The 57,671-nt window shown below is 65.4% G+C and carries 45 protein-coding genes and 2 pseudogenes (1 of these 47 running past the window's edge); 23 read left to right on the top strand and 24 right to left on the bottom strand.

Features of this window, described 5'->3' with window-relative positions; genetic code table 11:
* The 5 genes from U5775_RS04545 to U5775_RS04525 form a co-directional block, all read left to right on the top strand.
* Positions 1-2,058 carry the 3' portion of a type VI secretion system Vgr family protein gene (locus U5775_RS04545; protein WP_322056928.1) on the top strand. It extends 504 nt beyond the left edge of the window, so only the last 2,058 of its 2,562 coding nucleotides appear in the window; the start codon falls outside the window, past its left edge; its stop codon occupies positions 2,056-2,058.
* A gap of 9 nt (positions 2,059-2,067) precedes the next feature.
* Positions 2,068-2,973 (top strand): DUF4123 domain-containing protein, encoded by a 906-nt coding sequence (locus U5775_RS04540; protein WP_322056927.1) that lies wholly within the window; start codon positions 2,068-2,070, stop codon positions 2,971-2,973.
* 85 nt (positions 2,974-3,058) lie between these two features.
* A complete protein-coding gene (locus U5775_RS04535; RefSeq protein WP_322056926.1) occupies positions 3,059-3,931 on the top strand; it encodes a hypothetical protein in 873 nt (290 codons plus the stop codon).
* 19 nt (positions 3,932-3,950) lie between these two features.
* Positions 3,951-6,233: a hypothetical protein gene (locus tag U5775_RS04530; protein WP_322056925.1), complete on the top strand. Its 2,283-nt coding sequence runs from the start codon at positions 3,951-3,953 to the stop codon at positions 6,231-6,233.
* Positions 6,234-6,252: 19 nt separating this feature from the next.
* The gene (locus U5775_RS04525) at positions 6,253-7,125 is read left to right on the top strand and encodes a hypothetical protein (protein WP_322056924.1); all 873 of its coding nucleotides are present in this window, start codon (positions 6,253-6,255) and stop codon (positions 7,123-7,125) included.
* A 21-nt stretch (positions 7,126-7,146) separates the two neighbouring features.
* Here the strand turns inward: U5775_RS04525 and U5775_RS04520 are convergent, their stop codons facing one another.
* A complete protein-coding gene (locus tag U5775_RS04520; protein WP_322057186.1) occupies positions 7,147-7,551 on the bottom strand; it encodes a carboxymuconolactone decarboxylase family protein in 405 nt (134 codons plus the stop codon).
* The gene (locus U5775_RS04515) at positions 7,535-8,020 is read right to left on the bottom strand and encodes a MerR family transcriptional regulator (RefSeq protein WP_322056923.1); all 486 of its coding nucleotides are present in this window, start codon (positions 8,018-8,020) and stop codon (positions 7,535-7,537) included. Before U5775_RS04515 ends, U5775_RS04520 begins: the two co-directional genes overlap by 17 nt.
* A gap of 178 nt (positions 8,021-8,198) precedes the next feature.
* On the opposite strand from U5775_RS04515, the gene U5775_RS04510 reads away from it, so the two are divergent.
* The 4 genes from U5775_RS04510 (at position 8,199) to U5775_RS04495 (ending at position 13,365) form a co-directional block, all read left to right on the top strand.
* Positions 8,199-9,035, top strand: a complete 837-nt coding sequence (locus U5775_RS04510; RefSeq protein WP_322056922.1) for a helix-turn-helix transcriptional regulator — start codon at positions 8,199-8,201, stop codon at positions 9,033-9,035.
* Positions 9,036-9,161: 126 nt separating this feature from the next.
* Positions 9,162-10,883, top strand: coding sequence for an amidohydrolase (locus U5775_RS04505; RefSeq protein WP_322056921.1), 1,722 nt, complete (start codon positions 9,162-9,164; stop codon positions 10,881-10,883).
* A 97-nt stretch (positions 10,884-10,980) separates the two neighbouring features.
* Positions 10,981-12,171 carry a serine hydrolase gene (locus U5775_RS04500; protein WP_322056920.1) on the top strand — a complete coding sequence of 397 codons (1,191 nt, stop codon included), beginning with the start codon at positions 10,981-10,983 and terminating at the stop codon, positions 12,169-12,171.
* A 60-nt stretch (positions 12,172-12,231) separates the two neighbouring features.
* A complete protein-coding gene (locus U5775_RS04495; RefSeq protein WP_322056919.1) occupies positions 12,232-13,365 on the top strand; it encodes a polyamine ABC transporter substrate-binding protein in 1,134 nt (377 codons plus the stop codon).
* A 272-nt stretch (positions 13,366-13,637) separates the two neighbouring features.
* Here U5775_RS04495 and U5775_RS04490 read toward each other — a convergent pair whose 3' ends face one another.
* The 5 genes and pseudogenes from U5775_RS04490 to U5775_RS04470 all read right to left on the bottom strand — a co-directional run bounded on the left by U5775_RS04490 (position 13,638) and on the right by U5775_RS04470 (position 17,411).
* The gene (locus tag U5775_RS04490; protein WP_322056918.1) at positions 13,638-15,215 is read right to left on the bottom strand and encodes a DUF3138 family protein; all 1,578 of its coding nucleotides are present in this window, start codon (positions 15,213-15,215) and stop codon (positions 13,638-13,640) included.
* A gap of 87 nt (positions 15,216-15,302) precedes the next feature.
* A pseudogene (locus tag U5775_RS04485) lies at positions 15,303-15,395 on the bottom strand (putrescine ABC transporter permease PotI); the annotation flags it as partial.
* Positions 15,396-15,705: 310 nt separating this feature from the next.
* Complete coding sequence (locus U5775_RS04480) at positions 15,706-16,350, bottom strand: histidine phosphatase family protein (RefSeq protein WP_322056917.1); 645 nt, start codon at positions 16,348-16,350, stop codon at positions 15,706-15,708.
* Positions 16,351-16,461: 111 nt separating this feature from the next.
* The gene (locus tag U5775_RS04475) at positions 16,462-16,878 is read right to left on the bottom strand and encodes a VOC family protein (RefSeq protein ID WP_322056916.1); all 417 of its coding nucleotides are present in this window, start codon (positions 16,876-16,878) and stop codon (positions 16,462-16,464) included.
* On the bottom strand, positions 16,875-17,411 hold the full coding sequence (locus U5775_RS04470; RefSeq protein ID WP_322056915.1) for an AraC family transcriptional regulator: 537 nt from the start codon (positions 17,409-17,411) through the stop codon (positions 16,875-16,877). Before U5775_RS04470 ends, U5775_RS04475 begins: the two co-directional genes overlap by 4 nt.
* Before the next feature lie 297 nt (positions 17,412-17,708).
* Here U5775_RS04470 and U5775_RS04465 point away from each other — a divergent pair, with 297 nt between their 5' ends.
* From U5775_RS04465 to U5775_RS04435, 7 genes and pseudogenes are all read left to right on the top strand, one after another.
* Positions 17,709-18,497, top strand: coding sequence for a hypothetical protein (locus tag U5775_RS04465; protein ID WP_322056914.1), 789 nt, complete (start codon positions 17,709-17,711; stop codon positions 18,495-18,497).
* Between the two features lie 32 nt (positions 18,498-18,529).
* A pseudogene (locus U5775_RS04460) lies at positions 18,530-19,627 on the top strand (chromate transporter).
* 147 nt (positions 19,628-19,774) lie between these two features.
* Positions 19,775-20,434 carry a M24 family metallopeptidase gene (locus U5775_RS04455; RefSeq protein WP_322056913.1) on the top strand — a complete coding sequence of 220 codons (660 nt, stop codon included), beginning with the start codon at positions 19,775-19,777 and terminating at the stop codon, positions 20,432-20,434.
* A gap of 30 nt (positions 20,435-20,464) precedes the next feature.
* Complete coding sequence (locus tag U5775_RS04450; RefSeq protein ID WP_322056912.1) at positions 20,465-21,382, top strand: LysR family transcriptional regulator; 918 nt, start codon at positions 20,465-20,467, stop codon at positions 21,380-21,382.
* 234 nt (positions 21,383-21,616) lie between these two features.
* Complete coding sequence (locus U5775_RS04445) at positions 21,617-22,819, top strand: NAD-dependent formate dehydrogenase (protein ID WP_322056911.1); 1,203 nt, start codon at positions 21,617-21,619, stop codon at positions 22,817-22,819.
* Positions 22,820-22,901: 82 nt separating this feature from the next.
* The gene (locus U5775_RS04440; protein ID WP_322056910.1) at positions 22,902-23,411 is read left to right on the top strand and encodes an HPP family protein; all 510 of its coding nucleotides are present in this window, start codon (positions 22,902-22,904) and stop codon (positions 23,409-23,411) included.
* A gap of 177 nt (positions 23,412-23,588) precedes the next feature.
* A complete protein-coding gene (locus U5775_RS04435) occupies positions 23,589-24,716 on the top strand; it encodes an aminotransferase class V-fold PLP-dependent enzyme (protein ID WP_322056909.1) in 1,128 nt (375 codons plus the stop codon).
* Positions 24,717-24,825: 109 nt separating this feature from the next.
* Here the strand turns inward: U5775_RS04435 and shc are convergent, their stop codons facing one another.
* Positions 24,826-26,859: a squalene--hopene cyclase gene (gene shc, locus U5775_RS04430; RefSeq protein ID WP_322056908.1), complete on the bottom strand. Its 2,034-nt coding sequence runs from the start codon at positions 26,857-26,859 to the stop codon at positions 24,826-24,828.
* A 64-nt stretch (positions 26,860-26,923) separates the two neighbouring features.
* On the opposite strand from shc, the gene U5775_RS04425 reads away from it, so the two are divergent.
* Entirely contained in the window at positions 26,924-27,622 is a 699-nt protein-coding gene (locus U5775_RS04425; RefSeq protein ID WP_322056907.1) for a TetR/AcrR family transcriptional regulator, read from the top strand.
* Between the two features lie 84 nt (positions 27,623-27,706).
* Here the strand turns inward: U5775_RS04425 and U5775_RS04420 are convergent, their stop codons facing one another.
* The 7 genes from U5775_RS04420 to U5775_RS04390 all read right to left on the bottom strand — a co-directional run bounded on the left by U5775_RS04420 (position 27,707) and on the right by U5775_RS04390 (position 33,857).
* The gene (locus U5775_RS04420) at positions 27,707-28,480 is read right to left on the bottom strand and encodes a transporter substrate-binding domain-containing protein (RefSeq protein WP_322056906.1); all 774 of its coding nucleotides are present in this window, start codon (positions 28,478-28,480) and stop codon (positions 27,707-27,709) included.
* 70 nt (positions 28,481-28,550) lie between these two features.
* Positions 28,551-29,750, bottom strand: coding sequence for an acetyl-CoA C-acyltransferase (locus U5775_RS04415; RefSeq protein ID WP_322056905.1), 1,200 nt, complete (start codon positions 29,748-29,750; stop codon positions 28,551-28,553).
* On the bottom strand, positions 29,747-30,409 hold the full coding sequence (locus U5775_RS04410) for a 3-oxoacid CoA-transferase subunit B (RefSeq protein ID WP_322056904.1): 663 nt from the start codon (positions 30,407-30,409) through the stop codon (positions 29,747-29,749). The genes U5775_RS04415 and U5775_RS04410 overlap by 4 nt, the downstream gene beginning before the upstream one ends.
* The gene (locus U5775_RS04405; protein WP_322056903.1) at positions 30,384-31,064 is read right to left on the bottom strand and encodes a 3-oxoacid CoA-transferase subunit A; all 681 of its coding nucleotides are present in this window, start codon (positions 31,062-31,064) and stop codon (positions 30,384-30,386) included. The genes U5775_RS04410 and U5775_RS04405 overlap by 26 nt, the downstream gene beginning before the upstream one ends.
* A gap of 11 nt (positions 31,065-31,075) precedes the next feature.
* The gene (locus tag U5775_RS04400) at positions 31,076-32,389 is read right to left on the bottom strand and encodes an aspartate aminotransferase family protein (protein WP_322056902.1); all 1,314 of its coding nucleotides are present in this window, start codon (positions 32,387-32,389) and stop codon (positions 31,076-31,078) included.
* Between the two features lie 44 nt (positions 32,390-32,433).
* Positions 32,434-33,195, bottom strand: coding sequence for an amino acid ABC transporter ATP-binding protein (locus tag U5775_RS04395; protein ID WP_322056901.1), 762 nt, complete (start codon positions 33,193-33,195; stop codon positions 32,434-32,436).
* Positions 33,192-33,857, bottom strand: coding sequence for an amino acid ABC transporter permease (locus U5775_RS04390; protein ID WP_322056900.1), 666 nt, complete (start codon positions 33,855-33,857; stop codon positions 33,192-33,194). Before U5775_RS04390 ends, U5775_RS04395 begins: the two co-directional genes overlap by 4 nt.
* 217 nt (positions 33,858-34,074) lie before the next feature.
* Between U5775_RS04390 and U5775_RS04385 the strand changes: the two genes are divergently transcribed.
* The 5 genes from U5775_RS04385 (at position 34,075) to U5775_RS04365 (ending at position 40,229) form a co-directional block, all read left to right on the top strand.
* The gene (locus U5775_RS04385) at positions 34,075-34,998 is read left to right on the top strand and encodes a LysR family transcriptional regulator (RefSeq protein WP_322056899.1); all 924 of its coding nucleotides are present in this window, start codon (positions 34,075-34,077) and stop codon (positions 34,996-34,998) included.
* A gap of 75 nt (positions 34,999-35,073) precedes the next feature.
* Positions 35,074-35,970, top strand: coding sequence for a DUF3348 domain-containing protein (locus tag U5775_RS04380; RefSeq protein ID WP_322056898.1), 897 nt, complete (start codon positions 35,074-35,076; stop codon positions 35,968-35,970).
* A 23-nt stretch (positions 35,971-35,993) separates the two neighbouring features.
* Positions 35,994-38,855, top strand: a complete 2,862-nt coding sequence (locus tag U5775_RS04375; protein ID WP_322056897.1) for a DUF802 domain-containing protein — start codon at positions 35,994-35,996, stop codon at positions 38,853-38,855.
* Positions 38,852-39,517 carry an OmpA family protein gene (locus U5775_RS04370; RefSeq protein WP_322056896.1) on the top strand — a complete coding sequence of 222 codons (666 nt, stop codon included), beginning with the start codon at positions 38,852-38,854 and terminating at the stop codon, positions 39,515-39,517. Before U5775_RS04375 ends, U5775_RS04370 begins: the two co-directional genes overlap by 4 nt.
* Positions 39,510-40,229, top strand: a complete 720-nt coding sequence (locus U5775_RS04365) for a DUF2894 domain-containing protein (RefSeq protein ID WP_322056895.1) — start codon at positions 39,510-39,512, stop codon at positions 40,227-40,229. Before U5775_RS04370 ends, U5775_RS04365 begins: the two co-directional genes overlap by 8 nt.
* Positions 40,230-40,295: 66 nt before the next feature.
* On the opposite strand, the gene U5775_RS04360 is transcribed toward U5775_RS04365, so the two are convergent.
* The 6 genes from U5775_RS04360 to U5775_RS04335 form a co-directional block, all read right to left on the bottom strand.
* Positions 40,296-41,276: an AraC family transcriptional regulator gene (locus U5775_RS04360; RefSeq protein ID WP_322056894.1), complete on the bottom strand. Its 981-nt coding sequence runs from the start codon at positions 41,274-41,276 to the stop codon at positions 40,296-40,298.
* A gap of 60 nt (positions 41,277-41,336) precedes the next feature.
* Positions 41,337-42,410, bottom strand: coding sequence for a porin (locus tag U5775_RS04355; RefSeq protein ID WP_322056893.1), 1,074 nt, complete (start codon positions 42,408-42,410; stop codon positions 41,337-41,339).
* A gap of 101 nt (positions 42,411-42,511) precedes the next feature.
* Complete coding sequence (locus U5775_RS04350; RefSeq protein WP_322056892.1) at positions 42,512-42,865, bottom strand: c-type cytochrome; 354 nt, start codon at positions 42,863-42,865, stop codon at positions 42,512-42,514.
* 38 nt (positions 42,866-42,903) lie between these two features.
* The gene (locus U5775_RS04345; protein ID WP_322057185.1) at positions 42,904-45,105 is read right to left on the bottom strand and encodes a xanthine dehydrogenase family protein molybdopterin-binding subunit; all 2,202 of its coding nucleotides are present in this window, start codon (positions 45,103-45,105) and stop codon (positions 42,904-42,906) included.
* Between the two features lie 58 nt (positions 45,106-45,163).
* Positions 45,164-45,607 carry a (2Fe-2S)-binding protein gene (locus U5775_RS04340; RefSeq protein ID WP_322056891.1) on the bottom strand — a complete coding sequence of 148 codons (444 nt, stop codon included), beginning with the start codon at positions 45,605-45,607 and terminating at the stop codon, positions 45,164-45,166.
* 324 nt (positions 45,608-45,931) lie between these two features.
* Positions 45,932-46,399, bottom strand: a complete 468-nt coding sequence (locus U5775_RS04335; RefSeq protein WP_322056890.1) for a hypothetical protein — start codon at positions 46,397-46,399, stop codon at positions 45,932-45,934.
* A gap of 261 nt (positions 46,400-46,660) precedes the next feature.
* Between U5775_RS04335 and U5775_RS04330 the strand changes: the two genes are divergently transcribed.
* Positions 46,661-47,356, top strand: coding sequence for a response regulator transcription factor (locus tag U5775_RS04330; protein WP_322056889.1), 696 nt, complete (start codon positions 46,661-46,663; stop codon positions 47,354-47,356).
* Here U5775_RS04330 and U5775_RS04325 read toward each other — a convergent pair.
* Genes U5775_RS04325 through U5775_RS04315 form a run of 3 tightly spaced genes read right to left on the bottom strand, consistent with a single transcriptional unit; the run spans position 47,353 to position 57,327 of the window.
* The gene (locus tag U5775_RS04325; protein WP_322056888.1) at positions 47,353-49,365 is read right to left on the bottom strand and encodes a hybrid sensor histidine kinase/response regulator; all 2,013 of its coding nucleotides are present in this window, start codon (positions 49,363-49,365) and stop codon (positions 47,353-47,355) included. The two genes, U5775_RS04330 and U5775_RS04325, sit on opposite strands and share 4 nt — an antisense overlap.
* The gene (locus U5775_RS04320; RefSeq protein ID WP_322056887.1) at positions 49,362-54,161 is read right to left on the bottom strand and encodes a GMC oxidoreductase; all 4,800 of its coding nucleotides are present in this window, start codon (positions 54,159-54,161) and stop codon (positions 49,362-49,364) included. Before U5775_RS04320 ends, U5775_RS04325 begins: the two co-directional genes overlap by 4 nt.
* Positions 54,162-54,189: 28 nt before the next feature.
* Positions 54,190-57,327: a hypothetical protein gene (locus U5775_RS04315; RefSeq protein WP_322056886.1), complete on the bottom strand. Its 3,138-nt coding sequence runs from the start codon at positions 57,325-57,327 to the stop codon at positions 54,190-54,192.
* Positions 57,328-57,671: the final 344 nt, after the last annotated feature.

Genomic DNA, 57,671 nt, shown 5'->3' with positions numbered 1-57,671 from the left:
TTCTGCCAGCGGATTATGGAATCCGAGGGCTTATTCAGTTATTTCGAACAGGCGGAAGACGGCAAATCCCATGCGGTCGTTATTACCGATAATATCGGCGCATTGCCGGCTTTAAATCCGCAATCGGTTAATTTTTACCGGTCGGGCGTCAATAGCGAAACCGATGCGCTCGTACAATGGAGCGGCACGCGTACTTTGCAGAGCGTCACGCTCACCACGCGTACGTTCGACTACAAGGCGCCGTCGAGCGCCGTGAATCCCAAAGGCACCTCGGTGCCCTCGCTCACGACGCACGGCGACCTGCCCCAGCAGATGGAGGTCTACGAGTACACGGGCGCCTACACCTACGGCGAGCAGTCGCGCGGCGACACGCTCTCGGAACTGCGCATGGAGGAATGGGAGTCGCGCGCCAAGCGCTTCGAAGGTGCGGGCGCCGTGCGCCGCCTCGATGCGGGTCGCTGGTTCGAACTCGACGGCCACCCGGAGCACGACGCGGATTCCCAGCAGGATCGCCAGTTCGCGGTGATCGAGGCGCAGTGGTTCATCGAAAATAATCTGCCGGTTTCCGCTGCGCAGACGCAGCCGTTTCCGCACAGCCTCCAGGAAGAGCTTGCGGCGATCAAGACGGCACATCAGGGCGAACGCGACGCGCTGACGATAAAAAGCATGGACGGAAGCGTTGGCTTCCTGCTGGTGAGAATCGAGGCGCAACGCAAGGCCGTGCCCTATCGCAGCCCGTTCGAGCATCACAAGCCGGAAATGCAGATGCAGACGGCGATCGTGGTCGGCCCGGCGAACGAAGAGGTTTACACCGACTCGCTGAACCGCATCAAGGTGCGATTCCACTGGGACCGCCTGAATGCCGGCGACGAAAAAGCCTCGTGCTGGGTGCGCGTGGCGATGTCCGATACGGGCGGCGGCTACGGCGGCGTGCACGTGCCGCGCGTGGGCGAGGAAGTGATCGTGGACTGGCTCGGCGGCGACTGCGACCGGCCCGTGGTCACGGCGCGCGTCTACAACGGCTCGACGAATCCACACTGGCATTCGAACGGCATTCTCTCGGGCTACAAGTCGAAGGAATACGGCGGCAGCGGCTACAACCAGATGGTGATGGACGACGCCACGGGCCAGAACCGCATGCAGCTTTACAGCACGAGTGCGAATTCACAGCTCCATCTGGGCTATCTGATTGCGCAGAACGCGAACTCACGCGGTGCGTATCTGGGCAGCGGCTTCGACCTGAAATCGGATGCTTTCGGTGCGATCCGTGCGGGCCAGGGGCTTTACGTCAGCACGTATGCGAAGAGCGCAGCGAGCCAGCAGCTCGACGTGAGCGAAGCGCATGCGCAGCTCACCAGCGCGCAGGGTGCGCTGGAGGCGCTCTCGCAGGCGAGCGAAACACACCAGGCCGAATCGTTGAAGGATGGCAGCGATGCACTCAAGACGTTCGCCAGTGCAACGCAATCGACCGCGCAGGGCGCCGCAGCGAGCGGCGGTAATACGGCAGGCGGTGGCACCGGCAACGCGAATGCGTTCAGCGAACCCGTGATGCTGATGGCGAGCCCCTCGGGCCTCGCGCTCTCGACGCAGCAATCGACGCACATGGCTGCCGACGAACAGATCAATCTCGTCAGCGGGCAAAGCACGTACGTGGCGACGGGCAAGTCGCTGATCGCGAGCGCCGCGCAAAAGCTGAGCCTCTTCGCGCAGAACGCGGGCATGAAGCTGTTCGCGGGCAAGGGCAAGGTGGAGATCCAGGCGCAAGCGGACAACGTGGAAGTCACGGCGCAAAAGAGCGTCAAGCTCATCTCGGCGACGGAAAATATCGAGGCCGCCGCGAAACAGGAAATCCTGCTGACCTCGGGCGGCGCGTATATCCGCATCAAGGACGGCAACATCGAAATTCACGCACCGGGCAATATCGACATCAAGGGCGCGCAGCACGACTTCTCGGGCCCGACGTCGATGCCCTACCCGTTGCCGAAGCTCCCCGAGGGCATCTGCCACTCGTGCGTGCTCGACGCCGCCGCCGACGTCAACCCCTTTGTGCCGCTGTGAGTCCGCGACATGCCGCCAACGATACAAGAACTCATCGATTTGACACCGCTGCAGCCCGGCGAACGTCGCTACACGCTCGTGGATCTCGCGCAACTCACGCCGGAGCAACGTGGTTTGCTGCCCGACGGCAGCCTGCCCGCATCCGCGCTGCTGTTTAGCGTCGATCCGATTCTGGAGAGCCAGCGCGACATCGGCCCCGCGCTGCTAGACCTCACCGGCGCGGAAGATCCCGCGCACGACTCGCATGCGTTCTTCGTCTCGCTCGCCGAGACAGGACGCACGACGGCGCAGGCGAGCTGGGTCACGTCGGGGGCGCCTCAGTCGTTGCTCACGCAACATTTCGCGCGCTATCTAAAAGTCGCGTTGCCGGACAAGCGTCGCGCATTGCTGCGCTTCTACGACGCGTGGCTTCTGCCGCGTTTCGTGCGCGTGCTCTCGCCGGCGCAATGGGACGATTTCACGCGCCACACGAGCCAGTGGCACGCCATGCAGCCCGACGGTACGTGGGCGGATCTGCGCAAGCGTCCCGCACAGTTCGCGGTCGAGTCCGGCGAGGCGCCGCCGCCGGCGCCCATCGCCCCTGCCACGCCTTGGCCCATGTCCGAGACCCAGCATCAGATGATGGTTTATGCGGGCCTGCCCGGCAGCGTGATGCGCCGCTACTTCGACGAACATCCCAGGCAAGCCGCGCAGCGCACGCGCGCCGAAATTTATACCGACGCCACGCAGACGATGCGCGCGGCGGCGCGGCACGGCGTGGGCGCCATCGACGACCTGGAGGCCATCATGATGATCGGCCTGCTCAACGGCCCCGCGTTTGTCGACCAGCCCGAGGTACGCGAGCAACTTGCGCGGCTTGAGTCTGGAACGGACTTCGAGGAGGTGTTGGTGCGCCTTGCGGCGGTTCGCACATGATTGCGGACACAACCATTTTTAGATGTTTCGCACCCGGCCTGGCGCCGTGCGATGGGTTGCACACTTTTCGATATCAAGGAACGCTATGCGTCTGAAACATTCGTTATCCCGCGCGGGCCGTTGGCTGGCCGCCGGCCTGGGCGTCTGCGCGCTGCTCGCGCCGCTGGCCGCCCAGGCGAAATCGTGGGGTGTTTCGGTGTCCGGATATAACTACAATGCGCTCCCCATCGACCAGTTCAAGGTTGAAACGGAAGCGGGCACGGCGTATGGCTCCAATATGCCGGGGCTTGCTTATAACGGCGGGGAATACGCTAATTCGACGTGCTGCTACCGTATTGGCGGAGATACGCTCAAGGTTAGCTATATGCTTTGGAACGTGCCGCCGCACTGGAAAGACGGCGATCCGATGCCGCCGTTCATCACGCGCACGATTCCGTTTCCGAAGGCCAGTGATCCGAAAGCGCGCATTCTGGAGGTTTATTTCCTGCCCGATGGCAGCGTGGACAGCCGGCTCGTTTCGGTACGTGATCGCGGTCCTATTCCGTATTCGAGGATCAAAGAGCGGCTCTATAAAGAATCGCGGGACCTGATGATCAACTATCCGCAGATCTTCGGGCGCGACCTCTTTTCCGAACGGCTATCGCACGCTGTGATTCAAGGCTGGCTACTCGGCCTGCGCTCGGAACAGGATCTCTACGACTTCAGCATGCGTGCTGTCAATTTCAACGCGAACTTCGCCGACGACCCGGCGATCGCGCCAGGCCTCAAAGCGCGCAAAGGCGATCCACACGCAATCATGACCTATCTGGAACACGACGTGCCCACCGCAACCTGGCAACGTCTCGCGGCTGCGCAGAAGCACTACGACGCGACGGAGACCCGCGCACAGGACGAACAGGCGAAGCGTCGCGCCGCCGCCTGCAAAAATATCTTCGAGCCCTGCAAGTACGACGAGTAAAAAAGGAGCAGAGAACGTCATGGAATACGGTCTGTTCGACGAGACGCCAGCCGAGCGCGAAATCATGCGTCGTGCGGCCAAAGCAGCGCAACCTACGCCGCCGAGTTGCAAGCAATGCAGGCAACGTATCTATGTCTCTTTCTTTTTCGACGACCTGGGCCGGAACCGTAGGGCCGACGAAACGACCGGTCGGCTGTCGAATATTGGAAAACTGTTTGGCGCCCACCCGATGAGTCCGATGGATTGGGTCTATGCGTTCTACTATGCTGGACTCGGCACACCATTCGACGAAACGGCAGAGGCCGCATTCTCGGTCATGGTCGACGAAATGGAAGACAAGGCTGGAGACCACGGTAAAGATTCTGTCAAGGACGCTGTCCAAGACGAAGTCAAGGATAAGACGAAGGACTTCAAAAATCGCTACGAACGCTTCAATCGCACTGTGGTACAAAAACGTGCGTCGTTTGGCGCGACCGCGAACAAGCTTGAGAAGCAAGCGGGCCGCGTGCGCCGTGCCGCCGCCCAAAGCGGCGATGCGCGCGCGCAGAAGATTGTAGCGCGCAGCATCGCGGCGGAAGCTAGCGAGTTTCGTCGCCAAGCTGCGACGGCAGGCGCTGACGCAATGAAAACCGCCTTGCGCAGATCGATCGGCAACATCAAGCGGGCTTCCATCAAATCGCTGGTTTCGAAGAAAGAGATCCTCAAGCTTGCGGCCGGAGTGAGCATCGACCTCATTCCCTATACCCGTGACAACGAATACCTTTCGCAGCTTTTGAATCTTGGTCCAGATATCCGGCTCGAGACTGCCAAGGAAGAATTGAAGTTAGCGGTGGAGGATGCGGTCTCGCGCCAAGACGCCGACCGGCCCGTTGCTGAAGTTTTCGTATCGGTGTTCGGCGGTGGCCGGGGCGGCGCAATCGCCAAGGCATTTGCCAATGACATTGAGTCGTCGTTGGAGGGGACGGTCAAGGGCGTAAAGTACAACGTCAGCGTCAAGCTCCATTACCTCGGTCTCCTCGACGCCATGCACGCGATGAGCGGTAGCATGATGGAGTTCCTCGATCCGGTCAACGGGGCCAACTTCTTTGCACCGAACAACCCGTTATGGTTCTTCGTGCCTATCTCGCCAAACGTCAACATGGACGATCGCGACCTGCAGGTTCCAGCGTTCATGGGCGGTCTACATCTGATTGCCGGCCAGGAAAACCGCCTCTGGCAACGCCTGTCGCTCAACAGCGGTAACGATCGCGTAAAAGAGGTCGTCACGGGTGGCATCCATGAAGACGTGGCGGGGGGCTACGTCGACGGAGAGGACGGCAGGCACGCCGATTTTGCGCGCGCTACACTCTTGTCAATGTACAGACACGCGCTTGACTGGGGGGTGCAATTCTTCGGCACCGATGGCGGCGGCTTCAAGACGCGTCTTGGCCAACCAGTGCTCATGCAATCGGTCGCTTCCGACATCTATACCCAGCACTTCGATTTCAAGCCTGGGGTCACGCAAGCGCTTCAACTCCACCAGTCCTATCTAACCTACGTCGACTCGCTGGGCGGCTCGCCCACAGATTCCATCAAAGACCAGTTGAGCGCGCATCACCTGGCGCTGCTGCACTGGGCCGGCTATGCGCGCAAAAACCTCCCCACTTACTGGACCGAAGCGCAGAAGTCCGTCGACGACGCCATCGCGAGCGCGGGCGAACTGCTCTCGCAAATTCGCGGCGCGGAGCCCGTGGACGGCAAACATGTCGACTACACGCCCGACGGCATCCCGGTGACGACCTACAAATCCCCGCAAGCCCGTCAGGCCGACGAGGCATGGCACGTCCATCTCGACGCCGCCACCTCGCTCTACGACGATCTCAAGACGCAGCGAGAGCACCTCGGCACGCTGCAGGAAAAGGTCGATCACGACGTGAAGGCATGGCGCGATCGAAGCGCTGTATCCGTCATGGACAGGAATCCGTACCTTGCCGCCAAGGTCGGCACGCCGCTGCCGGGCATGCAAGAGCAGCAGGACTACGAACGAAGATGCCTCGCCGCGTGGGATAACGCGATCCTGCCGATGCCGCCGGCGCTGGCGCCGCTGTTCCAGAAGTATCTGCACGATCCAATCGTGAGCGGCACAGGCGACTACACGGCGGTTGGATTGCTCTACATGAACAATGTGTCGTACTTCAACGAGCGCGGCACGGACGTGGGCGAGAAGGCGTCGAGCATCATGGGATCCGTCAAGGAGGGGTATCAGGCTGCGAAGAAGATGGCGGGCAAGGCGAGCGAGCAAATCGCGCATATGTTCGATTGAGGCAGCGGCGCGTAGTGCTATGCATCTAAAACACTCATCGTTTCGGGTGAGCATTTGGCTCGCCGCCAGCTTGAATATCTGCGCACTGCTCGCACCGCTGACCGCGCAAGCGAAATCGTGGGGCGTTTCGGTTTCCGGATATAACTACAATGCGCTTCCCATCGACCAGTTCAAGGTCGAAACCGAAGCGGGCACGGCATACGGCTCCAATATGCCCGGCCTCGCCTATAACGGCGGCGAATACGCCAATTCGACCTGCTGCTATCGCATCGGCGGAGATACGCTCAAGATCAGCTATATGCTTTGGAATGTGTCACCGCACTGGAAGCGCGGCGATCCAATGCCGCCGTTCATCACGCGCACGATCCCGTTTCCGAAGGCCAGTGACCCGAAAGCACGCATTCTGGAAGTCTATTTTCTACCCGACGGCAGCGTGGACAGCCGGCTCGTTTCCGTACGCGATCGCGGTCCCATTCCCTATTCGCGAATCATGGACCGGATTCGCAAGGAACATCCGGATCTGATCCCCAACTATTTGCATGTGACCAATCACGACATATTCTCCGAACGGTACTCGCACGCAATCATTCGCGGATGGCTACTCGGCCTGCGCTCGCAAGACGATCTCTACGACTTCAGCATGCGCGCTGTCACCATCAACGCAAACTTCGCCGACGATCCGTCGATTGCACCTGGCCTTGATGCACGCAAGGGCAATCCGGCCGCGATCATGGCTTACCTGAACCACGCCGTACCTGCATCGACATGGCAGCGCCTCGCGGCCGAGCAGAAGCACTACGATGCAACCGAGATGCGTGCGCTGGACGAGCATGAAAAGCAGCGCAACGCGGAATGCAATAACGTATTCAAGCCCTGCAAATACGACGAATAAGCATCACGGCAGCGCCAACGCTCAAGCCGCGCCCATCGCTTCTTCGGCCTCAAGTGCCACCGGCTCCGCACCCTTCCCACCCCTTTCCCGCCGCGCCGCGAACACCTCGCGCGCCGAAAACAAGCCATTCAGCGCGGCGGGAAAGCCCGCATAAACCGCCATCTGCATGATGGTCTCGACGATCTCCTCTTCGCTCAGGCCCACATTCAGCCCGGCAGCCACATGCACCTTGAGCTGCGGCTGCGCATGGCCGAGCGCGGTGAGCGCCGCGATGGTCGCGATCTCACGCGAACGCAGGTCCAAGCCCGGCCGCGCGTAGATATCGCCGAATGGAAATTCCAGCAGATAGCGCGCGAAATCGGGCGCAATGTCCGCGAGCGATGCGACGACGTGCTCGCCCGCGCTGCCGTCAATCGCCGCGAGCATCCGCTGGCCGCGCGCGAGCCGGCTTTCCTGCGTCTCGCCGTGTTCGAGCGCTTTGCTCTGTTCGTTCACCTGATTCTGCCGATTCGTGTCGTTCCGCATTTGCCTTGCCTCGCGAAGTTGGGTGGGCGGTCGAATAGCCTTCGATCTTGGCGTCGAGAGCGAGAAGACACGATTGAAGCTCGGCAACATGCGCACGCACGGCTTCGCGATGCGCCATCAGCAGCTCGCAGCGTTCGCCTTCCGTGGCGGCGCCCTGCGCGCGCAGTTCTGCGTAGCGCAGCATGCCCTGGATCGGCATGCCGGTCTTCTTCAGGCGGCCCAGAAACGCGAGCCAATCGAGAATCGACCGGTCGTAGGCACGCTGCCCCGACGCGTCGCGCAACGCAAACGGAATCAGCCCGATGCGCTCGTAGTAGCGGATCGTGTGGACGGAAAGGCCCGTCATGCTTGCCAGATCGCCAATCTTCATGTGTTTTCCCTCAACGACATGCGTGATGGTGGAACTTCGAGTGCACTCCAGGTCAAGCGCTATTTTGCAATAGCTCCTGCCGGTCGCCAGCGCGTTTTTGAACGCAAGACCGCTTCTGTTATGCTTTTTAACTGTGCATACGCGCAGAACCAATACCCGTTCCCGATCAGGGTGCACCATGTTGCTCAACGTCGACCCTTTCAACCCTCAAAGCCGGCACATCGACGTGCCCGTCAAGGCGCTCGGCGACATCATCGAGTCGGTCGGCACCCCGCATTTCGTTCACCGGCTCACGTCGTTCATGAACGGGATCATTCCGCTCGATGTCGTCCATGTCGAGCGTTCGCGCTTCGGCGCCGCCGCGCCGCTCGGCTATAGCTGCGAGTGGCTCGGCAGTGGGGCCGTGGACGACGAGCAGGCCCGGCTCGATCACGTCATGGGGCTCTACTACGAGCGCTTTCAGGCCGCCGACCCGCTCTTCGCCACGATACGGGGAACGACCGGCACACACCTCGTGGTGCGCGACATGAGCAGTATTCCCGCCGGCGAATTCCGCAAGCGTATCTTCGACGAACGGCAAATCGCCCACGAATGCGTGCTCACGAAGGATGCGAGCCACGCGCAATATTCGCTCGCCATCGTGCGCCGCAAGCATTTGCCCGCGTTCTCGCTGAGCGAGTTGAGCCAGTTGCGCCATCTGGGCGACTTTCTCTTTCCGCTGCTCGAACTGCATTCGTCGATGGCGGCCGCGAGAAAAATCGCCAATACGCCCACCAGCGCCGATCCGCTCGCCCTGTTCGACGCCCGTGTCGCGCACGAAGGCATCGCGCTTTCGAAGCGGGAATACGAAAGCTGCAAGCATCTGCTCGCCGGCCGCACCGTGCCCGAAACGGCGGCCATTCTGGGCGTGCGCCAGTCGTCCGCCGAGTCCTATATCGAGCGCGCATTTGCGAAGCTCGGCGTGCGGACCAAGCGCGATCTGGCCAAATGGGCCGTCGAATCGCCCGCCTCGTAAACGCCGGCGCGCTCGCCGGGCGCGGGCGCAAAGTACCGTTGCCCCCTTCGAGGGGGGGCAGACCCGCCGCCTGGCGCTCAGTATAGTGACCCGCGACAAGTCACCATTGCGCACCAGGAGGCAACGATGAGCACACAGGAAAGAGACACTGGCGCGGCGGACGTGCTGTTCACGAACGCGAAAGTCTATACGGTCGACCCGCACAAGCCGTGGGCGCAAGCCGTGGCGGTGCGCGGCGAGCGCATCGTCTTCGTCGGCGACGAACGCGCTGCCCGGGACTGGGTTGGCGAGCACACACGCATCGTCGATGCGGGCGGCCGGCTGATGCTGCCCGGCTTCGTCGAATCGCACTGGCACTTCGAAACCACGGCGGCGGCGTTCCAGGCTTTCGTGAACTACGAAGATCCCCAGGCCGTGCTCGGCGCGCTGCGCGCCTATGTCGATGCGCATCCCGAAGAAAAGGCCGTCACCGGCATGGGCTGGATCCAGGCGACCATTCCGCCCGCGCTGCTGCGCAAGGAAACGCTCGACGCCGTGTGCGCCGATCGCCCGGTGTGCCTGCTCTCCACCGACTTCCACACGATGTGGGCCAACTCGAAAGCGCTCGAGATCGCCGGCATCGACGCCGCCACGCCGCCCGTCCAGCCCGGCGCAAGCTGGTTCGAGAAGGACCCTGTCACGGGCGAGCCGACCGGCGTGATCGTCGACGGCGCCGCCTACTCGCTGCTCCTCAAACGGATCAGCGAGGCCGGCTATCTGCCCAAGGGCATGGACCTGTACCTACGTTCGTTCGCGGTGTGGCAGGACAAGCTCGCGGCCGCCGGCATCACGACCGTGTTCGACGCGGGCTTCATGGACCCGAGCGGCGACCAGTCGCTGCTCTATGAAACGCTCCAGCACATGGAGCGGCGCTCGGACCTCAAGCTGCGCGTGGTGGGCAGCGTGGCCGTGGTGGGCGACGTCGAGAATCCCATAGGCATGCTAAGCGAATTCCGCACGCGCTACGACTCGCCGCTCGTCAAGGCGCGCGCGCTCAAGCTGTTCCTCGACGGCACCGAGGCGAACCACACGGCGTGGCTGCTCGAGCCCTACGCCGATCGCGCCGATACCTGCGGCGCGCCCACCATGCCCGTGGGCGAATTCGACCATCATCTGCTGGAGGCCGACAAGGCGGGCTTCAACGTCATGGTCCATTGCGTGGGCGACGCCGCCGTGCGCGCTGCGCTGGACGGCTTCGAGCGCGTGAACCGCACGAACCCGCCGCGCGACCGCCGCCACGTCATCACTCACGCGTTCCTCACGCATCCCGACGACATCCCGCGCTTTCGCGAGCTGGGCGTGATGGCCAATACGCAGCTTCAATGGGGCGTAGTCGATTTGTACACCGAACTGCTGCGCGAGCATTACGGCACCGAGCGCTGGAGCAATATGTACAAGTTCCGCACCTTCATCGAGCAGGGCGTGACCGTATCGATCGGCATGGACGGCCTCGCCTGCCAATGCCGCTGCCAGCACCGCCCCGTCGAGCATATCGAGTCCGGCCACACGCGGCAGCTCGCGGGCGAGCCCGAGGCGCCGGCGCTGCCCGACATCAACGAGCGCCTGAGCATTCCTCAGCTCATCGCCGCCTATACGATCAACGGGGCGTGGCAGCTCGGGCTCGAGCACGAGATCGGCTCGGTCACCGTGGGCAAGCGCGCGGACCTCATCGTGCTGGAGAACAACCTCTTCGAGGTGAGCAAGTACCAGATCGGCAAGATCGACATCGCACTTACGATGATGAACGGCGGCGTCACGCATGCGGCAGGTTCGATGCGGGCCGCGTTCGAGCTCGAAGCGGCGGTTTGAGCACGGCGGCGCGGCAGCGGCTTCGTGCTCGCCTGCCGCGCCCCGCTGCAAAGCTCGACAACGTTCAATCAGGATACCGAATCAAGGATTATCGATAATGTCACACCTCATGACCGGCGCGCCGGTCGCCTCCGAACACCAGGTCACGCTCGAGAACTGGCGCACGAAGCCCTATAGCCAGTGGTCGTTCCGCAACGTGCGCCGCCTGCTGCCCACCGCGGCGATCGCGCACGACCCGCGCGCGGCCGCGCCGCTGCCGCAGCGCTGCAACGACCTCGGCAGCCTGAGCTTCACGACGCCCGCGGGCGAGACCTCGAGCATCGACCAGATGCTCGCGATGTCCCACACCGACGGCTTCCTCGTCATGCGGCAAGGCCAGATCGTGACGCAGTGGTACGGCCACGGCCTCACGCCCGACAGCCCACACCTGGTCTTCTCGATCACCAAGTCGCTCGTCGGGCTGCTCTGCGGCGTGCTTGCCGATCAGGGCGTGCTCGATATCGACGCGCCCGTCGTCGACTATCTCCCCGAGCTGCGCGGGGGCGCCTACGATCACGGCGCGACGGTGCGCCATCTGCTCGACATGACCGCGAGCGTGACGTTCGCCGAAGACTATCTCGACACGCGCGGCAACTTCCTGCGCTACCGCCGCGCGATGGGCTGGAACCCGCCGCTGCCCGACGACCCCGTGGACCTGCGCCGCTTCCTCACCGAATTGCGCCCCGGCGAGCGCGCGCACGGCGAGGTCTTTCACTACAACTCGCCGACGACGGACGTGCTCGGCTGGGTGATCGAGCGCGCGGCGGCCAGGCCGCTCGACGCCCTGCTCTCGCAGCATCTCTGGATGCCGCTCGGCGCCCAGCACGAGGCCTGCATCACGCTCGACCGTCTCGGCGCCCCGCGCGCGGCGGCCGGATTGTGCGCGACGCTCGGCGACCTCGCGCGCTGCGCGGAGATGGTGCGTTGCCGCGGCGTCGCGAACGGCAAGCAGATCGTGCCGGGCTGGTGGATCGACGACATCATGAACAACGGCAGCCGCGAAGCCTGGGCGCGCTCGACATGGGCCGACTTCCTGCCGGGCGGATGCTATCGCAGCAAGTGGTATCTCACCGGCGCGGCGGGCGCGCCCTTCATCGCCATCGGCATTCATGGCCAGTGGATCTACGTCGATCCGCGCGCGGCCGTGGTCATCGTCAAGCTCTCGTCGCAGCACCTGCCCGTGGACGAGCCGATGGACGAGATCGTGCTCGCCGCGTTCAGGGCCATCGCGCGGCATCTCGGCGGCTGAGCGCAACACATCATCAGGGCAATCGAAACGCTACGTCCGGCAAGGACGGCACAATTCAAAATGGAGGAACGACAAGTGGCAAAACAATTTTCAGGGAAGGTGAAGGCGATTTGCGCGGCGCTCGCACTCGCGGGCGCCGCATGGCAAACCCTGCCCACGGCGCGCGCCGACGAACAGGTGGTCAACGTCTACAACTGGGGCAACTCGATCGGCAAGGACACGATCGCGAACTTCGAGAAGGCCACGGGCATCAAGGTCGTTTATCAGGAGTTCGATTCAAATGACACCTTGCAGGCCAAGCTGCTCTCGGGCAACTCGGGCTACGACGTGGTAGTGCCGTCCGACATGTACTGGGCCCGCCAGTTGCAGGCCGGCATCTTCCAGAAGATCGATCATGCGAAGGTGCCGAACCTCGCTGGCCTCGATCCGGAAATCATGAAGATCGTCGCGCAGGAAGACCCGGGCAACCAGTACGGCGTGCCGTGGTCCTGGGGCACGGACGGTATCGGCATCAACGTGGAGAAGGTCAAGGCGGCGCTCGGCAATGACGCGCCGCTCAATAGCTGGTCGCTGCTGTTCGATCCGAAGAATGCACAGAAGCTCAAGAGCTGCGGCGTTTCCGTGCTCGATTCGCCACTCGACGCATTCGGCATGGCGCTCGTCTATTTGAAGAAGGACCCCAACACCAATAGTCCCGCCGATTACGAAGCCGCCTATCAGGTGCTCAAGGGCATTCGCCCGTACATCACGCAGTTCAACAGCACCAGCTATATCAACGATCTGGCGGGCGGTGATATCTGCATCGCGCTCGGCTGGTCGGGCGACGTCAACTCGGCACGCGTTGCCGCGCTGGACGCGAAGAAGCCGTATCACATCAAGTACCTCATTCCCGATGTGGGCACGTCGATCTGGTTCGACATGATGGCGATTCCCAAGGATGCCCCGCATCCCGAGGCGGCCATGAAGTTCATCAACTTCGTGATCTCGCAGAAGGAGGCCGCGGCGCTGACCAACTATACGTCCTATCCGTCGACGGTTCCGGCCGCGAAGGCGCTTGTGCGGCCCGAAGTGCTGGCCGACCCCGCCGTGTTCCCGCCGCCCGAAACCTATCGCAAGCTGTTCATCAGCAAGCCGCTGCCCGCCGAACTGGCGCGCTTGCAGAACCGGCTTTGGGCGAAGCTCAAGACGGAGTGAGGTGGTGGTGATTGGCCGGCGGCGTGGCCGCCGGCTTGGTCTTCCCTCTACGGCCCTCGCATACACCACCCCACGTCGCTTCCCCGCCTGAATCTCCCCGCATCAGCCTGCAATTCAATACCAACCAGTCGCTACAACTCAACTACACGATCAAGATGATGCGCGCAGCTGGCATCGATCAGAGTCCCTGAAAACGCAAAATGCCGGGCACAACGCCCGGCACAAAAAGAGCCGCCTCCACCCAACCACCCGGCAGACAGCGGCCCAGCGAATCAGAACGAGTAGATGAGCTGCGTGCCGAACAGATCGTTAGACCTGCCATACGACCCATCGCTACGCAGGAAAGTATCCTGCGTCGACCAGTCGTGACGATACTCGACCTTCACCGTAAGCTGCTGTGTCGGATAGAACAGCAAGTCGAGCGTCACGTCCTGGCGCACCGCGCCCTTGCATTCGAATCCGTATCCACCGCCCGCCTGCGAAGCCGCGAGACAGCTCGCGCCAATACCAAAGCCGTTATACGGGTCCATGCCATTGCCGTTGAGCACGATGCTGCTCGCGCCGCCGCCGTTCTTCTGGTTGGCAAGCACGTCGTAGCGTGCGGTCACGCCCATGCGGCCGACATAAGGCAGGCGGAACTTGCGATTCGCCAGCAGCGAAAGACCGTACCATTGCGCCTGGCCGCCGTTATAAGCCGCGTGCTGTTGCTGGCCATAATCGATTTCCGCGTTGTACTGAATATCGGCCGTCGTATAGGTGAGATCGGCCTCGCCGAAGAAGAACGTCCCGAACGGGCTGGACGACTGCCCGCCCACGCCGTAGACGCCAGGCAAGGTGTTGCCGCTCGCGTCCATGCCCTGCATGAGCGTCTGCCGCCCGATGTTGAACGAGCCGCCGATGTCGAGCGCGCCGGACCACGCATAATCCACGCGCGCCGTGAAAGTCGGCACGCGGTTGCTCGTGGTGACCGGATCGCCCAGCGCATTGGTGCCCGTCTGCATTTGCGCCCCGGCGGTGCGGAACTGCTCGTTGCCGAGCATGAACTTCCACGCCCAGTTGCTGCCCTCGCCCATGTAGTTCAGCCCCACGCCCACGTAGCTGCCCGGATCGGAGAAGTCGTATAGCAGCCCGTGCGTGAGCGTCAGCATCTGGTTCGACGGCTGCAGCTCGTAGCCGCCGAAGCTCGACATCAGGCCCGCCGAGACCGAAGTCGTCATCGAAAGCGGCACCGTGAAGAACGCGGTGTTCAGGATGTTGGAACTGCTGCTGCCGTGCTCGTTCATCAACTGCGTGATGCCGTTGCCGCGATTGGGCATCAGCGTGATTTCCGCCGAAGGCGCCAGCGGACCCACGCCGAATGTCTTCTTGATGTCGAGATACAGGTCGCCGAACGAGCTGTTGAAGTACTGGTACGCGTTCTCGTGATTCGCGAACAGGAACGATGAACTTCCCAGATCGCGGTTGTAGATATAGGTCGGATCGAGATAGCCCGTGACCGAAAGGCCCGCGATCGGGCCGGTCGTGGCCGCGTCGGTGAGCGTGTCCACCTTCATCTGCTGATTGGTGATCTGCTGCTTCATCTGGTCGACTTCGTCGTTGGTCAGATGAGCCGGCGCACTCCCGTAGCCGGGCGAGGACGGATCCACCACGGCCTGGGCGGGCGCGGTCGGGGCCGCCGTGGCGGCCGCCTGTGGCCTGGCCGCGCCCTGCTGCTCGCGCAATGTCTTTACCTCGTTTTGCAGCGCATGGAGCTCAGCCTGGAGGGCCTTGATCTGGTCGCTCGTGGTGTCCGCAGCGGCAAGCCCCGGCAAAGCACCGGCCACCATGAGGCAGACAAGCTTTTTTCTCATTGTATGTTCTCCTGATTGGTTATCTTTCTAAGTGTCTTCTTTTGCATTGGAATTTTTCAGGCACTGACGGGATCGAGCGCCTTCCGTGAGCGTGGTCGATCCCGGCCCGCAGAAAAATGTCGTGAGGATCAGGTCGTCGATCGATACCGTGAACGACAGCCGCCAGCCGGAGACGGGCGCCCAGGCAAATATCCAGCGGCGCTCATTTGCTTTGCATTGCTAATGAAGGACGTTTACGTCGGGATCCGTCGATGTAACGGCCACCCGTTGAAACCGGGGTCAACGTTAACCGTTCGATTTGCGGCGGTATGCCCCCCCGTCAGGGGGGCAGGCGCAATGAGGAGGGAACGCTACGCAGACGCGCGAGCGTTCAAGCCGATTTCGCGGCGGCCCTGGCGAGCGCGGTCATCGGGTTCGGGAATCTGTCCCTGGCGGGCACAGAATGTGTGTCAGGCGAGTGCCGGCAAGGAGCGGCGCGTGCGCCCTCGCCCTACTCGCAGCCTTCGGGCCGCGCGTTCCAGCGCCGGATTGCGCGGCTTTCGCGGTCAAAGCCGACGATGCTGATCGTTGCCGTGTCGAGATAGAGATGCGCGCCCGGCGCCGCCGAATCGCTGATCCAGCACCCCGCGAGCACCCGCAGAAAATGCGCGTGCGAGAAAACGGCGATGCGCCGGCCCGCGCCGCCCTGCCCCGCGCTTGCGCCCTGCGCGAGCATCGCAAGCAGACTCTCGACCACGCCGCGGGCGCGCGCCTCGACCTGCGTGACGCTCTCGCCGTGCGGGATCAGCGAGTGCCAGACGCTCCAGTCGGGCTCGGTCTCGCGAATCTCGGCCGTGGTGCGGCCTTCGTAGATGCCGTAGTCCCATTCGTGCAGGTCGGCCGAGACGATCATCTCTTCGCCCAGGCCCGCCAGCCGGCAAGTCTCGATGGCGCGCGACATCGGGCTCGCGAGCACCATGTCGAAGCGCTGCGCGGCAAGCGGCCTCGCGAGCGCGAGCGCCTGATCGCGGCCATGATCGGTGAGCGCGATATCGGTGCGGCCCGTGTGCTGGCCGCTGCGGCTCCACTCGGTTTCGCCGTGGCGAATCAACCAGACTTCGCCGGACACGGCGCTTGCTTTGCTATCGACGGACATCGGGGCACTCCGGTAACGGGTTGCGCCTCCGGGACAAGCCGCAAGGCGCTAAAACGGGTTCGCGGAGGTCATTCTAAGGCAGCGGCGCGCAGCGCATCGTGCCGCACGCGCTCAGTTGCCGTGCTGCGCCGCCTGGATCATCTTCCAGCCATTGCCGGCCGGGTCGCGAAAGCCGGCGTCGACGCTGCCGTAGCGGTCCACCGGCTCCTGGGTGAATTCCACGCCTTTCGCCTTGAGCGCGGCATAGCTCGCGCGGCAGTCGGCCACGGACAGCACGAGCGGCGGCATGGCCCCCTTGGCGACCATGGCGCGCAGCGTTTGCGCGGTCGCTTCGTCGTGCACGGGCGGCCCCGGCGTGAAGAGGCCGAGCTGGAACGATGGCTGGTCCGGATGCTGGACCGTGAGCCAGCGGTAGGCGCCGTTGCGCACGTCCGTGTGGACGCGAAATCCGAGTTTATCGACGTAAAACGCGAGCGCTTCGTCCTGATCGTCGACGTACAGGCCCACTACATTGATACCGTGGTTCATTTGACCTCCATGGTCTCGGTGGTTGATGGCGGCACTGTATCCTGGGCCACCTGGCGGCGCTTCTCCAAAACTGCCATCGTGAGATCGGGGCGCTGCGCGGCCTTCAGGACGCAGGCGGGCACCCGCCCGAGTTCGGACATGCTCGCGCGCGCCTCGCGGCGCATGGCGCTCGGGCTCATGCCGGTGATGTCGCGAAAGATGCGCCCGAACGTGCCCAGGCTCTCCCAGCCGGTGGCGAACGCGATATCGGTGATGCCGAGCTCGGTGTCGCGCAGCAGCGTGGTCGCCTGCTCGATGCGCCGCGTGAGCAGGTAGCGGTGCGGCGGCACGCCGAAGGCCCGCTTGAAGGAGCGCGCGAAATGCGCCTCCGAAACGCCGCTGACTTCGGCGAGGCGCTTGACGGGCCAGGCCTCGTGCGAGGCCGCGTCCATGCGGTCGCGCGCACGCAGCAGGCGGCGCAGCAGGGCGGGGTCTTCGAGTGCGTCGGGGCTGCGTGGGGACGACGCAGGCGGATGATCTTTGCGTGAGAGCATGAGTTCCGGGGAGCGGGCGAAATGCGCGTGGGCGACGTGCGCGTGGGCGACGTGCGCGTAGGCGATATGCGCATAGTTTAGGCCCACCAGGCATACCGATATCGCCGCTTGCGGGATCGCTCAGGCGATCGAGTCTAGAATGGCGGCGTCGCAAACGTATTCCAAATGGGCGCGTCCGGCGTGGCTGGCGACCATGATGCGCCCGCGCCCGGCAGATGTTGCACGTTGCACGCCGCATAAAAAGACCAGGCATTCGACGGGGCGTCGCGCAAAGTCGCGCACAGTCACGGAGACGACATGACCGCAAGCCCTGCTTCGCAGCCGCAATCCCCCTCGGACTACATCGCCCACCATCTGCAGAACTTTTCCTCGACTTCGGCGAATCCGGCCGTGACCGCCACCGGCGTGCACGCCGGATTCGCGCTGTGGAATGTCGAGGCCCTCATCGTCGCGGCGCTCCTCTTTATCGTGCTCGCCGCCTGCGCCGCGCTCACCGACCGGCGCGCGCTCTTCCGGCTCGACCGCGGCATGAACTTCGGCCGGCGCCTCTACGTCTGGTGGTCCTGCGCCTGGCGCCAGTGGCTCGCGAACACGCTGCTGTTCCTCGTTGGCGTGGTGGTCTTTCATTTTGTGGTCGCGAAGACCGCCCTGCCGTTCGCGCACTGGACGGCCGGTCTGAACCGTCCGCATCCGGCGGCCACGTCGTCCGCGTCGTCCGCGTGGCTTATCGCACTCGATGTACTCTCGGGCATCGCGGCCAATCTGCTGCCCATCATCGTCGCCATCGTGCTGTACGCGCTGCTGAGCCTGCCGCTCGCGGGCTATATGGTGCGCGGCGGACTGGCGGCGCATGCCATGCCCGCACCCGCGAGGCTCGATCTCTGGCACGCCACGCTGCTCGGCTGGACGACCTACGTGTGGTCGATTCCGGGCAGCCTCGCGATTGCCGATGTGGCGGCGCCGCTGCCGCATCACGTCTCGACGCCGTTGCGGGTTATCCTCATCGTGCTCTGGAGCATGTACATCGTTCTGCCGCGCCAGTTGCGCAGGATGACGCGCCTCGCCACCCGCGGCATTCGCGGCTAACATCGAGGTCGCTCCAACCCCGCTCCGCTTCCATGCACACGGACCTGTCCTCGCCGCGCGCGTCCTCCGCAGGCCGCGCATTTGAAGTGCTGCTCGTATTTCTGAGGCTTGGCGTGACGAGCTTCGGCGGCCCGATTGTCCATCTCGGCTACTTCCGCCGCGAGTTCGTCGAGCGTCGCCGCTGGCTCGACGACGCGGCCTTCACCGATCTGGTCGGGCTGTGCCAGTTCCTGCCGGGGCCCGCCAGCAGTCAGACCGGCTTTTCGATCGGCCTGCTGCGGGCCGGATGGGCCGGCGGACTCGCGGCCTGGTGCGGCTTCACGCTGCCCTCGGTGCTCGCGATGCTGGTGTTCGCGGCCATCGCGCTCACCGCCGTCGCCTTGCTCAGCTTGCTGACCACGGCTTATGCGCAACTGATCGCGATCGCCGCGGGCGCCCTGCTCGGTCTCGCGCTGTGCCGCACGAAGGCCAGCCGCGAGACGCGCAGCGCACTCGCGCATCCGGGCTCGTTTGCCGTGTCGCGCACCGCAGGCATCGCCGCATTGATCGTCTTTTCCGTGCTGCTGTTCGGACTCCCGCTATGTAGCGCCGCCGGCCAGGCCGTGCGCGTATTCGAGGCGTTCTATCGGTCCGGCGCGCTCGTGTTCGGCGGCGGCCACGTGGTGCTGCCCTTGCTCCAGCGCGCGACCGTCGCTACGGGATAGGTCGCGCCGACCGACTTTCTCGCCGGCTATGGCGCGGCGCAGGCCGTGCCGGGGCCGCTCTTCACGTTCGCGGCGTTTCTCGGCTGGACGATGGCGAGTCCCCACAACCACTGGAGCGGCGCGCTGCTGGCCACCGTGGCGATCTTTCTGCCGGGGCTGCTGCTCGTGCTGGCCGCGCTGCCGTGGTGGCACGCGCTGCGCAGCCGTCCGGCGACGGCGGCGGCGCTGGCCGGCGTCAATGCGGCCGTCGTCGGCTTGCTGGCTTCCGCGCTCTACTCGCCGGCGTGGACGAGCGCAGTCCAGACGCCAGTCGATTTCACCATCGCGTGCATCGGCTTCTTTCTGCCGACGCGGTGGAAAGCGCCGCCTCTCGTGGTGGTGGCTTTCTGCATCGCGACCGGAATCGCGCAAAGCGTTTTGCGGTAAATCCCTGACTTCCTCAATCCATCCGATGACGAGCTTCGCCTCGCCGCGACGGTCAACGCCTCGTTATATACTATTGGATATAACGATTCCCGCCGCATAAGGGAATGAACCCCGGAATGCCCCCCGAGACAACAGGAGCGATATCAGGTGAGCACGGTCGATAAGCAGGCGGTCGGAGGAAAGTTCTCGCCCGACGCCATGGAGTACGCGCGCACGATGACCTGGAAGGCGGTCGAGCAGATCGCGGCCGCGATCAAGCCCGGCATGCGCGAATCGGAAGCCAACGCGCGCGCGAAGTCGGTCCTCCAGGTCCTGGGCATGGAACGCATCTGGCATCCGGTCATCATCCGTGTCGGCGAGAACACGTTGCGCACCTTCAAGGAGCGCTCCGTGGACGATCCGGTGCTCGGCCCGAACGACATTTTCTTCGTCGATCTGGGCGTGGTGTGGGGCCAGCACGAGGGCGACGCCGGGGCCACCTTCGTCACCGGCGACGATCCGGAAATGCTTCGTTGTGCAGAGGACGTCGAAGCGATCTTCGACGAGGTGGCCGGGCACTGGCGCAGCACCGGCTGCAGCGGCATCGCGCTATACGATTTCGCCGCCACGCGGGCCGCGGCCCATGGCTGGCGTCTGAACGTCGACATCAAGGGCCATCGCGTCAGCGACTTTCCGCATGCGATCTACAAGGCGGGCAACCTCGGCGAATTCGATGCCGCGCCGGCGCCCGGCCTGTGGGTGCTGGAAATCCAGATCGCCCATCCGACGCGGCCCTTCGGCGCGTTCTACGAAGATCTGCTCGTCTAGCCGCGCTTCGTCAGTTCTGCCAGGCAACGCATGTTCATCCGTCAGCTCCACTACCTCGTGACGCTCGCACGTGAGCAGCATTTCGCGCGCGCCGCCGACGCCTGCAACGTCTCGCAGCCCGCGCTTTCCTCGGCGATTCGCAGCCTCGAGGACGAGCTCGGCCTCGTGCTCGTGCGGCGCGGCAGGCGTTTTCTCGGCTTCACCGAAGAGGGCGAGCGCGTGCTGGGCTGGGCGCGGCAGACCATCGCGACCCTCGAGCACATGCGCCAGGACGCCTCCGTTGCGCGCGTCCGGCTGAGCGGCACGCTGCGGATCGGCGTGATTCCCACCACGCTGCCCATCGTCAGCCTGCTGCTGTCGAGCTGCCGTGCGGCGCACGCCGGCATACGCTACTCGCTGCGCTCGCTGAGTTCGGACGCCATCCTGCGCCAGCTCGACGAGTTCGAACTCGACATCGGCTTCACCTATCTCGACAGCAAGGTGCAGGCGGGCTTCGCCGTCGCGCCGCTGTATCGCGAGCGCTATGTGCTCGTCTCGCCCACGGGCTGCGGCGAAGGGGCCTGCGTTGGCCTGCAGCGCTGGGAAGCGCTCGGGGGCCTCGATTTGTGTCTGCTCGATTCGTCGATGCAAAACCGCCAGGTCATCAACGCGGCGTTCCGGCGAGCGGGCGTGCAACCGACCATCGTTGCCGAGTCCGATTCGCTGCTCACGCTTTTTTCCGCCGTCCAACATGTGCGGCTGCACAGCATCCTTCCGCATAGCCTGCTCGGCGGCGCGCACGAAAGCGGGCTCTACACCGCCACGCTGCTAGAGCCCGAGCTGACCCGCGAAATCGGCCTCATCACGCGCAACGCGCCCGTGATGCCGCCACTCGTTTCGGCGATGTGGGAAAGCGCACAGCGTCTCGATCTGCAAAACCGTTTCGACGCGCTGCTTCAGCGCGCCTGAGCACCGCCGCAGATTCTTCACTGCCCCTCTGGCTGGACCCACATTCCGCCACTCGCGCATTTTGATAAGCGGCGCTTATCAGGCCATCTTTCCAAACAATTGGACCGGCTCCGGCCTCGTCGACAACACTCTGTCCATCGATCCTTCGCAAGCCGAACGATCGTAACGAAGGCTTGAGCGGCGCCGCTGCGCCGCGCAGGCACCCAATCCGCTTTCCAGCATGGAGTGAGACACATGGCCAAGGTCCTTTGCGTCCTGTACGACGACCCCGTAACCGGCATGCCGAAACGTTATGCGCGCGACACGGTCCCCACCATCACCCGCTATCACGACGGGCAGACCGCGCCCACGCCGAATGCCATCGACTTCACGCCCGGCGAGATGCTCGGCAGCGTTTCCGGCGAACTGGGTCTGCGCCGCTTTCTCGAATCGCAAGGCCATACGCTCGTCGTCACCTCGGACAAGGAAGGCCCCGACTCGCGCTTCGAACAGGAGCTCCACGACGCCGAGATCGTGATCTCGCAGCCCTTCTGGCCCGCCTACCTCACGGCCGAGCGCATTGCGAAAGCCCCGAAGCTCAAGCTCGCGCTCACGGCCGGCATCGGCTCCGACCACGTCGATCTGCAGGCTGCCAGCGAACGCGGCATCACCGTGGCCGAAGTCACGTACTCGAACAGCATCAGCGTGGCCGAGCACGTCGTGATGATGATTCTTTCGCAGGTCCGCAACTATCTGCCCTCGCACGAATGGGTGAAGAAAGGCGGCTGGAATATCGCCGATTGCGTCTCGCGCGCCTATGACCTCGAAGGCATGCACGTCGGCACGGTGGCGGCCGGGCGCATCGGCACCGCGGTGCTGCGCCGCTTGAAACCGTTCGACGTGAAGCTCCACTACACCGACCGCCATCGCTTGCCCGAGCAGGTCGAGCGCGAACTCAATCTCACCTGGCATCCCGATGTGGAGTCGATGGTCGCCGTTTGCGACGTCGTGACGATCAACTGTCCGCTGCACCCTGAAACCGAGCATCTTTTCAACGCGAAGATGCTCGCGAAGATGAAGCGCGGCGCGTACATCATCAACACCGCGCGCGGCAAGATCTGTGATCGCGACGCCATCGTGAGCGCGCTCGAAAGCGGACAACTCGCCGGCTATGCGGGCGACGTCTGGTTCCCGCAGCCCGCGCCGAGCGACCATCCGTGGCGCACGATGCCGCATCAAGGCATGACGCCGCATACGTCGGGCACCACGCTTTCGGCGCAGGCGCGCTACGCGGCGGGCACGCGCGAGATTCTCGAATGCTGGTTCTCGGGCAAGCCGATTCGCGACGAGTATCTGATCGTCGACGGTGGCAAGCTCGCCGGCGTCGGCGCGCATTCGTACAGCGCCGGCAACGCAACGACGGGCTCGGAAGAAGCGGGCCGCTACCAGCCCGCGTAAGCCTGTGGCCGCATGCACCACGCACACAGGTGCACGACGCGAGGTGCATGCGGCTTTCCTCGTCCTGTCCAACACAATCGACATGAACGAACTCGACAACACGAAAATCGCCGCGTCGCCGTTAGCGGCCTTCCGTCTCGCGCCGCGGGTCGTGCGGGGCTTCATTGGCGGCGTGGCCGCCATCGCCGTCGTCGGACTGCTCACGAAGCTCACCGGCCTGCCATTGCTCATCGCGCCGTTCGGCGCATCGAGCGTGCTGTTGTTCGCCGCGCCGGACAGCGGCTTCGCGCAGCCGCGCAATCTCGTCCTCGGCCATCTGATCTCCGCGACGATCGGCCTTGCAGTGTTCTGGCTCGCCGGCAACGGCGTCTGGGCGATGGCGCTTGCAACGGGCCTCGCGATTGCTGCAATGCAACTTACGCGCTCGGTCCATCCGCCCGCGGGCGCGGACCCGCTCGTCATCATGCTGAGCGGCACGGCGTCCGCGAGCTTTCTGCTGTTTCCGGTGCTGGCCGGCGTGGTATGTCTGCTCGTCGTGGCGCAGGCCATGAATCTCGCGGTCCGTGCAATGCAATATGGAGGAGACGACTGAGCGCCTGCGCATCCACGCTTGACGGGTGCGTGCGCCAGATCACACATAAAAGCATGCCCCGATTGTCGGCTTTCGTTAGAATCTGGTTTCGTCGCGTCAAAAGGCCGGTTTGCATGATTGCTGCGGTATCGCATCGCAAAGACGGCTCACAGTATTCATCCTTCACCGGAGGCGAGCGTGCCAGGTTTACTTCCCAATATCGATCGCGAGGGACTCCTCGAATATTCAGTGGTTTACACCGACCGCTCGATCAATCACATGTCGCAACTGTTTCAGGGCGTCATGCGCGATATCTCCAGCGCCCTGAAAAAAGTCTATAACGCGAAGTCGACCGTGATCGTCCCGGGCAGCGGGACCTTCGGCATGGAAGCCGTTGCCCGGCAGTTCGCGACGAACAAGAAGTGTCTCGTCATCCGCAATGGCTGGTTCAGCTTCCGCTGGTCGCAGATCTTCGACATGGGCGGCATTCCGTCCGAGTCGATCGTGTTGAAGGCGCGTCCGGTCGAGCAAGGCAGGCAGGCCGCTTATGCGCCGGCCCCGATCGAAGAAGTGGTCGCCGCAATCAAGGAAAACAAGCCCGATCTGGTCTTTGCGCCGCATGTCGAAACCGCGTCCGGCATGATGCTGCCCGATGCGTATTTGCGCGCGGTGGCCGACGCCGTGCATGCCGTGGGCGGCATGTTCGTGCTCGACTGCATCGCCTCCGGCACGATCTGGGTCGACATGGAAGCCACGGGCGTCGATATCCTGATCAGCGCGCCGCAAAAAGGATGGAGCGCATCGCCGTGCTGCGGGCTCGTCATGCTCAGCCCGCTCGCGCGCGAAAGAATCGACGCCACGACCAGCAGCAGCTTCGCCTGCGACCTGCGCAAGTGGCTGCAGATCATGGAAGCCTACGAGGGCGGCGGCTTCGCCTATCACGCCACGATGCCCACGGACAGCCTCGCGACGCTGCGCGACGTGATAAAGGAAACCGAGGCATACGGTTTCGACAAAGTGCAGGCCGAGCAGCTCGAACTCGGCAAGCGCGTGCGCGCGCTGCTCGCGGAGAAGGGTTTCAGAAGCGTGGCGGCCGAAGGGTTTCAGGCGCCGGGCGTCGTGGTCAGCTACACGGACGACGACGGCATACGCTCGGGCAAGAAGTTCGCCGATGCGGGCTTGCAGATCGCGCCCGGCGTGCCCTTGCAATGCGACGAGCCCGACGATTTCAAGACCTTCCGCATCGGCTTGTTCGGCCTCGACAAACTCCATGACGTCGAAGGCGCGGTCGCGCGGTTCGCCAAGGCGCTGGATCGCGTTGCTTAAATCGCCCTTTAAGCCGTTCTTTAGCCGGGCATATCGCTGAAGCAAAAAACGCCACCTCGAAAGGTGGCGTTTTTGTTTTTACTTCATGCGTGCTTCATGCCTGCCGCGCTCAAGCCAGCGCGACCTCGGGCACCGGCTTCGCCGCGCTCAAGCGCGCCCCATCCGCAACGAGCCGGCGATAACGCGCCAGCGCCCAGAGCGGAAAATACGCGGTATAGCCGTGGTACTTCAGATAGTAGATGCGCGGGAAACCCGGCGCGTTATGCGAGCGATGCCACCAGAAGCCCTCGCTATCCTGCACCGAAAGCAGATACGCAATACCGCGCCGCACCGATTCCGATTCGTAGTCGCCGAACGCCATCTGCGCGAGCAGCGCCCACGCCGTGAAGTTCGACGCACTCTCGCCGCCATTCGTGCCCGCGAGGCGCGCGTCGATATAGCTGTCGTTGGTCTCGCCCCAGCCGCCGTCCGCGTGCTGGCGCGCCCTGAGCCACGCGAGCGCGCGCGCGATATAAGGCTGCGACGGGTCCTCGCCCGCGAGCGCGAGACCCGCCAGCACGCTCCACGTACCGTATAGGTAGTTGGTGCCCCAGCGGCCCCACCAGCTGCCATCGGCTTGCTGCGTCGCCCTGATGTACTCGATGGTGCGCGCGAGCGCGGCCTTGTCTTGCTCGCGGCCCGTCACGCCGAAGCACAGCAGCACGCGGCCCGACACGTCCTCGGTGGGCGGATCGAGCAGCGCGCCGTGGTCCGCGAAGGGAATCGCGTTCAGATAGAGACGATCGCAATCGGCATCGAACGCCGCAAAGCCGCCGTTGCGCGATTGCAGCCCGCGCATCCAGTCGAGCGCGAGCGTCACGCGCGCGGCATAGGGGTCCGTGCCCGTGGCGCGCTTTTGCGCGCGGCCCCGGCGATGCAGCATCGCGGCCACCACGGCGCTGTCGTCGATGTCGGGGTAATAGGGGTTCGCGTACTGGAATGCCCAGCCGCCCGGCGGCACGTCGGGGCTCACGTTCTCGATCCAGTCGCCCTTGAGGTCGTCCACCTGGCGCGTCGCGAGCCAGTCGTAGGCGCGCGCGATCTGCTGCTGCAGTTGCGCGTTGGAGATCGACTCGGCGCTTGGGGTATCCGGCACCGCCACCGCCTGTTCGAGCGCCATCGTGCTCCACGCGGTGTCCCACACGGGCGAGAGACACGGCTGGCAATACATGCTGCCGTCGGGACGCTCGACGAGCAGCTTTTCCAGCGCATTCTCGCAATCGCGGCGCAGCGGATGATTCTCGTGATAGCCGAGCACTTCCATCATCTGGTAGCTGTAGACGATGGGCGGGAAGATGCCGCCCATGCCGTCCTCGCCGTTCATGCGCTCGGCGCACCACGCTTCGGCGTGCCTGAGCGCGCGCAAGCGCCAGGCCTGCGGAATCAGCGGCTCGAGATGGCGAACCGTGCGGTCGACAGCGAGAAAGAACTTGCGCACGCCCTTGCCGCGCGGGAAATAGGCGCGCTCCTCATGGGGCGGCGTGACGAACAGCTCGGCGATCGACACCTTGTGCGGATTGCGCGCCTGCGCCTTCAGCGAACACAGCGCGAGCAGCGGCACCATGGTCGTGCGCGCCCAGTACGCGACCTTGTACATCGAGATGGGCACCCACTTGGGGAACAGCACGAACTCGATGGGCATGAACGGCGTGGCGCGCCACGGCACCTGGCCGAACGTGGCCAGCAGGATGCGCGTGAAGACATTGGACTTCGCCGCGCCGCCGAGCTTCAGAATGGCTTCGCGCGCGCGCACCATGTGCGGCGCGCCCGGCGCGTCGCCGGCCGCCTTGAGCGCGAAATAAGCCTTCACGCTCGCCGAGACGTCGGGGGCGCCATCGACGTAGAGATCCCACGCGCCATGCGTTTCGAGGCGCTGGATCGCACGCAGATAGCGCGCCATTTTCTCCTGGCGCACCGTGTCGATCTTGCCCATGAAATGCATCATGAGGATGTATTCGGCGGTGATCGTCGCGTCGGATTCCAGCTCGAAGCACCAGCTTCCATCGGGCTGTTGCCGGCGCGCGAGCGCATCGCGCCCCCGGACGATGGCGGCGTCTAGCAGCGCCGCGCGTGGCTGGCTGGTGGGCAGGTCGGAATTTTTCATGGCGCGAATAATACCATCCGTACGGAATGTTTTGCGCCGAAGCCCGCAATGGTAAGATCGGCCCATGAAGAATTCCCCCCTCAAAGCCTCGGCCGGCGCGGCAGGACATGTTGCCGGCGGCGCCGCGAGCCCGCGGCATCCCGAGGCCCGATCCTCTCCAAAGCCTGGCGAAAAGCCCGCCGCCCCCACCTCGGGCACGCGCCGCAAAAAAGCGCCGGTGCAGGTGCGCGCCCAGTTGCTGCAAGCCGCTTCAGATATCGCGACCGATCACGGCGTGCAGGCGGTGACGCTCGACGCTGTCGCCGAACGCGCGGGCGTGACCAAGGGCGCGCTCCAGTATCACTTCGCGAACAAGCAAGGACTCCTTGACGCGCTCTTCGAGCAGACGCTGGAGCGTTTCGAGGCGCAGATGGAAACGCGCATCGCCGCCGATCGCGAGGACTCGCACGGCGCCAACGCGCGCGCGTATCTGCACACGACCCTCGAGGAGACGAACCCCGCCGCGAGCACCAACGTGCTGCGCGTGCTGGTGGCCGCCATGATGACCGACCCCGAGATACGCGAGCGCTACTCGGAGCCCATGCGCAAGTGGACGCGCCCCGACCCGCTGCCGCTCGAACAGGCGGCGCGGCTCATGATCTGCAAGCTGGCGGCGGATGGTTTGTGGATCTCGGATCTGCTCGGTTATCAGGACCTGTCGCCGGAGATGCGCAACGAGGTCGTGCGGCAGATCGAGCGGATGACGGGTGGTAAGGGATCCTGATGAAATACAGCTCATGACCGACGAAGCACACTCTCGTCGGCATCATGAGCCGGTCGAATCCTTGCGCGCAGAATCTATGCCGAATCAGCGCACGTCCTCGCCCAGCCACTTCTTGCTGATCGCGCCGTACTCTCCATCCTTGTAAATCGCGTCGAGCGCTACGTTGATGGCGTCGCGCAATTTCGGGCTGTCCTTGCGCACCGCGATAGCCATCAGCTCCGGATACAGCAACGGCCCCACCGGCTTCGCGTCGATCTGCTTGTCGCGGATCGTCAGGATGCCGGCGATGCGGTCCGTGACGAAGCCCTCGATCCGATGATTGCGCAGATCGATCAGGATATCGGGCAGCCCTTTATACGTCTTGACCTGGACGCCGGGCATGTTCTGCCGCAGCCAGGCCTCATAGGTCTCGCCCAGCGTGACGCCGACGGTCTCGCCCTTGAGCTGGCCGATGTTCTGCACGCTGCTGCCCTTGGGCACGAATAGCTGGGCGCCGGACCGGTAATAGCTCTGCGTGAAGTCGACGGCCTTCTGGCGCTCCTGCGTCATCGCGAGACTGCCGATGATCGCGTCGTACTTGCCCGCCAGCAGCCCGCCCACGATGCCGTCCCAGGCGGTCGTGACCGGCACCGCCTTCGCGCCCAGCTTCGCCGAGATGCGATCGCCGATATCGACGTCGAAGCCCTGCAGCTTGCCCGATTCGTCGATGAAGTTGAACGGCGGATACTTGCCGCTCATGGCAAAGGTCAGCGTGCCGGTCTGCTTCACCTTGTCGAGATCCTCGGCGTGCACGGCGAAACTCGCGGCACCCATGAGCACGGCGTAAGCCACGATCGTGAATCGCTTAAGCATGGTCATCGTTCGTCTCCAGAAAGTAGTTAGTTATGCGACGTATGAAGCAGGTCCACGCGATGGCAACGGCGCGCCATCACGAACGGGCGACTTCGAAAAGCGCGGCCGCGCCCTGGCCGCCGCCAATGCACATCGTGACGACCACGTAGCGGACACCGCGCCGCGCGCCTTCGAGCAGCGCGTGCCCGGCGAGGCGCGTCCCCGTCATGCCGTAGGGATGGCCCAGTGCGATGCCGCTGCCATTCACGTTGACGCGCTCGCGCGACAAACCCAGGGTGTCGATGCAATACACCACCTGCGCAGCGAACGCTTCGTTGATCTCCCACAGGCCGATATCGCCGATCGACAGGCCCGTGCGCTCGAGCAGCCTGCGCACGGCCGGCACGGGGCCGATGCCCATTTCGTCGGGACCGCAGCCCACCACCGAGCACGCGACCAGGCGGCCGAGTGGCGGCGCCGCGAGCGTGCCGAGCATCGCGTCGGAGACCACCGCGCACGCCGCCGAGCCGTCGGCGAGCGCGCAGGCATTGCCGGCCGTCACCGAGCCGCCCTCGCGCACGGCCGCCAGTTGCGCAAGCGCCTCGACGGTCGTGCCGGGCCGTCCGCATTCGTCGGCGCTCACGCTCAGCGAAAGCGTCTGTGTGGTGGCGCTCGTCTTGTCGTGCTCGATCTTGCGGACATCGACGGCCACGATCTCGTCGCGCAGCAGGCCCGCCGCGGCGGCGGCGGCTGCGCGGCGCTGGCTCAGCGCCGCATAGTCGTCCTGGGCCTGCCGCGAGACGCCATAGCGCCGCGCGACGACTTCGGCCGTGTCGACCATCGGCATATAGGCATCGGGCTGCAACTCGAGCAGTTGCGCGTCCTGCTGCCGATGCCGGTTCATGTGCGCGTTCTGGACGAGGCTGATCGACTCCACACCGCCCGCGAGCACGGCCTCGGCCTCGCCGGTGGCGATGCGCGCCGACGCCAGCGCAATCGACATCAGCCCCGACGAGCATTGCCGGTCGACCGTCATGCCCGGCGTGGTCGCGGGCAGCCCCGCCGCGAGTGCCGCGAGCCGCCCGATGTTGTAGTACTGCGAACCTTCCGGCAACGCGCAGCCGAGTATCACGTCGTCGATGCGCTCGGGATCGAGTCCGCTGCGCGCCACACTCGCCCGCAGCGAAAAGGCGGCGAGCGTCGGCGCCGTCGTGTCGTTAAAGGCGCCGCGAAACGCGCGCCCGATCGGCGTGCGCGCATAGCCGACGATCCATGCATTGCGTGGAGTCTCGATCATGCGGCCCCCTCGTTCACCGTGAAATCCGCCTCGGTGATCGTGCGCAGCTCGGCAACGCTCAGCGCGCCCAGCCGCTCGACGAGCCGCAGCCCGTCCGGCCCGCACGCAAACACCGCATGCTCGGTGATGATGGTCGTGACACGCTTGCTGGCAGTGAGCGGCAGCGTGCAGCGGGTGACGATTTTCGGCCGGCCGGCCTTGTCGACGTGCGGCATTGTCACGATCACGCGGCGCGCCTTTTGCGCGAGCTCCGCCCCGCCGCCGATACCGGCCACGAGACTGCCGGGCACGAGCCAGTTCGCGAGATCGCCCTGCGCCGAAACCTGCAGCGCGCCAAGGAACGTAATGTCGATCAGCCCGCGCCGGATCATGCCGAACGAGGTCGCGCTGTCGACGATGGCGCCGCCCGGCACGACCGAGACATAGCCGCCGCCCGCGTCGATCAACTGGCTGTCGAGATCGTCGGGGCGCGCGAGCGCCCCGACGCCCACGATGCCGTTCTCCGAATGCACACACGCCGCGGCCGGTTCGCGAAGGTAGGCGGGAATGAGGGTCGGCAAGCCAATGCCAAGATTGATCAGCTGACCGCGCACCACTTCGCGGGCGGCACGCCGCGCGATCACGTGGCGCGGATCAGCGCAGGATGGGCCGGTATTCATCGAGGTCTCCGTCGATCTGGATCAGGCCATGAACATGAATGCCCGGCGTATGCACGCAGTCGGGCGCGAGCGGTGCGTCGCGGACGGTGCGCGTTTCGACCAGCACCCGCCGCGCCGCCATCGCCATGAGCGGAGAGAAGTTCCGCGCGGCGCCCCGATAGCTCAGGTTGCCGTACGGGTCCGCGCACTCAGCGCTCAGGAGTGCGAAGTCTGCGTGCAGCGCCGGCTCGAAGTAGAGCGTGCGTCCGCCCACCGACACGGTCTCGCGCGACGCGCCCAGCTCCTCGGGAAGCTCGATGTCGTTCACGACGCCCGCGAGCCCGACGCCGGCGCTGCGGATCTGCTCGGCGAACAGGCCTTGCGAGAAGAATTCCACCTTGAGCGTGCCGGCCAGATGCGCGCGCCGCGCGGGCCCGCTCAGTCCCAGATGCGTCGTCAGCAGCCGGCTCACGGCGCCGGTTTCGATGAGGCGCGAGACGCCGTAGCCGTCCTGGTTCGCATCGTTCTTGATGATCGTGAGATTGCGCCGGCCCTGGCGCCCGAGCTCCGCGAGCAGCGAAAACGGCGTGCCCGGCGAGCCGAAGCCGCCCACCATGATGGAGGCGCCATCGGGAATGAGCGCGATCGCATCGGCCAGTTGCATGAGTTTGCTCATCGCGGGCCGCCTCAAAGCGCGAGCGCGCGAAAGGCGTCGTCGAGCCGGCCCACGATCTCGTCACACTGCGCGCGCGTGGTGATCAGCGGCGGTGCGATCAGCGTATGGTCGCCCGTCTCGCCCATCAGCGACTTGCGCGGATAGATGATCACGCCGTGCTCGCGCGCGCAGCGCGTCACCTGCTCGCCGAACTTCAGCGACGGATCGAACGGCGTTTTCGTCTCGCGATCGGCCACGTACTCCATCGCGAGCAGGAGGCCGCGCCCGCGCACGTCGCCGATGAAGTGATGGCGCGCCGCCAGTTCCTCCAGCAAACCGCGCAGGTAGGCGCCGGTCGAGGCCGCGTTCTCGACGAGCTGCTCGCGCTCGATCACGCCGATCACGGCGAGCGCCGTAGCGCATGCGAGCGGATTGCCGGCGTAGGTATAGCCGTGCTGAAAGCCGCCCGACGCTAGCACCGGATCGGTCAGCTCGGCGCGCGTGACGATGGCCGACGTGGGGTAATAGCCGGCGCCCAGCCCTTTCGCGAGGCACAGGATATCGGCCTCCACATTCCAGTGCTGGAAGCCGAACCAGCGGCCCGTGCGGCCCACGCCGGTCATCACCTCGTCGAGGATCAGCAGGATGCCGTGCCGCGAGCAGATCTCGCGCACGCGTGCGAAATAGGCATCGTGCGGCACCTCGGCCCCTGTGCTCGCGCCGCCGATGGGCTCGGCGATGAACGCGGCCACATTCTGCGCGCCGACCTCGCGGATGGCCTGGTCGAGTTCGTCGGCGCATTCGAGCGCATATTGCTCGGTGCTTTTTCCCGCGGGCACCCGGTACTGCGTGGGCGAGGCGATCTTCGGATAGAGCTGGAACATCGGCTCGAACGGCTGCGTGAGCGGCGTATAGCTCGTCATGGCGAGCGCGCCCATCGTCGAGCCGTGATACGACGGCTTGCGCGCGATGAACACGCTGCGCTGCCGCTCGTCCTTGCTGAACCAGTACTGGCGCGCGAGCTTGAGTGCCGACTCGACCGACTCCGAGCCGCCGCCCGAGAAGAACACGCGGTCGTAGCGGCCGCCCACGAGACTAATCAGCTTGTCCGCGAGATCGAGCGCGGGCTGGTTTTCGAACTGGGTGCGATACGCGAATGCGACCTGGTCGAGCTGGGCCAGCATGGCGTCGCGAATGGCCGGATGCGCATGCCCGAGCTGCGCGACGATGGCGCCCGAGCAGGCATCGATATAGCGCTTGCCGCCGGTGTCCCACGCATAGATGCCCTCGGCCCGCGCGACGGTCGGCAGCTTGACCGCGGACTGGTAGAAAAGATGATCGCTCATTGACGTCGATTGCCTCGTAAGTTCGTGAACGCGTTGCCGCCCGCTCAGCGGATATCGGCGAGAAATGCCTGGGTGCGCTCGTGCGCGGGTTGATGGAAGATTTCGCTGGGGCAGCCCGCCTCCACGACGCGCCCATCGGCCATGAACACGACGCGGTCGGCCACGCGCTCGGCAAAGCGCATTTCGTGCGTGACGATCATCATCGTCATGCCGGCGCGCGCGAGCCGCTCCATCACCGCGAGCACGCCGCCCACCATCTCCGGATCGAGCGCCGAAGTGGGCTCGTCGAACAGCATGGCCTCGGGCTTCAGCGCCAGCGCACGGGCGATCGCCACGCGCTGCTTCTGGCCGCCCGACAAATTGCCGGGATAGACGTCCTGCTTGTCGAGCACACCCACCTTGTCGAGCAGTTCGCGCGCTTCGTCGCGCGCCTGTGCCGCGCTCATGCGGAGCAGTTGCACCGGGGCGAGCATGAGGTTCTCCAGCACGCTCAGATGAGGAAACAGGTTGAAGTGCTGGAACACCATGCCGACTTTCATGCGCATCGCGTTGAGGTAGCGCTCCTGCTCGCCGTGGCGGCGGCGCGGGTCGTTCACGAGGCTGCCCAGCACTCTCACCTCGCCGCGCGTGGGCGTCTCGAGCTGATTCACGCAGCGCAGCAGCGTGCTTTTGCCCGAGCCGCTCGGCCCGATCAGCACCACCACCTCGCCCTTGTTCACCTCGAGCGAAATGCCCTTGAGCACTTCGAGCGCGCCATAGGTCTTGTGGATGTCGCGCAGGGCGATCTGCGGTTCGGCGTGGCTCATGACGTGCGGCCTCCCTTGAGGATCAGGCTGCGCTCGAGTTGACGCAGCAGCAGGCTCGTTCCAGTAGTTAGCAGTGCATAGATCATGGCGCAGGCGAAGTAGAGCTCGAATGGCTTGAAGGTGGCCCCGACCAGTTGCTGCGTGCGCATGAAGAGCTCCGCGAGCGTGATAGTCGAGACGAGGGAGGTGTCCTTGGTGAGGATGATGAGGTTGTTGCCGAGCGGCGGTACGATCAGCTTGAGCGCCTGCGGCAGGATGACGAGACGCATCGTGCGCCCGGCGCCGAAGCCGAGCGAGCGCGAGGCCTCGATCTGCCCGTGCGGAATCGCCAGGATGCCGGCGCGGATCGTTTCCGCGTTGTAGGCGCCCACATTGAGCGCGAGACCGATCACGCCCGACGCGAATGGCGAAAGCTCGATGCCGAACTGTGGCAGACCGAAATAAATGATGAAGAGCTGAACCAGCAGCGGCGTGGAGCGGATCAGCCAGATATAGGCGCCCATCGCGTCGCGCACGACGCGGTGCCGCGAGAGCCGGCCCAGTGCGGCGGCGAGACCGATGACGAGACCGGCTACGGTCGCGAGCAGCGTCAGCTCCACCGTGACGAGCGCCGCCTCGAACAGCATCGGCAGGTATTTGAAAACAATGTGGATATCGAACATGGCGCGATCAGCCAGCACCCTTTACCCGATGGCAAAGTGGCGCCGGGACCTGTCTCCTCGTGTGTTGACCGATTTCATTCATCACCTTGAAAGTGCCCGGAAGGCTTGGTACAGAATGAATCGATGCGTTGCCTGGTGAGAACGAAGTCTCGCTTTGAATTATTTTTCGGTCAATATATGAAATTATTCGATCAATTGATTGACGGGAGAGAACACCATGCGGACCGAATTCAGCCTGCGCGACATCGAGATCTTTCATGCGATCGCCACCACCGGGTCCACGCGCCAGGCGGCGGTGCGGCTGGACATGACGCAGTCGGCGGTCAGCCACGCCCTCGCGCGGCTCGAGGGCAGCTTGCGCATCCGCCTGTTCGAGCGCGAGAACCAGCGGCTGCAGATCTCACCGGCCGGCCGCTACATGCTCGACGAAGCGGCCCAGCTGCTTGGCAGGCTCGATCGCATCGAGGAGGAGATTTCGCTATTGCAGGAAAGCGGCGTGGCTTCCGTGCGCGTGGGCTGCGCGCCGGGGCTGTGCCACCGCTTCGGTCCGCGGCTCGCGCAGCAATATCTGCAGGCGCATCCGGGCACGGGCGTCGCGCTCGACATTGCGTCGAGCGGCGCACTGATCGCGGACGTCGAAGGCGGCCGCCTCGATCTCGCGATCGTGTCGTACCAGATCCACGAGCCGGGGCTGATTTTCACGCCCGTGTTCAGCGCGCGGATGGTGGCGCTGCTCACCCGCAAGAACCGCCTCGCGAAACGCGAGCGGCTGACCTATGACGATCTCGCCGATCAGCAATACATCAAGCCGATCCAGTCCGATCATCTGGTGTTCCACGATTCGGGCGACCGGCGCCGGCTCGGATACGATCTGCGCGTGAACCTGAGCTCGCTGGGCGAAGTGATCCGGCTCACGAACGGCGTGAGCCTGCTCAACGCGCTGACCGCGGCCGATCTCTGCGCGAACGGCGACCTCGTGGCGCGCGCTTTCGATTCGAACCAGTCATTCGACTTCTATCTCGCGCATCGCCATGCGCTCAAGGACAATCGCGCCGTGAGCGACGTGCTCGAAATCGCCCGGGCCTGCGTGCGCGAAACCGCGGCGCAAACGGCTTATCCGGACGCGTTTTCCGTTGCCTGAGCCGCGCCCAGGACGCAAAACCTCAAGCCATCGCGCCGCGCCGTGTAAACTCATGCCTTTTTTGCCTCCTGTGGTATGGTCCATCCCCCGCAACGCACGTCATTGCGCACGTCACTGAGCGGTCCGGCCCTCGTTCGCCTGCTGGCGCGCCTTGGCGAGACCGAGGTGCAGGCCTCGCCGCAGCCGCTCGCGGACCGGCTGAGCCAGTGGCTCGGCTGGACCGACGCGATCGCGCTCTCGACGGTCCTCTCCGCGCCGGCGCCCGCCGTGGCGGGCGGCGCGCCCGCGAACGGCGACGACGAGGCGCAGCGGTGCCTGAGCCTGCGCTCCACGCTCTCGAAGGCGATTGCCCTCGACGGCGTGCTCGCGCCCGCGAAAGCGCGCCGTGGCGGCGCCTACGGTCACGCTCACGCCCGCGCGTCGCAGCAGCCCGCGCCGCCTGCGCAAGCGCCCGAAACGGATGCCGACTACGCGGTCTTTCGTCAGTGCTACCTCGCGCTCCAGCAGAAGATGGAGACCGATATCGGCGATTTGCGCGGACGCCTGCGCAGCCGGCTCGCGGCGGTGTCGCCCGCCATGGCGAAGCTCGCGACGCTCGACGCCGCCATGGAGCGCTCGCTCGCCGCGCGCGAGCGCAGTCTGCTCGGTGCGGTGCCGGGCTTGCTGGGCGCGCATTTCGAGCGTCTGCGCAAAGCGGCCCGCGAAGCAGCGGCCCGTGAAGCAGCGGCCCGTGAAGCGCAGCCCGCAGCCGACGATGCAACCGGCGCCGAAAGCGCCGAACGCACGCAACAGGCGGAAGACGTTGCAACATCAGGCGCCACGGCGACGGTCCAGGCGAGCCCCATCGGCACTGCCGCATCGCTCGCCTGGCTCGACGCATTCCGCAAAGATGTCCAGAGCGTATTGCTCGCCGAACTCGACGTTCGGTTTCAACCGGTCGAAGGGCTGCTCGCGGCCCTTCGCGCCCGCTAGTAGCGCACGCTAATCCAAACGCTATGTCCAGACTTCGTATCGATCTCGTTGTTTTCCTCGCCGGTCTCGCGGCAGTGTGCTGGATCGCCGCCGGCTATGCCGGCTCGAATCCGCTCGCGCTGGCCGTCACCGTGCTGATCGGCGCCTGCTATGTGGCCGGCGCGTTCGAGCTGTATCGCTACACCCAGGCCACCGCCACGCTCGCGCGCGCCGTGGGCGCCGCGGGTTCGTCGCCGCGGCCCGCCGGCTCGCTCGGCGCGTGGCTCGATCAACTGCATCCGAGCCTGCGCAGCGCCGTGCGCGCGCGCATCGAAGGCGAGCGCGTCGCGCTGCCCGGTCCCTCGCTCACGCCCTATCTGGTCGGCCTGCTCGTGCTGCTCGGCATGCTGGGCACGCTGCTCGGCATGGTGACGACGCTGCGCGGCACCGGCGTGGCGCTCGACGGCGCCACCGATCTCGACGGCATCCGCGCCGCGCTCGCCGGTCCGATCCGCGGGCTCGGCTTCGCGTTCGGCACCTCGATCGCGGGCGTGGCCAGCTCGGCGACGCTGGGCCTGCTTTCCGCGCTGTGCCGCCGCGAGCGCATCGAGACCGCCCAGCGCCTCGACGCGCAGATCGCCACCACGCTGCGCCCGTTCTCGCAGGCGCATCAGCGCGAGACGAGCTTCGCGCTGATGCAGCGCCAGGCCGAGGCGATGCCCAGGCTGGTCGAGCGCCTCGAAGCGATGATGACGGCCATCGAACGTCAGGGCGCCGCGCTCGGCGAGCGCCAGATCGCGAGCCAGCAGGCCTTCCTCGGCAATGCCGAGGCCGCTTATGCGCGCCTCGCGGCGTCGGTGGGCGAATCGCTCAAGGCGAGCGCCGCCGAAAGCGCGCGCGCCGCCGGCGCGGCCTTCGCGCCCGTCGTCGAAGCGACGATGGCGGGCCTCGCGCGCGAAAGCGCGGCCCTGCACGGCACGCTCACGCAGGCCGTGGAGCGCCAGCTCGACGGCCTCGCCTCGGGCTTCGAGGCCAATACCACGCGCGTGGCCGGCATCTGGAACGAGGCGCTCGCGGACCAGCGCCGCTCGGGCGAAGCGCTTTCGCGCGACCTGCAGGGCGCGCTAGAGCGTTTCACCGCGACCTTCGAAACGCGCTCGGCCAGCCTCGTGCAGGACGTCGATGCGCGTCTCGCGGCGTCGGCTTCGGGGGTCTCGCAGGCGTGGCAGGAGGCGCTCGCGCGCCAGGAGCGTGCCGGCGAAAAGCTCGCGGGCGACAACCAGCAGGCGCTCTCCTCGGCCGCCGCGACCTTCGAGCAGCATTCGGCGGCGCTGCTGCGCGCCGTGAGCGAGGCTCAGGCGAATCTGCAGACGCAGCTCGTCGCGCGCGACGAGGCGCGCCTCGCGACGTGGAGCGAAACGCTCGGCGCGATGGGCGCCACGCTGCGCGACGAATGGCGCGCGACCAGCACCCAGGCCGCCGAACATCAGCAGACCGTTTGCGCGACACTCGCGCAAACCGCCGACGCGATTGCGGCCCAGACCGAAGCGCACGCGAAGGGCATGCTCGCCGAAATCTCGCGCGCGGCCGTTGCGGCAACGGCTGCGTGGCAGACGGCCAGCACGGAGGCGGCGGAACGCCAGCAGGCCGTGTGCGAGACGCTGACGCGAACCGCGAGCGAGATTGCCGCGCATGCGAGCACGCATACGAACAGCACGATCGCCGAGATCACGCGCGTGGCTGAAGCGTCGTCGGTGGCGTGGCAGGCGGCGAGCGCGTTGGCGGCGGAGCGTCAGCAATTTATTTGCGATGCGCTCGCGAAGACCGCGAACGATATCGCTACACAGACTGAAGCGCATGCGAGCGGCACGATTACGGAAATCGCGCGCGCGGCTGAAGCCAATGCAGCGGCGTGGCAAGCGGCAAGCACGCAGGCAGCGGAACGTCAGCAGATGATTTGCGATGCGCTCGCGAAGACCGCGAACGATATCGCTACGCAGACTGAAGCACATGCGAGCGGCACGATTGCGGAAATCGCGCGCGCGGCTGAAGCCAACGCGGCGGCATGGCAAGCGGCAAGCACGCAGGCCGCAGAACGCCAGCAATTCATCTGCAACGCACTCGCGAAAACCGCCAACGACATCTCCACGCAAACCGAAGCACACGCCAGCGGCACGATCGCAGAAATCGCACGCGCAGCCGAAGCCAACGCCTCCGCATGGCAAGCAGCAAGCGCTCAAGCAGCCGAACACCAGCAAGCAACCTGCGACGCCCTCGCGAAAGCCGCCAACGACATCGCCACCCAAACCGAAGCACACGCCAACGGCACCATCACCGAAATCGCGCGCCTCGTCGACGCCGCATCGGAAGCGCCGCGCGTGGCCGCCGAAGTGGTCGCCGAGCTGCGGCAGAAGCTCTCCGAAAGCATGGTTCAGGACACCGCGATGCTCGAGGAGCGCAGCCGTCTGCTCTCCACCGTCACCACGCTGCTCGACGCCGTGAATCACGCGAGCACCGGGCAGCGCGCCGCCATCGACGCGCTCGTGCAGACGTCGGCGGGCCTCATGGAGCGCGTGGGCGCGCGCTTCTCCAGCCAAGTGCAAAGCGGCGCGCACACGCTCGAAGGCGCGGCGGCCCAGGTCACGGGCAGCGCCGTCGAGATGGCGAGCCTCGGCGATGCGTTCGGCGCGGCCGTGCAGCACTTCGGCGCCTCGAACGACAAGCTCATGACGCAGTTGCAGCGCATCGAAACCGCGCTCGACAAGTCGCTCGCGCGCAGCGACGACCAGCTCGCCTACTACGTCGCCCAGGCCAAGGAAGTGATCGACCTGAGCCTGCTTTCGCAGAAGCAGATCGTCGAGAACCTCCAGCGTTTCAGCGCTCAAGCGGGGGCTGAAGCCGCATGAACGACGAAATCGACGGCGGCGTGGAGCCCACCGCGCCGGTCTGGGCCGCGTTCGGCGACCTGATGGCGGCGCTGCTGGGCGCGTTCGTGCTGATCCTCGTCGGCGTGATCGGCATGCAGCTCGAAGCGTCCACGCGCCTCGCCAACGAGGTCAAGCAGCGCCAGATCGAAACGCAGCGGCGCAAGACGCTCGAGCAGGCGCTGGCCGGGCCGCTCGCGGCGGGGCGCGTGACGCTCGTGAACGGCCGCATCGGCATCAGCGGCAATGTGCTGTTCGCGCTGAACTCGGATCAACTGCAGCCGCAGGGGCGCGAGCTGCTCAAGAGCCTTGCGGGACCGCTTGCCGCGTATCTGCGCGACCGCGACCAGATCCTCATGGTGAGCGGTTTCGCCGACGACCAGCAGGTCCACGCGGGCAACCGCCGCTTCGCCGACAACTGGGAGCTTTCCGCCGAGCGCGCGCTCACCGTGACGCGCGCGTTCATCGATGCGGGCGTGCCGGCGTCGTCGGTGTTCGCGGCGGCGTTCGGATCGGAGCAGCCCGTGAGCTCGAACGCCGACGAGATGGGCCGTGCGAAGAACCGCCGCGTGGAGATCGCAGCGGTGCCGCGGCCCGCGAGCAACGCGCGTGCGCCAACCGGAACGCGTGACGGCCATGAGTGACGACGCGCGCGACGAGGCCGCGGAAGTGGCTAGCATCGACGATGCGGACGCCGTGCAAAGCGGCGTTGGCCGCGAGCACGAAGCCACGCGCGCCCGCACCACGCTCGACGCCTGGCGCGCGCAAGGCGCCGACCGGCTCGATCCCGTGCGCTTCGCGTTGATCGACGCCTTGGACCGCCGTGCCAGCACGCATGCCGGCGCCACGCGACGAGTGCTCGATGCGCGCATCGATGCGTTGCTCGCGGCCTATGCCGCCGGGATCGAGCGCGCGACATCCATCGCGCAAGACGCGCAAACGCACGCCGATGGGTTCGCGGAAAACCAGCCACGGAAAAGCACCACCGCGCATGGAAACCTCGCCGCGCAAATCGGCAGCGCGGACCATCTCGCACGCAGCGGGCCGCCTGCGGAATTGCTCGATTACTTCCGCGAAGTCTGGTCGAAGCTGAGCGCCGACCAGCAAGTGCAGCAGTCGCTCGATCAAGTGCCGAAGAATGCCGGGCCGCTCAATTCGAGCAGTCTCGTGCATCGCGCGCTGCTGCTCATGCGCGAGCTCTCGCCGGGCTATCTGCGCCAGTTCCTCGCATATGCCGACGCGCTCTCGTGGCTGGAGGACCTGAGCGTCGCCACGGCGCCGGCGCCAAAGGAAGCGCCGCGTGCGAGCGCGGCGAAAGAAGGGGCGAAGAAGGGAACACGCAAGCGGTCGCGATAAAGCCGCCGGAAAGCCGACCGCAAGACAACGCTAACGCAAGCGCGGGCGCGATCCCACCCGCCTCACTCACGCCCCATACGGCACAGCCGAAGCGTACGGCGCGTCGTGCGAATCGCGCATGCTGCGCGCGTACTGCTTGGGCGCCATGCCTGACCAGCGCCGGAACGCGCGAATGAACGCCTTCTCCGACGCATACCCCACGCTAGTCGCAATCTCGATCAGCCGCCGCCGCGAATCGCGCAGCGCGCCGCTCGCGACATACATGCGATAGGCGGTCAGATGCCCGATCGGCGTCTCCTCGACGAGCTCGACAAAACGCGCGCTGAAGCGCGAGCGCGACATGCCCGCCGTGGCCGCGAGCGACTCGACGGTCCAGTCGCGCTCGGGGTGCCGATGCAACTGCGCGATGGCCCGGCCGATCTGCGGGTCCATCAGCCCGCGCAGCCAGCCCGTGTGACTGATCGCCGAAGCAAGATGCGCGCGCAGCAACTGCACGAACAGCACGTCGGCGAGGCGCGCCGCCGCGACCGCCCAGCCCGGCTGGCACGCCATCGATTCGCGGATGAAGGCCATCAGCGTATCGGCGAGCCAGGGGCCCACGGCCGGGTCGCTGGCGCGCACGTGAATGAGCGGCGGCAGCACCGAAAAGAGCGGATTGCGCACCGCCTCGCGGTAAAACACGATGCCCGTATAGAGATCGCAGCTCTCGCCGCCACCGCCCGCCGTGAGCCGCAAGGGCGTGTCGAAGCTCGGGCGAATACCTTCGCGCGCGACGAGATCGTCGAACGGCACCGGCGCCACGTCGGGCGCCGAGGCGAGCACGTGCTCGTGGCCGTGCGGCAGCAGCACGAAGTCGCCCGCCTCCACGCGCAGCGGCTCCACGCCTTCCACGACGATGTAATAAGGCGCGCCGAAGGCGGTCCTGAACGCCGCCCCTTCCACCGCCGGCTTCACGAACGCCCACGGCGCGGCGAGCGAGAAATGCCCCGTCACCACGGCGTCGGCGCGCAGATCCGCCAGCGCGGCGCTCAACAGGTCTGTCGCCATTTGCTCCTCTGCGTTTCCGTTCGGGTGCCGCCTTTACGCACGCTGCGCGTACCGCCTGCTTCAAAAGCGCTGCTGGATACCCAGCATCGCGCCGAACTGGTTCGCGCCCAGCGGCACCGTGCCGGCCGCGGCCACGGCGTTCGCCGCAAGCGCGCTGTTCATCATGTACGCCAGCGAAGCATAAAGCGTCGTGCGCTTCGAGACGAAATAATTCGCGCGCGCGATCAGCAGCGTCGAATTCGAATCGTCGCGCTGGATGTAGCGCAGCGCCTGGGCGTCGAGCGCGAACATCGGCGTCACGTAATATTCCGCGCCGAGGAAGAAGAGGTCCGATTGCGCATGCTCGGCCGCGGCCGTGTTGCGCCGGATCCAGCCGCCGCCCACCTTGCCCGCGCCGAACTTCAGATAGGCGTCGACGATCACGCGCTTGTCGGTGTCGGCACTGCTCACGAGCGGCGCCGAGGCGCCCGGCCCGCCGTACATCACGTCGTACGACGCCGCCGCGCCACCCCAAGCGTTGTCGTAGGCGAGCATCATCGTGTACTGGCGGCAGGCCACGGCGTCGCCCGGCAGTTGTCCGCCGCAATTGGTTGCCGAGGGGCCGGCCGGGCCCGCTGCGTCGCGCCCGAAGCTATAGGTGCCGCCCACCGTCACGCCGTGGAATTTGCCGAGGTAGCCCACGGCGTTGTCGCTGCGCGCGTTCGGCAGATAGCTGTCGAAGCTCGCCATCGAATGAATCGACGGGCCAATCACGTCCGCGTTGAACAGCACGTACATCGACATGTTCATCTGCCGGCCCAGCGTGAGCGTGCCGTAGTCGCTGCTCACGCCCACGTTCGCCTGGCGCCCGAACAGGCGGCCGCCGTAATTGAGCGCGCCGCTGTTGGGCGCGAAGCCGTTCTCCAGCACGAAGAAGGCCTTGTAGCCGCCGCCCAGGTCCTCCTGGCCGCGCAGGCCGAAGCGCGACGGCACCTCGCCCGTGAGCGACGGCATGCCGACGAACGAGCCGCCCTTCGCCGCATTGTTGTAATACTCGATGCCCGTATCGACGATGCCATAGAGCGAGACGCTGCTTTGTCCCCAGGCGAGCGCCGACGTACCGGCGAGCAATGCTGCCGCGATCAACTTCTTCATGACGTATCTCCGAACCGTTTTTTATATGGAATGCTTATTGATTGACGAACCTGCCGGGCCGCTCGCACGGCCCGGTTTCCGTCATGCGCGAGCGCTGCGCGTCATTCGGTCTTGCTGCCCGCAAGAATCCATTGCGCGAGGGTCTGCGCGTCGCCCGCGCTGATTGCGTTGGGCGGCATCGGCACGGCGCCCCAGGCGCCCGAGCTGCCGTTCTGGATATGCGCGGCGAGCGTGGCCGCCGCGCCGGGCTTGCCCGCATAACGCGCGGCCACGTCGCGCCACGCGGGGCCCACGAGCTTCCGGTCCACGGCGTGACAGCCGAAGCAGACGTGCTGCGTGGCGAGCTGGTGCGCGCGGGCCGCATCGACGGCGGGCTCGGCCAGCGCGCCGGTAACGAAGCTGGCGAAGCACAACGCACCCGCAAGCGGTGCGATTAAATAAGGAATCCGTATCATGATCGATGTTGTGGAGTGAGAAAAATGCGGTTGGAGGTTCAGGCCAGCGCCTGTTCGAGCGGCATCGTGCGCAGGCGCGTGCCGGTCGCCTCGAACAGCGCGGCGGCCACGGCGGGCGCCACGGGCGGCAGCGCGACCTCGCCGCAGCCTTGCGGCGTGCGATCGCTCTCGACGATCTCGACCTCGATCTTCGGCATCTGCGAGAGATAGAGGAGCGGGTAATCGGAGAAGTTCTCCTGCACCACGGCGCCGTCCTTGAACGTGATTTCGCTCTTGAACGTATTGGTGAGCGCGAAGCCAATGCCGCCCTCCACCATCTCGCGAATCAGCACCGGGTTGATCGCCTGGCCGCAATCGATGCCGCACACGACGCGTTCGAGCTTCGCCTTGCCGTCCACCATGCGCAGTTCGGCGACGATGGCGACATAGGTCGTGAACGCGCCGCCGCGCCCCGTGTAGAGGGTATAGGCGAGCCCGCGATACACGCCCGGCGCGGGCTTGCGCGCCCAGTTCGCCCGCGCCGCCGTGCGTTCGAGCACGCGCAGCGCAAGCGGGTCGTCGCGCAGCAGCGTGCGCCGATACTCGAGCGGGTCGATGCGCGCCGCGTGCGCGAGCTCGTTCACGAAGCTTTCGAGAAAGAACATGCTGGACGTGCTGCCCACGCTGCGCATGAAGCTCACGGGAATGTGCTGGTCGACGCAGACCGAATCGACGAGCAGATCCGGCACCGCGTAGCCGAGGTCGTAGAGGCCGTCGAGCATGGTCTCGTCCCAGCCGCCCGCTTTTTCGAAGTAATCGCGCTTGATCGACCAGTACAGCGACTGCCCCACCACGCGCAAATGCATCGCGCGCGGATAGCCGTCGGCGCCGAGCACGGCGCGCATGCGCGCGGAAGCGCTGGGGCGGTAGAAGCCGTGGCGGATATCGTCCTCGCGCGAGCGGGTCACTTTCACGGGCCGCCCCACGGCCTTCGAGGCCACGGCCGCGTGAATCACGAAATCGGGCACGTATTTGCGTCCGAAGCTGCCGCCCAGAAACGTTGTGTTCACAATCACTTTCTCGGGCGGCAGCTTGAAGATGGCGCCGAGCGTCCAGCGCACCTTGTCCTGCCCCTGGATCGGGCCCCACACTTCGATCTCGTGCTCGCGCACGTGCACCGTCGCGTTCACGGGCTCCATCGTTGCGTGGACGATATAGGGCGTGTGGTAATCGGCTTCGATCACCTTCGCGCCTGACGTGCCCTTCGCCTCGGCAGCAGCGGCGAATTGCGCCGGCGCGTCGCCGATGCGCGTGGCCGCCACCGCATGCTCCGAGATCAACGCGGCCTTGCGTTGCGCAAGCATCGCGGCGCTGTCCGCCGGCGGGCCGCCGTCTTCCCATTGCACGTCGAGCGCATCGCACGCCTTCTTCGCCTGCCACCAGCTATTCGCCACCACGATCACGGCGTCTTTGGCGGGCACCACCTCGACCACGCCCGGCAATGCACGTACCGCGTCGCGGTTGCGCACGGCCACGGGCTTGCCGTTGAGCGTGGGCGCCATTTTCACGGCGCCCGCGAGCATGCCGGGCACCTTCACGTCGATGCCGAACACGGCGCTGCCGTTCACCTTCGCGGGCGCGTCGAGCTTGTGCAGCGGCTGGCCGATGAGCGTGCGCGCCGACTGCGCTTTCAGGCGCGGCTGCGGATCGAGCGGCAGTTGCGCCGCGTCCGCGAGCAGTTCGCCGTAGCCCAGCGAGCGCCCCGTTTGCAGATGAATCACGCGGCCGCTTCGCGTCGCGCACTGCGTGGACCGCACGCCGAGGCGCCGCGCGCCCGCCATGAGGAACGCCTCGCGCGCCTGCGCGCCCGCGATGCGCAAGCGCTGCTGGAACATCGTGACCGACATCGAGGCGCCCACGAACTGCTGCGGATGCTCGTTGGCCGCGGCAATGCGATAGGCGTCGCGGCCCGTGACGAACTCCACACTCACGCGGCGCCAGTCGGCGTCCATCTCGTCGGCAAGCAGTTGCGGCAGGCCCGTAAAAACGCCCTGGCCTACTTCGGCCTGCGAAAGACCGATGATCGTGCGGCCATCGGGATCGACGCGGACCCAGTCGTTGATCTCGCGAAAACGCGTCCCGTCCCCGGCGGCCTCCGCGTATTCGCTCCACGCGAGCGGCAGCACGAGGCTGCCCGCAATCGCGAGACCGGTCTTGAGGAACGCGCGCCGGCTTTCGCGTCGCGCGCCGTTCGCATTCATGCCGTGCGCGCCGCTCGCACTGTTCGCGCCGTTCGCACCCGCGGCGTGGCGCATGCGCTCAGGCGTTCGCTGCGACATGGATAGCCTCGCGAATACGGTGATAGGTCGCGCAGCGGCACAGGTTCGTCACGCCCTGATCGATTTGCGCGTCGGTGGGATGCGGGTGCTGCTTGAGCAGCGCGGCCACGGCCATCACCATGCCCGACTGGCAGTAGCCGCATTGCGGCACGTCCTCGCTGATCCATGCCTGCTGCACCGGATGCGAGGCATCGGCGGCAAGCCCTTCGATGGTGGTGATGGCGCGCCCCGCGATGGCCGAGACCGGCAGCACGCACGAGCGCGTGGCCTCGCCTTCGAGATGCACGGTGCAGGCGCCGCACGCGCCAATACCGCAGCCGTACTTGGTGCCGGTCAGTCCCGCGGCTTCGCGGATCACCCACAGCAAGGGCGTGTCCGGATCGCCGTCGAACTCGAAAGGCTGGCCGTTCAGTGTGAATTGCATGCGCTTGTCTCCCCAGAAGTCGCCATTCGCGACCGCTTCGAAAGCGGTTGGCGATGAGTGAGATTCTTGGGGTGGACAAAATGCGCGGCAATGGCGCGACGGCCCAAAAAAGTTGCCGGTCGTCTCTTTCGATCGAACCGGAACCTGAGCCGCGAAAATTACAGCCTTTGGCTAATCTCCTTGAAGATCGGGCCGTTATACCTTTCTATTCAGACGAATCGGCGTTTCGCGAGATTCAAATACGAGCTTGCGTTTCATGGATGAAATATAGTCGGGACATTTGGTGACTTTCCCGATCGCACTACGATCACACTACCGACCGCCCTACCCCGTGGCTGCAAACCGGTCCATCAGAAGCAGTAGCCGACGCTCCTGAGCGTGCATGATCCCCGGTGTGGATCGGAGCTCGAGCACGCGTCCGTGCCAATAGCTCTGACCGAAAATCGCCATGCCCTGGTCCGCGTTCATCGCGATTTCGAGGTGAGCAATGGCGGCATCGAGATTCTGGATTGTGTAAGGGCTCAGGGGTCGCAGCTCGGTGTCTGTCTTTTCCCTCGCCCGGGTGGTCTCCTCGCGCTGCGCTCGCCTGGCCCCCGCCAGGCTTGCCCGGATGATCTCCCCGCACCCGGCCCGATTTTTCCCGTTCTTCTCTTTCTTCTCATCGTTCCCATCGTTCTCGTTGTTCTCGCTGGTCTCCTCACGCGCTACGCGGTTGGTCTCCTCGCGCGCTGCCCGCTTTCGCCCCGCCAGGCTTGCGTGTTCGTGGTATTCGATTTCGGGTATCGCGCTCATGGCGCACGACGTGTTTCGTCATTCGACATGCAGCGGAAAATATTCAGCAGGCGTTTCAAGTCGGGATGCAACGTGTGCATGGTGGTGTCCCTCGTCGTTCGATCTGCAACGACTCCATCGTGCGCCGTGCGGGACTCGGGAAAAACCGGCCATGCGAGGGGAGGACGCCCCCGGAAAGCGGCCCCGGAAGGGTCCCCCGCTTTGGGGGGATAGCAACCCGGCCGAATGCGGGTACTATCGTTTCGACTGGAGAGGCGCCCGATGGACAACCTGTATTTCCGCCACGTATTGCTCGTGGAAGACGAAGGCTTGACGCGTATCGCGATGAAGAGCCTGATCCTGACTTCGGAGCCGACGCTCGACATCGACGAGGCCGGCTCGTACACGGCCGCCGTCGAGCAGTTGCAGAACAAGGCTTATGACCTGGTGTTTCTCGACTACCAGATCGGCGGCGATCGCACCGGGCTCGACCTGCTGCAGTGGCTGCAGGAAAACGAGCGCGCGGCGCATGTGGTGATGCTGTCCGCGCAGGACGATCGCGAGACCGTGCTCGACTGCATCAAGCATGGCGCGAGCGGCTTCATCTCGAAGGCCAGCGAGGAAGGCGGCGCCGTGTTTCGTGAAGCCTTGCAGACGATCCTCAATGGACGTGTCTACCTGCCCAACAGCGTGCTCGGCAAGGGCGGCCATACCCCGCAGTCGCCGGGCCCGAACAAGGGCATTCCGATCGACTCGCTCAATCTGCCGCCGCGCCTCGCGCAAACCCTGCGCTTTCTCCTCCAGGGCATGTCGAACAAGGCCATCGCGCGCAAGATGAATATCTCGGAGAACACCGCCAAGGAGTACATCAGCGATCTGCTGATGCGCTTCAACGTATCGCGGCGCACGTTCCTGATCGTCGAAATGGCGCGCCGCGGCATTGAGATTCCCACCGTTGCGCACGATACGGCGGCCTAGCACACCCGGCTGGACGCCTCGGTCAATTCGAGCATGCGCGCCATCAGCACGTCGGCGGAGAGCGGCTTGCTGAGCACGCAACGCTCCGGCAGCACGCCGTCCGTGCTGGCCCCCGCTTCTCCCGTCACCACGAGGCACGGCACCGGCCGCGAAAAGTGCCCGGCGAGCAGCCGCACGACGTCGTGCGCGGTCGAGCGCTCGGGCAACCGGTAGTCGGTGATCACCAGGTCGGGCACGCGCTCGATCGTCTGCAACAGCTCGTCGAGTTCGGCCACGGAGCGCACCGGATCGGACAGCACGCCCCAACGCGCGAACAGCGCCTCCATCGACGCGCGCACGAGGCTGTCGTCTTCGACCAGCAACACATAGAGACCGCGCAGCGACGAAGGGGACGGCGACGATGCCGCATCGGCCGGCGATATCGCGGCATCGGGAAGCGCAAAGGGATCGGCCACGGGCAAGCGGACCGAGAAGCGCGAGCCGCGTCCCTCGATCGACTTCAGTTCGAGACGGTGTCCCTCGAGCAGGGACACCACCGCATTCACGATCGACAAGCCGAGTCCGAGCCCTTTTTCGCGGTCGCGCTCCGGGTTGCCGATCTGCACGAACGGCTGGAAGATCGCGTCCCAATGCTCCGGCGCGATGCCAATGCCATTGTCGAGAACGTCGAGTCGCACATAGTTAGGCATCCGTACCAGACTCACGAGCACCGCAGCGCGGCCGGCTTTCGACGGGTCCGCGTATTTGATGCCGTTCGAGATCAGGTTGCTCAGCACGCGGGGAATCCAGTCGGCGTCGGTGCGCACCCAGGCGGGCTTGTGCTGCGTCTTTCCATAGCGCAGCGCCACGCCGCGGCTCGCGGCGAACGACGCGAGCTGCTCGATCACCTCCGCGGTCACGCGGCTCAGGTCGACGCTCGTATAGTTCGGGTTGACGTGCCCCGATTCGAGCTTCGAGAGGTCGAGCACCGCGTTGAACAGACGCGCCGTCAGCACCGAAGCCTTGCGCGCCTCGCCGATCAACCGGCTCGATGCTTCGGCATCCTGCGCATTCAGTGCTTCATCGGCGGCGGCGAGAAAGAGGTTCAGCGCGTGCATGGGCTGGCGCAAGTCGTGCGCCGCCGCGGCCAGAAAGCGCGACTTCGCCCGGCTCGCCTGCTCGGCGGCTTCGCGCTGCTGCTCGCGCAAGGCGATCAGCGCTTCCGATTTGGTCTGCTGGTCGCGCCGCGCGCGCTCGAGATCATGGTGCTTTTTCGCGAGTTCGAGGTTGGCGCTTTGCAACGCGTCGTTGCTATGGGCCAGCGCCTGGACGGCGGCGTACCGGTCGCGCACGTGCCGCTCGGCATTCACGTTGACGCTGTGCCCCAGCACCGCGACGTTGAGCAGGTAGAACATGCCCGCGGCGAAGTTGTCCGGTTCGAGCGCCTGGGTAAACAGTTGCGCCACCACGATCAGGACGATCACGCAGGCGGTCAGCATCAGTGTCGCTTTGGCCCGCAGGCGCAGAAAGCCGAACAGATAAAAGAGAATCAAATAAAAGCCGACAAAGAAATGCGTGAAATTGAACGGGCGTGGCGCCAGCATCGTTTGCATCAGCAAACACAGACACATGAACGCCAGCCCCGCCAGCAGGATCCCGTGCGCGACCTTGTCCTCATGAAATGCGAGCCGGAAGGACAGCACGATGCCGATGGTCGCGACCAGCGCACCGGCGCAACGGAACGCAAAAACCTCGGGGAAATACGGCCGGAACACCGGGCTGCTCTGCGCAAGACTGATTTCCCAATAGCCGAAACACACCCAGATCAAGGTGCCGAGCACGAGCGCCGCGCGACGGAAGTCGGCAAAACGCCGGCCATAGTCCTCGGTAAATTCGCGTTCGACCTGCGGGTCCTCGAACCGGGCGGGCCAGCAAAGCATGTCGACCAGCCACGCGCGAACCGCGCCCGATGCGGGAGCGCGTTTGGGGCAGGTCGATTCCGTCGTCGACTGAAACCTGAATAAGTTCATCGCCTCTCGCCGTCGGGGGGGCGCGCAGTGAACAGGTTCATGCCCGCACAGTAGCCCAACTCGCGATACGCTTCCCACTGGCTGTCGTCGAAGAACTGGTCCACGGTGCTCTGCTGCGGAAAATCGCGGTAATTTTCCGCGTAGGTGCTAACGTCGGTGGGCAGGCCAATGCCCACGCTCGGCTTGATGTACAGGATCCAGCTCGGGCGCTCGGGCGCGCTGGAATACGTGACACAGGCAAGCGCGGCGCCGCGCGCGCCATCGCGCCCGAACTCCGGAAACGCGCCAATGGCCTCCGGATCGAGCAAGGGCTTGATCCAGTCCGGCACGCGCGGCTCGTTGGGCCCACGGTCAAACACATCCCAGCCGAATTTGCGTCGTGAAAGCTTCGCGCGCGCGGCGCGCGGATCGAGCCAGGTGATCGTCGCGCAAAAGTCGTAGCGTACCTGCCTCGTTAGCAGTGCCAGCGATTCGCAGCGGTAATCGGGGTCCGCGGCCGCGTCGATGGCCACGATCAACGGCAGCCGGCGGCGTATCAGTTCGTAGATGCCCGTGTTGTCGAAGTGGCCGCCATCGCTCAGATACCACATGCGCGCGGAAGGCCCCTCGAAATAGGCGCGCCATTCGTCCAGCAGCTTCGCCTGCAGCGTGAAGACCGCCGAGGGCAGCGACTTGAGCCGTCGCCAGAGTCCCGGCGGATAGCGGCCCGGCCGGTCGCCGCCCGCGATGCCGCTGTTCCACCAGTAACCGATGCGGAAATTCAGCAGGCCCAGCAGCAGCGACTCGGCGAGCTTCGTGTTGCGGCCCAGGCCCGTCGTCGCGGCGGCGCCCGAGATCGCCATCCACTGGCCGAGGCTGAGCCGCTCGACGCTGACCGGCGCGCCATCGGATCGCGCGAACGCGTTGAACGCGTTCGGATCGGGGCCCACGCGCACCGCGGTGATGGGCGCGGCGCGCGCCGGGGTCTTCTTCGCGTCGCGCGCGCCCCAGAGCGCATGAAACCGCCGGCCCGCACTGATGCCGGCGGGCCCGACGCACATCGGCATGCCCTTGTCGTCGCGTAGCTGGTTGCCGGAGAGCGGATCGACCGTGTTGTTCAGGCAAGTGCAGACCAGATGCAGCGGTCCGCCATGGCTTTCGGGGTGGTAGTCGTCGAACAGCACGTCGTCGCCCAGATCGCTCACGCCGACCGGCACGGGCTTGCTGGTGCCAGGCGGGTTCACGCGCGCATCGTTGGACGCCCCCAGATAGGTCCGCACCAGTTTCTGCGCGTAGCTGTGCTGCAGCGAGGACAAGTTGAGAAAGAACAGCGCGCGGCCCTTCACGGCCGAGATGATCAAGGTGGCCACCACGCAGAAGCGCGCGGTGCCCGAATCGAGGCTGAAGGCCAGATACACGAGCAGATCGACGAACAGGAACAGCACGAATGCCAGCGTGAAGGCGAGCAGCGCAAGCAGCGTCTCCTGAATGAGGCCGCCCGCGAAGCTCTTGCCCGCTTCGGGTGCGGGCGCCGTGGCGTTTTTCGCCTGACGCTTCAGGATGCTCGCCGCGATCCCTCTCAGCATGACCAGAACGGGCGCGGCGCCGGCCATGGACCAGCCGATCGTTCGAGACCCCGACGCGGGAAGAATTTGCGCGAGCGTGTCGACGACCACGAACAGCGCGGTCACGACGAAGCCGAACAGCGCCGCGCCCAGCAAGCGCGTCAGCCGGTTGCGGATGACGATCGTTCCACCCTCGGGCTGCGCGGTGCCGGGATTGATCGGCGGCGCGCCCGCGCCGGGCGGCACGGGGTTGGCGACGAACAAGCCCGCCGCCTGCTGCTCGAACCAGGCGAGCAGCAGCACGGCGAGCGCAACGGCGCTCCAGACTTCGATGTCGGGCAGCGTCAGTCCATAGATCGCGCAACCGAGCATCACGAGCCACAAGATGAAGGGCATCCATAATCGCCAGTCGCCATTGAGGCGCCGCCGCAGCGTGAGCCAGTAGCCGATCGAAGGCGGCAGCACGCCGATCACGAGAAGCCAGAGCGGCAGCCACCACCAGGCCGACAAGGTCACGCCATACCATTGCGGCGGCGCGGTCTCGCAGACGGGCGAGAGGTAGGTGAACCCGGCGCAGTCGAGCACGAACCAGTGCAGCGCGCCCAGCGCGCCAAACAGCAGCGCGCCGATCCAGACATGGACCGCCGCGAGATTGCGCAGGATGACCGCGACGTCGAACAACGTGTCCTGGCGGCCACCGCCCGCGAGATATTGAGCGTTGTAGCGCAGCCACTGGATCGTCGACGAGCCCAGATTCGTGAGCGTCCTTTCCACGCGCTCGACCGGCATCTGGCGTCCTTGCGCCGGCATCTCCGTAAACAGCTTGCCGAGAAACGACGCGATATAGCCGCCGCCGGAGACCGAGGACATGAAGTCGATGTCACGCAGGCGCCGCGTTTTCGCGAGCCCCTGCAGCACGCCGAGACAAAAGGTGGCGCTGCGCACGCCGCCGCCCGACAACGCGAGACCGATCGTGTCGTGCGGCAGCCGCGTGGGATCCGCGTGGGGCGGGTCTTCCCATTCAGGCCGCGCGGAGTGGCGGCGCTCGCGCACCGCGGCCGCCTCCGCGCCCTCGAAGGCGCGCGGGTAGCTCTCCGAGTCGGCCAGCAGCACGTCGGCGGCCTTTTCGCTGATCATGAACGTAGGAGTCACAATGAAATAGCCCGGAATTCTCGGAAACACCGAGGTGTCGACGATGCGCAGCCCCTCCACTCCATGCACGCGAAACTGGCTGTCCACCACGGCATACTGATCCTGCAAGCCGCGCGGGTCGGCGCGCCACGGATCGTGACCGATGCGGCACGTGCCGCACGCATGATGGCCCCACGCTTCGTTCTGGATCCACTGACGCAGCGCCGGCGAGTAATCGGGTTTGTCGAGGCCCGGCTGAACCTCGCAGGTGAACCCTGAAACGCGCCGATTGATCTCGCGCGTGCGATTGACCGCGTCGCACAGCGCATCCACGTCGCTGCTGCAGTCCTGCGCGCCTTCGCTCGTATCGTCGAACGAGTGAAAGTTGATTTCCGGCGTGGCGAGCGGGTCCGCACTGCGCAGGCGCACCGTGCCGTTGTTGTTATTGGTGTACGCCTTGAGAATCACCCAGCTCCATAGATTGCGGGTCTTTTCGTTCGACGTCATGCTCCGGCACAGCAGTTGCCGCGAATAGTTCCAGTAATAGCCGCGAAACGCGGCCGGCAAGCCGAAGATGAACAGGTCCGGGTCGCTGCGCACGCCGGTGCCGCCCGCCGACGACATCATCATCGCGAGCGCGCCGCCGTTGGTCGAATAAAGGCCGCTCTGGTCGGTCAGCCACTGACGCAGCATGGGGTCCGTGGCATCGCCCGGATCGAAGCTCACGCCATCGAGCGTGCTGAACGGCTCGCGCGTCTCGCTGATCACGCTGACTTCATAGCGGTCCTGAAGATTGCGGCCGACACCTGGGAGATGCACGACCGGCGCCACGGGCTTTCCATCGCGGCCGCACGGTCCCTCGACCATGCCATGCAAATGCGCCGTGTCGCCAATCCCGCTCAGCATGAGCAGTTGCGGCGTATTGAATGCGCCGCCGCAGACGATCACTTCTCGCCTGGCAAACACCTGTTGCGTCACGGGCGGCGCTGCATCGTTGTCGCCACGCATGGGACTGGCCGCGTAGAGATACGGGCCGATGCGCACTTCCACGCCGATCGCGCGCGGCACGCCGTTGCCGTGCTTGTCGAACACGATCCGCGTCGCGTGCGCAGGGTTCAGGATCACGAGCCGGTCCGGGAATTCGGCCTTGACGTTGAGCAGATGGTCGCGCAGGCCGCAGCGGCGCTTGCCGTCGGTGCCGATCGAGATCAGCGAAACGCGGGCGCGGCTCTCGATGTCCGGCGAGCGGACATTGGGGTCGAGAAACTGCAGGATCTGCAAGCGGGCGAACGCGCGGCCGAACATCGTGGCCGCGTTACGGTTCGCGAGCGCGGCGAACAGGACGTCCTTGAGCACGCCGAGAAAGGTGCGGTCGCCACGCGCGATGCCCGCGATCACGAGCGGGTCGATGAAACTCGTTTTCTGCCAGCCCGCCGAGCCGTGCCCACCGGGATCGAGCTGGCCGCGCGGATCGAGCACGCGCGCCGACCATTCGAGAAACCGGAACAGGAGCCCCAGCGTTTTGCCCGCGAAGGTCCGGTAAACCGCGTAGTAAAGGCAGTTTTCGATCTTGGCGAAGTAGCCCTGCATGTTCTGCGAACGCCACGAATCGTCGCCGGTGTATTCGGCAATATGGTCCCAATCGGCGTCGTTCGGGCGAATGATGATCATCGCGTGATGCGAGGTGCAGCCGCCAATGGCCGCCGCGCGCGGATAGAAAATGCCGCCTTGCTGCTGCCCCGCCGTGGCCGCGGAAGGGTCCATCGCTTCGTTATATTTCGAGTCGTCTTTTTGCCGCGCGGTATTCGTATAGTGACGCACCGAGAATTCCCAGCTCATGTCCGGGTCTTCGGTCGCGCGCGCATGAAAGGCCGGCACCGCGTAGACCTGGCGCATCTGCTGCTGGGCGAGATCGGGTGCGCCCCGCGTCATCGGCTGGGCCTGCGCATTGGGCTGCGCGACGGCTGGGTCGGTGCCGGCCTCGATCAGCAACACACTGCGCCCGCTCGACGCGAGCCGCGCCGCCAGCGGGCCGCCGCCCGCGCCCGATCCCACGATCACATAGTCGAAGGGCGTGGTGTGCGGGTCCCGGGCTTTCGACAGTGGGTCATCGGGGTTCATCGCGGCTCCGGTGGACGAAGTTGACGACTCAGAGCGTTTCGAGGAAGGCCTTCAGTTGCCGCTTCTGGTCGGCGCTCAGCGTCTCTGCGAACCAGTGCCCGCGGTCCATCACGAAGTCGGGGCACTTGCTTGCCTTGAGCAGCGCCGGGCCGACTTCGCGCTGGAATTCGTCGAGCGCCTTGAAGCTGTGATCGTTGGGGTCGTCGTCGCGCTGCATCAGCAGCACGCCGCGCGTGAGGCCGGCGACCGCGCCGAGAAGATCCGCCGTGGGCGCGTCCGGGTCGATGTTCATGATGAGATTCACCGGCGTGCCGCGCGGAACAGGACCGACGTTGATGCCGATGAGACGCCCGTCGAGAAACGCCTTCGCCACCCCGCCCATGACGAAGAACACCACGGCGCTCACCGCGAAGAACACGCGCGCGGTGCGCTGCGCATCGGGGAAGCGGAAGAACGCGAGCGCAAGCGCCAGCGGCACGAGGGGAATGATCCATAGCCACGGAAAGATCGTGTCCACGCCCGACACGCGCAACACGGTCGCGAGCACCGCCGCGAGCAAGGCCAGCAGACCGCCCGCCAGGCGCGGTTGCCCCACGAATATCAGCACCAGGGCGATCACGCCCAGCACGAGCCACACGTAGAGGAACAGAAACGAGGTCCAGTGTTCGCCGAGAATGCCGGTGACGAGCGGCTTGATGAATCGCGGCGCGAAGTCGATATAGGAATCCTTCGTGGTCCTGTAGATAAAGCCGATGTCGCGGAAGCCCGGTTGATCGGCCACGCCCGCCACCGCGAACGACCGGCGGAAATCGCCGCGCAGCGCACTGCATTCCATGCTCTGGTCCGCCGGGTGGTCGCGGCAGAATGCCTCTTTCTGCGCGGGATACACGTTCACGAAGCGCGCGGCGCCGTACGCAGGCGTGGCGCTAACGGTACGATCGCGATTGTTGAACAGCTTGTCGATGGCGTCGTCGTAGGCCGCGAGCCGGCCCTTGACCGAAGGATCGCGGTTATAGAGGCCGAGCGCGTTGTTGTGCAGCAAGGGCGCCGTCGCCCAGACGCTGACGAGCGAGGCCGGCCGGTAGTAGCCGGGGCCGCCGCCGGGCGGCGCATAGGCGTCGTTGTTCCCCCACTTGTCGACGGCGCTCGTCTTCCTGAACGGATTGAAGAAGTGGACCACGCCCACGGCAGGCAGCGACTTGTAGGTTTCCGACGAAAAATTGTCCCAGACCTGGCCGCGCATCGCGTTGGTGCCCACCGCGCGCTGCGAATTGGTGCCGACGAGCGTGATCGGCACGCGCACATCGGTCGTTAGATAGTTGTCCTTCTCGAAGAAGTCCTGCCCGTGGTCGGGCTGCGCGCCGATGTAATCCTTGAGCCGGTTCACATAGTCGAGCCACGGCTTGCTCAGCTTGAACGCGTCCCAGTCGGCGAAGTCCATGGGCAGCGTGATGCCGCTCTGGCCGCTCGCGTTCGCGGTGCGCCAGGCGCGCGAAAACGTGATCGGCAGATTGGGCGGCTGCTTGCTCGAGTGGCAGATCGCGCAGTTTTGAATGAACACGGTGCGGCCTGCGTCGATATCGGCCTTGTCGGCGGCGAGCCGCGCCAGCCCTTCTTCGGTGGACGCGAGTTTCATCGGCTGCGCGACCGTGGCGCCTGATTGCGTGACGTACGTGAAGAAGTTCTCGAGCTCTTCCACGCGAAACTGCTCGGTCGCATTCCAGTAGACCGACTTCGCCTTGATGGTCGCGATATCGAACGGCCGCTGCGGCGCGAAGCCGACGATCGTATTCTGCACGCGGCGCCATTGCTCCGAATACGCGCCGATGTTGAGATACACGCGCAACAGCGCACCTTCAATGCCGATGCTGTCGGCGCCATCGAGCAGCACGCGCGGCGTATGGCGCGGGTCCAGCGTGAATAGCGGCTTGTCCTCGATGCCGCGCAGCATCAGGTTGCTCTTGCTTTGCTCCTCGGGCGGGTTGACGGCGGCGCGGGCAAGGCGCGCGTTCACTTCAAAAATCGCGTTGATGGTGTTCGGATTGTTGATGTGGTCCGTGGCCACGAGCGAGGTGTCGATGGTGCCGGGCTGCTGGCTCGCGACGAACTGCCAGAGGAAGCTATCCGGCGTCTTCAGGTTCGTGAACGCGTTCGAGGGCAGCCAGTACTGGTTGCCGATCATGCTCGACATATTCCCCCACGCGGGGTGTTCCAGATCCTGCGGCGACGCGAGCGGATGCGGCCCGACATGGCAGAACGAGCACGCCATGCTCACGCGAAATGGCCGCACGAGCAAAGGATCGGCGTGAAAGTCCGCGTCCTTGGGATCGGTCGAGTAGTATCGCTTGCCCTGATCGCTGACGACCTGCTCGTTCCAGTGCGCGCGTGCGCGCTTCGCGGCCGGCGAATTGCCGAAGAAGTCCGGATTCGGCCATAGCCGCAGGCCCACGACGCCGGACGGATAGCCATAGATGAGCGGATCGACGCCATCGTCGCCGAGTTGGGCGATGGTCTGGTCATAGAGCGCCTGGTCGCCGACTTCGAAAAAGGTCTGGTGGTCGTGGTCCGCGTTGCTGGGCTTCTTCACGGGCTCTACGGGTTTGCCGTTCGCGTCGACGTCGTTCCCGGGCGCGTGCATTTTGATCTTGTCGCCATCGGGACCGTCGATATAGAGCCCCAGCCCGGTCAAGGGCGTATCGCGCTCGACCATGCCCGGCTGATTGATCAGCCCGCCATCCCTGAAACGATGCGCGCGGTTCTTCGAATTGAGCAGGACGAGAAAATCGGCGATCCCGTAGCCGTTCTCCTGAACCCAGCCCCAGAACGCCTCGTTACCCTCGCCCCATAGCATCCAGGTGTTCTGTCCCATGATGGCGGAACGGGCCGTTGTGGGGACGCCATGTCCGTCGAACCAGTCCATCGGGCGCGGCGCGCGATCGTCGCCGGTCACGACCTTGTCGACCTCGCTGAAAATGTTCCGCGTCTCGGTGGGAAAGCACTGCTCGTTGCGCGGAAACAGGCGTACGCCGCCAGCCGTTTTCGTGGCGCCGGCCTCGTCGGGGGGCGCGTCCTTTTCGACCTCGCCGTCCGGCGGGGCATGTTTCGCGAGCGTGGGGGCGACTGACGCAGCCGGATAGCGCTTGATCGCGTGCTCCAGCGCCGTCACGTAAGCCTCGCAGGCCGCTTTGGCATCCGATGCCAGCGATTTGCACGCCACCCGTTTTGACGGCGCGGGCGCGCAACTCGCCGACGCGCAAGCCACTGGCCCTGATGCAGTCGTTGCAGCCGTTCCCGCCGCATCCGCTGTGCTCCATGCAAGCAGGCATAGAGAAACCATCAAGGCTGTTATTACGGATTGCGAATTATAATGCCGCCATTCCAGCATGATCGCCCCTCCCCTGAAGGTGCGAAACTCAAGACGCGATGGCTTCTATATGGCTGCCGCAAAGCGAGGTTCCGGGGCGTGCGCGCAGCGCCCAATATCGGATCCCGGTGGCAGGCGGTCTAACC

This window comes from Paraburkholderia sp. J63, assembly GCF_905220245.1.
GTDB lineage: Bacteria > Pseudomonadota > Gammaproteobacteria > Burkholderiales > Burkholderiaceae > Paraburkholderia.
Note: the sequence above shows the minus strand (reverse complement) of the source record. Positions and strands in the feature narration are given on the sequence as shown.

What these genes read in the sequence shown, in the direction of transcription:
- U5775_RS04540 (WP_322056927.1), top strand. Translation starts at nt 2,068, where the DNA reads ATGCCGCCAACGATACAAGAACTCATCGATTTGACACCGCTGCAGCCC.
- U5775_RS04535 (WP_322056926.1), top strand. Translation starts at nt 3,059, where the DNA reads ATGCGTCTGAAACATTCGTTATCCCGCGCGGGCCGTTGGCTGGCCGCC.
- U5775_RS04530 (WP_322056925.1), top strand. Translation starts at nt 3,951, where the DNA reads ATGGAATACGGTCTGTTCGACGAGACGCCAGCCGAGCGCGAAATCATG.
- U5775_RS04525 (WP_322056924.1), top strand. Translation starts at nt 6,253, where the DNA reads ATGCATCTAAAACACTCATCGTTTCGGGTGAGCATTTGGCTCGCCGCC.
- U5775_RS04520 (WP_322057186.1), bottom strand. Translation starts at nt 7,551, where the DNA reads ATGCTCGCGGCGATTGACGGCAGCGCGGGCGAGCACGTCGTCGCATCG.
- U5775_RS04515 (WP_322056923.1), bottom strand. Translation starts at nt 8,020, where the DNA reads ATGAAGATTGGCGATCTGGCAAGCATGACGGGCCTTTCCGTCCACACG.
- U5775_RS04510 (WP_322056922.1), top strand. Translation starts at nt 8,199, where the DNA reads ATGTTGCTCAACGTCGACCCTTTCAACCCTCAAAGCCGGCACATCGAC.
- U5775_RS04505 (WP_322056921.1), top strand. Translation starts at nt 9,162, where the DNA reads ATGAGCACACAGGAAAGAGACACTGGCGCGGCGGACGTGCTGTTCACG.
- U5775_RS04500 (WP_322056920.1), top strand. Translation starts at nt 10,981, where the DNA reads ATGTCACACCTCATGACCGGCGCGCCGGTCGCCTCCGAACACCAGGTC.
- U5775_RS04495 (WP_322056919.1), top strand. Translation starts at nt 12,232, where the DNA reads ATGGAGGAACGACAAGTGGCAAAACAATTTTCAGGGAAGGTGAAGGCG.
- U5775_RS04490 (WP_322056918.1), bottom strand. Translation starts at nt 15,215, where the DNA reads ATGAGAAAAAAGCTTGTCTGCCTCATGGTGGCCGGTGCTTTGCCGGGG.
- U5775_RS04480 (WP_322056917.1), bottom strand. Translation starts at nt 16,350, where the DNA reads ATGTCCGTCGATAGCAAAGCAAGCGCCGTGTCCGGCGAAGTCTGGTTG.
- U5775_RS04475 (WP_322056916.1), bottom strand. Translation starts at nt 16,878, where the DNA reads ATGAACCACGGTATCAATGTAGTGGGCCTGTACGTCGACGATCAGGAC.
- U5775_RS04470 (WP_322056915.1), bottom strand. Translation starts at nt 17,411, where the DNA reads ATGCTCTCACGCAAAGATCATCCGCCTGCGTCGTCCCCACGCAGCCCC.
- U5775_RS04465 (WP_322056914.1), top strand. Translation starts at nt 17,709, where the DNA reads ATGACCGCAAGCCCTGCTTCGCAGCCGCAATCCCCCTCGGACTACATC.
- U5775_RS04450 (WP_322056912.1), top strand. Translation starts at nt 20,465, where the DNA reads ATGTTCATCCGTCAGCTCCACTACCTCGTGACGCTCGCACGTGAGCAG.
- U5775_RS04445 (WP_322056911.1), top strand. Translation starts at nt 21,617, where the DNA reads ATGGCCAAGGTCCTTTGCGTCCTGTACGACGACCCCGTAACCGGCATG.
- U5775_RS04440 (WP_322056910.1), top strand. Translation starts at nt 22,902, where the DNA reads ATGAACGAACTCGACAACACGAAAATCGCCGCGTCGCCGTTAGCGGCC.
- shc (WP_322056908.1), bottom strand. Translation starts at nt 26,859, where the DNA reads ATGAAAAATTCCGACCTGCCCACCAGCCAGCCACGCGCGGCGCTGCTA.
- U5775_RS04425 (WP_322056907.1), top strand. Translation starts at nt 26,924, where the DNA reads ATGAAGAATTCCCCCCTCAAAGCCTCGGCCGGCGCGGCAGGACATGTT.
- U5775_RS04420 (WP_322056906.1), bottom strand. Translation starts at nt 28,480, where the DNA reads ATGACCATGCTTAAGCGATTCACGATCGTGGCTTACGCCGTGCTCATG.
- U5775_RS04415 (WP_322056905.1), bottom strand. Translation starts at nt 29,750, where the DNA reads ATGATCGAGACTCCACGCAATGCATGGATCGTCGGCTATGCGCGCACG.
- U5775_RS04410 (WP_322056904.1), bottom strand. Translation starts at nt 30,409, where the DNA reads ATGAATACCGGCCCATCCTGCGCTGATCCGCGCCACGTGATCGCGCGG.
- U5775_RS04405 (WP_322056903.1), bottom strand. Translation starts at nt 31,064, where the DNA reads ATGAGCAAACTCATGCAACTGGCCGATGCGATCGCGCTCATTCCCGAT.
- U5775_RS04400 (WP_322056902.1), bottom strand. Translation starts at nt 32,389, where the DNA reads ATGAGCGATCATCTTTTCTACCAGTCCGCGGTCAAGCTGCCGACCGTC.
- U5775_RS04395 (WP_322056901.1), bottom strand. Translation starts at nt 33,195, where the DNA reads ATGAGCCACGCCGAACCGCAGATCGCCCTGCGCGACATCCACAAGACC.
- U5775_RS04390 (WP_322056900.1), bottom strand. Translation starts at nt 33,857, where the DNA reads ATGTTCGATATCCACATTGTTTTCAAATACCTGCCGATGCTGTTCGAG.
- U5775_RS04385 (WP_322056899.1), top strand. Translation starts at nt 34,075, where the DNA reads ATGCGGACCGAATTCAGCCTGCGCGACATCGAGATCTTTCATGCGATC.
- U5775_RS04380 (WP_322056898.1), top strand. Translation starts at nt 35,074, where the DNA reads ATGGTCCATCCCCCGCAACGCACGTCATTGCGCACGTCACTGAGCGGT.
- U5775_RS04375 (WP_322056897.1), top strand. Translation starts at nt 35,994, where the DNA reads ATGTCCAGACTTCGTATCGATCTCGTTGTTTTCCTCGCCGGTCTCGCG.
- U5775_RS04370 (WP_322056896.1), top strand. Translation starts at nt 38,852, where the DNA reads ATGAACGACGAAATCGACGGCGGCGTGGAGCCCACCGCGCCGGTCTGG.
- U5775_RS04365 (WP_322056895.1), top strand. Translation starts at nt 39,510, where the DNA reads ATGAGTGACGACGCGCGCGACGAGGCCGCGGAAGTGGCTAGCATCGAC.
- U5775_RS04360 (WP_322056894.1), bottom strand. Translation starts at nt 41,276, where the DNA reads ATGGCGACAGACCTGTTGAGCGCCGCGCTGGCGGATCTGCGCGCCGAC.
- U5775_RS04355 (WP_322056893.1), bottom strand. Translation starts at nt 42,410, where the DNA reads ATGAAGAAGTTGATCGCGGCAGCATTGCTCGCCGGTACGTCGGCGCTC.
- U5775_RS04350 (WP_322056892.1), bottom strand. Translation starts at nt 42,865, where the DNA reads ATGATACGGATTCCTTATTTAATCGCACCGCTTGCGGGTGCGTTGTGC.
- U5775_RS04345 (WP_322057185.1), bottom strand. Translation starts at nt 45,105, where the DNA reads ATGAATGCGAACGGCGCGCGACGCGAAAGCCGGCGCGCGTTCCTCAAG.
- U5775_RS04340 (WP_322056891.1), bottom strand. Translation starts at nt 45,607, where the DNA reads ATGCAATTCACACTGAACGGCCAGCCTTTCGAGTTCGACGGCGATCCG.
- U5775_RS04335 (WP_322056890.1), bottom strand. Translation starts at nt 46,399, where the DNA reads ATGAGCGCGATACCCGAAATCGAATACCACGAACACGCAAGCCTGGCG.
- U5775_RS04330 (WP_322056889.1), top strand. Translation starts at nt 46,661, where the DNA reads ATGGACAACCTGTATTTCCGCCACGTATTGCTCGTGGAAGACGAAGGC.
- U5775_RS04325 (WP_322056888.1), bottom strand. Translation starts at nt 49,365, where the DNA reads ATGAACTTATTCAGGTTTCAGTCGACGACGGAATCGACCTGCCCCAAA.
- U5775_RS04320 (WP_322056887.1), bottom strand. Translation starts at nt 54,161, where the DNA reads ATGAACCCCGATGACCCACTGTCGAAAGCCCGGGACCCGCACACCACG.